38 protein-coding genes and 1 tRNA gene are annotated in these 43,103 nt (G+C 70.1%); 29 read left to right on the forward strand and 10 right to left on the reverse strand.

What is annotated here, in order from left to right:
• Positions 1 to 226: 226 nt before the first annotated feature.
• Together Q1K33_RS08230 and Q1K33_RS08235 are read right to left on the reverse strand one after the other, a co-directional pair.
• Positions 227 to 1,069 carry a DMT family transporter gene (locus Q1K33_RS08230; RefSeq protein WP_300402595.1) on the reverse strand — a complete coding sequence of 281 codons (843 nt, stop codon included), beginning with the start codon at positions 1,067 to 1,069 and terminating at the stop codon, positions 227 to 229.
• A 117-nt stretch (positions 1,070 to 1,186) separates the two neighbouring features.
• A complete protein-coding gene (locus Q1K33_RS08235) occupies positions 1,187 to 1,414 on the reverse strand; it encodes a hypothetical protein (protein ID WP_300402597.1) in 228 nt (75 codons plus the stop codon).
• A 358-nt stretch (positions 1,415 to 1,772) separates the two neighbouring features.
• Between Q1K33_RS08235 and Q1K33_RS08240 the strand changes: the two genes are divergently transcribed.
• A complete protein-coding gene (locus Q1K33_RS08240) occupies positions 1,773 to 3,854 on the forward strand; it encodes a DNA topoisomerase IV subunit B (RefSeq protein WP_300402599.1) in 2,082 nt (693 codons plus the stop codon).
• 99 nt (positions 3,855 to 3,953) lie between these two features.
• Here Q1K33_RS08240 and Q1K33_RS08245 read toward each other — a convergent pair whose 3' ends face one another.
• The 4 genes from Q1K33_RS08245 to Q1K33_RS08260 are packed head-to-tail and all read right to left on the reverse strand — an operon-like array spanning position 3,954 to position 9,482.
• Positions 3,954 to 4,448, reverse strand: a complete 495-nt coding sequence (locus tag Q1K33_RS08245) for a carbonic anhydrase (protein ID WP_300402601.1) — start codon at positions 4,446 to 4,448, stop codon at positions 3,954 to 3,956.
• Between the two features lie 18 nt (positions 4,449 to 4,466).
• Positions 4,467 to 6,227, reverse strand: coding sequence for an MFS transporter (locus Q1K33_RS08250; protein ID WP_300402603.1), 1,761 nt, complete (start codon positions 6,225 to 6,227; stop codon positions 4,467 to 4,469).
• A gap of 40 nt (positions 6,228 to 6,267) precedes the next feature.
• Positions 6,268 to 6,990, reverse strand: a complete 723-nt coding sequence (locus Q1K33_RS08255; RefSeq protein ID WP_300402605.1) for an LppX_LprAFG lipoprotein — start codon at positions 6,988 to 6,990, stop codon at positions 6,268 to 6,270.
• 5 nt (positions 6,991 to 6,995) lie between these two features.
• Positions 6,996 to 9,482, reverse strand: a complete 2,487-nt coding sequence (locus tag Q1K33_RS08260; protein ID WP_300402607.1) for a DNA topoisomerase IV subunit A — start codon at positions 9,480 to 9,482, stop codon at positions 6,996 to 6,998.
• Between the two features lie 196 nt (positions 9,483 to 9,678).
• Here Q1K33_RS08260 and Q1K33_RS08265 point away from each other — a divergent pair, with 196 nt between their 5' ends.
• From Q1K33_RS08265 to Q1K33_RS08290, 6 genes are all read left to right on the forward strand, one after another.
• The gene (locus tag Q1K33_RS08265; RefSeq protein ID WP_300402609.1) at positions 9,679 to 10,371 is read left to right on the forward strand and encodes a hypothetical protein; all 693 of its coding nucleotides are present in this window, start codon (positions 9,679 to 9,681) and stop codon (positions 10,369 to 10,371) included.
• A gap of 98 nt (positions 10,372 to 10,469) precedes the next feature.
• The gene (locus Q1K33_RS08270; RefSeq protein ID WP_300402611.1) at positions 10,470 to 13,199 is read left to right on the forward strand and encodes a bifunctional GNAT family N-acetyltransferase/acetate--CoA ligase family protein; all 2,730 of its coding nucleotides are present in this window, start codon (positions 10,470 to 10,472) and stop codon (positions 13,197 to 13,199) included.
• Between the two features lie 39 nt (positions 13,200 to 13,238).
• Positions 13,239 to 13,868, forward strand: a complete 630-nt coding sequence (locus Q1K33_RS08275; RefSeq protein ID WP_300402613.1) for a LysE family translocator — start codon at positions 13,239 to 13,241, stop codon at positions 13,866 to 13,868.
• Positions 13,869 to 13,903: 35 nt separating this feature from the next.
• Positions 13,904 to 14,485 (forward strand): DUF5998 family protein, encoded by a 582-nt coding sequence (locus Q1K33_RS08280; protein WP_300402615.1) that lies wholly within the window; start codon positions 13,904 to 13,906, stop codon positions 14,483 to 14,485.
• A 3-nt stretch (positions 14,486 to 14,488) separates the two neighbouring features.
• A complete protein-coding gene (locus Q1K33_RS08285) occupies positions 14,489 to 15,634 on the forward strand; it encodes a nucleotide pyrophosphatase/phosphodiesterase family protein (RefSeq protein ID WP_300402617.1) in 1,146 nt (381 codons plus the stop codon).
• Positions 15,635 to 15,853: 219 nt separating this feature from the next.
• On the forward strand, positions 15,854 to 16,516 hold the full coding sequence (locus Q1K33_RS08290; protein ID WP_300402619.1) for a thymidine kinase: 663 nt from the start codon (positions 15,854 to 15,856) through the stop codon (positions 16,514 to 16,516).
• A 55-nt stretch (positions 16,517 to 16,571) separates the two neighbouring features.
• Here Q1K33_RS08290 and Q1K33_RS08295 read toward each other — a convergent pair whose 3' ends face one another.
• A complete protein-coding gene (locus tag Q1K33_RS08295) occupies positions 16,572 to 16,748 on the reverse strand; it encodes a DUF6104 family protein (RefSeq protein WP_300402621.1) in 177 nt (58 codons plus the stop codon).
• A gap of 92 nt (positions 16,749 to 16,840) precedes the next feature.
• Entirely contained in the window at positions 16,841 to 20,614 is a 3,774-nt protein-coding gene (locus Q1K33_RS08300) for a multifunctional oxoglutarate decarboxylase/oxoglutarate dehydrogenase thiamine pyrophosphate-binding subunit/dihydrolipoyllysine-residue succinyltransferase subunit (RefSeq protein WP_300402623.1), read from the reverse strand.
• 297 nt (positions 20,615 to 20,911) lie between these two features.
• Here Q1K33_RS08300 and Q1K33_RS08305 point away from each other — a divergent pair, with 297 nt between their 5' ends.
• Positions 20,912 to 21,535 carry a hypothetical protein gene (locus Q1K33_RS08305; RefSeq protein WP_300402625.1) on the forward strand — a complete coding sequence of 208 codons (624 nt, stop codon included), beginning with the start codon at positions 20,912 to 20,914 and terminating at the stop codon, positions 21,533 to 21,535.
• Positions 21,535 to 22,437, forward strand: a complete 903-nt coding sequence (locus Q1K33_RS08310) for an LCP family protein (protein ID WP_300402628.1) — start codon at positions 21,535 to 21,537, stop codon at positions 22,435 to 22,437. Before Q1K33_RS08305 ends, Q1K33_RS08310 begins: the two co-directional genes overlap by 1 nt.
• A gap of 20 nt (positions 22,438 to 22,457) precedes the next feature.
• On the opposite strand, the gene Q1K33_RS08315 is transcribed toward Q1K33_RS08310, so the two are convergent.
• Entirely contained in the window at positions 22,458 to 23,123 is a 666-nt protein-coding gene (locus Q1K33_RS08315; protein WP_300402630.1) for a calcium-binding protein, read from the reverse strand.
• Between the two features lie 79 nt (positions 23,124 to 23,202).
• A tRNA-Arg gene (locus Q1K33_RS08320) sits at positions 23,203 to 23,275 on the reverse strand.
• A gap of 81 nt (positions 23,276 to 23,356) precedes the next feature.
• On the opposite strand from Q1K33_RS08320, the gene argS reads away from it, so the two are divergent.
• From argS to atpA, 20 genes are all read left to right on the forward strand, one after another.
• On the forward strand, positions 23,357 to 25,027 hold the full coding sequence (gene argS / locus Q1K33_RS08325; RefSeq protein WP_300402632.1) for an arginine--tRNA ligase: 1,671 nt from the start codon (positions 23,357 to 23,359) through the stop codon (positions 25,025 to 25,027).
• Positions 25,028 to 25,030: 3 nt separating this feature from the next.
• The gene (lysA, locus tag Q1K33_RS08330) at positions 25,031 to 26,428 is read left to right on the forward strand and encodes a diaminopimelate decarboxylase (RefSeq protein WP_300402633.1); all 1,398 of its coding nucleotides are present in this window, start codon (positions 25,031 to 25,033) and stop codon (positions 26,426 to 26,428) included.
• Positions 26,425 to 27,777: a homoserine dehydrogenase gene (locus Q1K33_RS08335; RefSeq protein WP_300402635.1), complete on the forward strand. Its 1,353-nt coding sequence runs from the start codon at positions 26,425 to 26,427 to the stop codon at positions 27,775 to 27,777. Before lysA ends, Q1K33_RS08335 begins: the two co-directional genes overlap by 4 nt.
• Positions 27,774 to 28,874: a threonine synthase gene (thrC, locus tag Q1K33_RS08340; protein ID WP_300402637.1), complete on the forward strand. Its 1,101-nt coding sequence runs from the start codon at positions 27,774 to 27,776 to the stop codon at positions 28,872 to 28,874. The genes Q1K33_RS08335 and thrC overlap by 4 nt, the downstream gene beginning before the upstream one ends.
• Positions 28,875 to 28,881: 7 nt before the next feature.
• On the forward strand, positions 28,882 to 29,805 hold the full coding sequence (gene thrB, locus Q1K33_RS08345) for a homoserine kinase (RefSeq protein ID WP_300402639.1): 924 nt from the start codon (positions 28,882 to 28,884) through the stop codon (positions 29,803 to 29,805).
• Positions 29,806 to 29,990: 185 nt separating this feature from the next.
• Positions 29,991 to 31,862, forward strand: a complete 1,872-nt coding sequence (rho, locus tag Q1K33_RS08350) for a transcription termination factor Rho (RefSeq protein WP_300402641.1) — start codon at positions 29,991 to 29,993, stop codon at positions 31,860 to 31,862.
• A 1-nt stretch (position 31,863) separates the two neighbouring features.
• Positions 31,864 to 32,235, forward strand: coding sequence for a response regulator (locus Q1K33_RS08355; protein ID WP_300402643.1), 372 nt, complete (start codon positions 31,864 to 31,866; stop codon positions 32,233 to 32,235).
• A 157-nt stretch (positions 32,236 to 32,392) separates the two neighbouring features.
• Entirely contained in the window at positions 32,393 to 33,970 is a 1,578-nt protein-coding gene (locus tag Q1K33_RS08360; protein WP_300402645.1) for an ATP-binding protein, read from the forward strand.
• A 168-nt stretch (positions 33,971 to 34,138) separates the two neighbouring features.
• Positions 34,139 to 34,390 (forward strand): 50S ribosomal protein L31, encoded by a 252-nt coding sequence (gene rpmE / locus Q1K33_RS08365; protein ID WP_300402648.1) that lies wholly within the window; start codon positions 34,139 to 34,141, stop codon positions 34,388 to 34,390.
• A 99-nt stretch (positions 34,391 to 34,489) separates the two neighbouring features.
• Complete coding sequence (prfA, locus tag Q1K33_RS08370) at positions 34,490 to 35,566, forward strand: peptide chain release factor 1 (RefSeq protein ID WP_300402651.1); 1,077 nt, start codon at positions 34,490 to 34,492, stop codon at positions 35,564 to 35,566.
• 30 nt (positions 35,567 to 35,596) lie between these two features.
• Entirely contained in the window at positions 35,597 to 36,415 is an 819-nt protein-coding gene (prmC, locus tag Q1K33_RS08375) for a peptide chain release factor N(5)-glutamine methyltransferase (protein ID WP_300402653.1), read from the forward strand.
• Between the two features lie 7 nt (positions 36,416 to 36,422).
• Positions 36,423 to 37,112: an L-threonylcarbamoyladenylate synthase gene (locus Q1K33_RS08380; RefSeq protein ID WP_300402655.1), complete on the forward strand. Its 690-nt coding sequence runs from the start codon at positions 36,423 to 36,425 to the stop codon at positions 37,110 to 37,112.
• Positions 37,113 to 37,120: 8 nt separating this feature from the next.
• Positions 37,121 to 38,302, forward strand: coding sequence for an MraY family glycosyltransferase (locus Q1K33_RS08385; protein ID WP_300402657.1), 1,182 nt, complete (start codon positions 37,121 to 37,123; stop codon positions 38,300 to 38,302).
• A gap of 71 nt (positions 38,303 to 38,373) precedes the next feature.
• Positions 38,374 to 38,868, forward strand: coding sequence for a hypothetical protein (locus tag Q1K33_RS08390; RefSeq protein WP_300402659.1), 495 nt, complete (start codon positions 38,374 to 38,376; stop codon positions 38,866 to 38,868).
• A gap of 30 nt (positions 38,869 to 38,898) precedes the next feature.
• Positions 38,899 to 39,195 (forward strand): AtpZ/AtpI family protein, encoded by a 297-nt coding sequence (locus Q1K33_RS08395; RefSeq protein WP_300402661.1) that lies wholly within the window; start codon positions 38,899 to 38,901, stop codon positions 39,193 to 39,195.
• A gap of 19 nt (positions 39,196 to 39,214) precedes the next feature.
• Complete coding sequence (gene atpB / locus Q1K33_RS08400) at positions 39,215 to 40,045, forward strand: F0F1 ATP synthase subunit A (RefSeq protein ID WP_300402664.1); 831 nt, start codon at positions 39,215 to 39,217, stop codon at positions 40,043 to 40,045.
• Positions 40,046 to 40,132: 87 nt separating this feature from the next.
• A complete protein-coding gene (gene atpE, locus Q1K33_RS08405) occupies positions 40,133 to 40,336 on the forward strand; it encodes an ATP synthase F0 subunit C (RefSeq protein ID WP_300402666.1) in 204 nt (67 codons plus the stop codon).
• Positions 40,337 to 40,411: 75 nt separating this feature from the next.
• Complete coding sequence (locus tag Q1K33_RS08410; RefSeq protein ID WP_300402722.1) at positions 40,412 to 40,939, forward strand: F0F1 ATP synthase subunit B; 528 nt, start codon at positions 40,412 to 40,414, stop codon at positions 40,937 to 40,939.
• A 28-nt stretch (positions 40,940 to 40,967) separates the two neighbouring features.
• On the forward strand, positions 40,968 to 41,777 hold the full coding sequence (locus Q1K33_RS08415; protein ID WP_300402668.1) for a F0F1 ATP synthase subunit delta: 810 nt from the start codon (positions 40,968 to 40,970) through the stop codon (positions 41,775 to 41,777).
• Positions 41,778 to 41,856: 79 nt separating this feature from the next.
• The coding region (gene atpA, locus Q1K33_RS08420) for a F0F1 ATP synthase subunit alpha (protein ID WP_300402671.1) at positions 41,857 to 43,103 on the forward strand (1,247 nt) is incomplete at its 3' end.

Raw genomic sequence — 43,103 nt, forward strand, 5'->3', positions numbered from 1 at the left:
ACCTGGACTGAGAAGAGCCTGGTCCGGACCACGACTGCCCGACGCCGTACGGCGTCGGGCGGTCGCGCATTTCGGCCAAAAAGGCCGCCAGGCCGAATCCGGTGGCTGGGGGGCAGTCCATCGGCGCGGCCTGGCGATGGAACAAGCATGACACTAATCGGTCCCAGGTGACAGTCGGGGGCCGAAGTTCGAAGCAAATTTGTCGTTCGGAGCCCCTCGAGAGCGCTCAGGCGACGGTGATCAGACCCACCGCGACCGCGCACAGCAGCAGCCCCACGCCCTGGTCACGGTGGATGCGTTCGCGCAGCAGCGCCGCGGCCAGCAGCACGGTGAAGGCGGGGTAGAGCGAGGTGATCACGGCCGAGATCGTGAGCAGCCCGGTCTGCGTCGCGATGAGGAAGAGCACGGTGGCCGCGGCGCCGAGGATGCCGGAGACCATGCCGACGTACGCCATCGGCCGACGTGGCCAGAACGCGTGACCCATGGCGAGGGCCAGGCCGGCGACGATCGTGGTGCCGACCACCTGGTTGAGGGCGAGGGGGAGCAGCCCCGACTCCTCGGGGATCTGACCCAGGGCGGCGAAGAGGAGGCCGAAGCCGAGGCCGGCCAGCACGCCGTCCACCACTCCGGACGCGGCGGAGCCGGAGGTGGTGCTCGGGTCGGGCGCCGGCTCGCGCGCCACCAACCAGATGGCGGGCAGCGCGGCGAGGATGCCGACCCACGCGAGAAGTCCGGGGCGTTCACCGGTGACCAGCCCCACCAGGAGCGGCACGAGTGCGGCACCGACGCCCGAGATCGGCGCCACCACACCCATCCTCCCCGAGGAGAGACCGCGGTAGAGGAACGCCGTGCCCACACCGTTGCCGAGGCCTGCCAGCAGGGCCCACCCGACGTCTGTGCCCCGGGGAGAGCCATCCACGAGCAGGCTCAGGACGAGGATGGCCAGGGCGCCGCCGAGCTGAGCCATGAAGGCGATCGTCCACGGACTGATCCGACGCGAGACGACGCCGCCGACGAAGTCGGACAGTCCATAGGCCAGGGCGGCACACAGGGAGAGAACGATGGCCACGGGAGCAACTTCGCACGCGTCTGCTTCGTCGAGGTATCCGGGTGGTGAAAACGCGCTCGACCCCGGACCGAGGTCCGGGGTCGAGCGGTGGTCGGGCGCGGCCTGGCCGCGAGCGCGTCAGGCGTCGTCGGAGGACGGCGTCGGGGTGGCGGTGAGCTTGTGGGTCTCGTCCACCACGACCTCGGCGACCTCGGCGAGCTTGTCGCCGTGCTCGCGAGCGTGGTGGGCGCAGAAGAGGAGCTCGCCACCGGTCTGGAGCTCGACGCGCAGGTAAGCCTGGGCGCCGCAGCGGTCGCAGCGGTCCTCAGCAGTCAGGGAGGTGCTGGGGGCGGTCGCAGTCGTCATGTCGGCCTCTTCTCATCTCGGTCTGTGCCGGTTCCAACGTATCCAGCGGGGTCAAGATTCCCGATTCGGGGTGGCTCACACCACATCGGTGGGGTGGATTCTCGCATCGGGTGGAACTGGTCCTCGTGGAGCGGTGGTGCTGTTCGTCGTGCCTGCACCAAGTGTGACGTCCGGCCGGTAACTCCGGATGCACAATCAGGTGACGATCCCGAGATCGTGTCCTCATCGTGACGTTCGGGGTGCAGGCGAGCCTGCATCGGTCCCCGGCGTGTCGCTAGTAGATTCGTCGGTGACCGGGTGTCCGGATTGGTGGGGCGCCCCGCCGCCACCACTCGACCCACCAGCACCACGCACGTCGATGTCGCAGGAGCTCACGATCGCTGACAACACCTACAACGCCGCCCACCTCCTCGTGCTCGAGGGGCTGGAGGCGGTGCGCAAACGCCCGGGGATGTACATCGGCTCGACCGACACCCGGGGCTTGATGCACTGCCTGTGGGAGATCATCGACAACGGGGTCGACGAGGCCCTTGCCGGTGCCGCACACCGCGTCGAGGTGACGCTGCACCCTGACGGGTCCGCCGAGGTGCACGACGACGGCCGTGGCATCCCGACCGACAAGGAGCCCAAGACCGGCCTTCCCGGCGTCGAGGTCGTGGCGACCAAGCTGCACGCCGGTGGCAAGTTCGGGGGCGGCTCGTACGTCGCCACAGGCGGCCTGCACGGCGTCGGGCTCTCGGTGGTCAACGCACTGTCCTCCCGGATGGACATCGACGTGGATCGGTCGCCGGCCTCTCGGGGACTCAGCTTCCACCGGGGTGCGGCCGGTGTCTTCGACGGCGACGGTCCCAGCGCCACCTTCACCCCGCAGAGCGGCCTGACGCGCAAGGGTGGTCGGGTCGCGAAGACGAAGTCCGGCACCCGGATCCGTTTCTGGCCGGACCGCCAGATCTTCACCAAGGACGCGACGTTCGAGTTCGAGGGTCTGCTCGGCCGTGCTCGACAGACGTCGTTCATCGTGCCCGGTCTCGAGCTCGTCATCCGCGACCTGCGCGGGGAGACGCCGGTGGAGGAGAAGTTCCGCCACGACGGTGGCATCGCGGAGTTCACCGAGTACCTCTCGTCGGACGAACCCGTCACCGAGGTGCTGCGGATCCAGGGCTCGGGTGCCTTCACCGAGACGGTGCCGATGCTGGACGCCAAGGGCCACATGACCCCGCAGGACGTCGAGCGCAACCTGGGCGTCGACATCGCCGTGCGCTGGGGCACGGGCTACGACACCGAGGTGCGCTCGTTCGTCAACGTGATCGCCACCCCCAAGGGCGGCAAGCACGTCTCCGGCTTCGAGGGTGCCCTGACCAAGACGTTCAACGACGCCATGCGTGCGGTGAAGGTGCTCAAGGTCAACGACGCCGACGTGATCAAGGAGGACGTCCTCGAGGGGATGACCGCTGTGGTGACCGTGCGGCTCGCGGAGCCGCAGTTCGAGGGGCAGACCAAGGAGATCCTCGGTACGCCGGCTGTGCTCGGCGTGGTCAAGAAGGTCGTCTCGGCCGAGCTCAAGACGTTCCTCACCTCCACCAAGCGGGCCGAGAAGGCTCAGGCGCGCCTGCTGATGGAGAAGGTCCTCGGTGCCTCCAAGACCCGGATCGCCGCGCGTCAGCACAAGGAGACCCAGCGCCGCAAGAACGCCCTGGAGTCGTCCACACTGCCCTCCAAGCTGGCCGACTGCCGCTCGGGCGACAACGACCGGACCGAGCTGTTCATCGTCGAGGGGGACTCCGCGCTCGGCACCGCCAAGCTCGCGCGCAACTCGGAGTTCCAAGCGCTGCTGCCTATCCGCGGCAAGATCCTGAACGTCCAGAAGGCCTCGGTCGGCGACATGCTCAAGAACGCCGAGTGCGCCTCGATCATCCAGGTCGTGGGCGCCGGCTCGGGTCGTACCTTCGAGCTCGAGGCGCGTCGCTACGGTCGGATCATCTTCATGGCCGACGCCGACTCCGACGGGGCGCACATCCGCTGCCTGCTCGCCACGCTGTTCTTCAAGTACATGCCCGACCTGATCGCCGAGGGGCGGGTCTTCACCGCCGTACCGCCTCTGCACCGTGTCGAGATCTCCAACCCGCGCAAGGGTCAGGACAAGTACGTCTACACGTACTCCGACGACGAGCTGCGTCGCAAGCTCGCGGAGCTGAAGAAGAAGAACACCAAGTGGAAGGACCCGGTCCAGCGCTACAAGGGTCTGGGAGAGATGGACGCCAGTCAGCTGGCCGAGACCACGATGGACCCGCGCCACCGCACCCTGCGCAAGCTCACGATCGACGACGCGGACGCCGCGACCTCGGTCTTCGAGCTGCTGATGGGGGCCGAGGTGGCGCCGCGCAAGGAGTTCATCGTCCAGGGCGCCTACGAGGTGGACGTCGAGACGTTGGACGCGTGATGCCGTCCGCCATGCCACCGAGTCCCCGCGCCCGGTCCGCCGCCACGCGCGCTGGAGCCGGCGTCGCAGGTGGCGGGCTCGCCGGCGGAGCTCGCCTGATCAGTACTTGCGGTCGATGAGGCCGGTGTCGACGTCGTAGACGAAGCCGCCCACTGCCACGTCCTCGGGGACGAGCGGGTGGGTGCGGAGCTTCTGGACGTCGTCGGCGAGTGACTCGAGCTGGTCGGCCGTCGCGGTGATCGTGAGCCACGAGGCGTCCTGACCGGCCGAGGCCTCGATCCGCTCGCGTAGGTCCTGGGTGGTGCTGCTGGCCATGGCGCAACGTGTGTGAGCCACGATCAGGATCCGCTTGACCCCCAGCAGGTGCACGGCGATGACCAGCGCCTCGAGCGTGGTGTGGGTGACGCGGCCGCCCGGCGTACGCAGGATCTTGGCGTCGCCCAGCTTGAGACCGAGCATCTCGAGGGGCTCGATCCGCGAGTCCATGCACGTGACGATGCCGACGCCCGCCTTGGCGATGCCGTCGAACCCGCCGTCGGAGAAGGATTCGGCGTAGGCAGCGTTAGCCTCGACCAGGTCCACGAAGTCAGCCACGGGCGCAAGGTTATCCATTCATCCCCCCGAACGCATGACAGCACCCGTGTCGAGGCCGCGTGTCGGGGCTCCTCGGAACAGGATCATCGCGGCGACTGCGGCCAGGAGGGCGAAGAGCGCTGCGCCCTCGAAGACGGCCCGCTCCTGCAGGATGCCGAGCTCGGTGACGCTCAGCTCGGGGTTGGCCGCGCCTGCGTCGTAGAGCTGGGCGAGGCCCCAGGTGGTGAGGACGGAGATGCCCACGAGCATGCCGATCATCCGGGCCACCACGACCAGAGCGCTGGCGATCCCGTGCGTGTCGTCGCGCGTGGTGGCCAGGATGGCGGCGTTGACGGGAGCCAGGGCCAGGCCGAAGCCGAGTCCGCAGAGGACGAGCGGGACGTTCGAGGAGAACGCATCCAGGCTGGTCTCGCCCCACGTCGACATCCACCAGAAAGATCCTGCGGACAGCAGCATCCCCACGCCGGTGATGGGTCCCGCCGCCACGCTGCGCACGAGGTAGCCGCCGACGACCGCTCCCGCGGGCAGTGCGACGAGGAAGCGCAGCAGCACGAGAGCGGCGCCCAGCTGGGTGTCGTACGTCGTCGTGCGGGCGAAGAGGGGGATGTCGACGAGCGCTGCGATCAGCGCCCAACCCACCAACAGGCTCACGACGAGCGATCCCCAGGCCGGCATCGCCCGCAGGGTTCCGGGCGGGACGAGGGGGTTGGTGCTACGTCGAAGATGGATGACGAGGGCCACGATCGCGAGCGCCGAGGCGGCCAGCAGCCATGGTCCCTGAGGCGAGAAAACCGACACCTCGGGGTCTGCGGTGGCGAAGGCCAGGACGATGCCGCCGAGCGCCACCGCCAGGTACGTCGCGCCGGCAAGGTCGGCGGCTGCGAGGCTGCGACCCCACGAACGCGCGTCGACGAGGGGGCGGCGAGCGGTGAGGCACCGCACCACGAACAGGAGCAGGGCGGCGACGGCGACCAGTCCCAGCGGGGACAGCCACCGGCCCGAGGCGACGACGGGGGTGAAGAGCTCGCCGTAGGTGAGGTCCAGGTAGAGCCGGTCGGGCGGGTAGAGCACGAGCACGGCACCGGCTGCTGCGAGCAGCAGTGCCGCGCCGCCGATGAGGTCGGGCGGCCCGCGGCGCTGGTCGTCTGCAGTCGCGGAGCCGTGCGGCTCGTCGAGCGCGGCTGCCTGAGCGTCCTCACGACGCAGGACCCGCACGACGACCACGAGCAGCACCGCGACCGACGCGTTGATCGCGAAGATCGCCCGCCACGACGACACCGAGAGCACGGCTGCCCCGAAGAGTGGCCCGAGCACGGAGCCGAACTCCTGGACCGCCGAGACCAGGCCCAGGGGCAGGCCGCGCCGCTCGACGGGGTAGAGCGCGGCGACGAGGGCCATGGTCGCGGGCACGAGACCACCGCCGCCGAGTCCTTGCAGGAAACGTCCGGCGACGACGCTGGTCAGGTCGTACCCGACGGCGGTGACCAGGGAGCCGACGGTGAAGGTGGACAGGGAGGCGACGAGCACCGGCACCGGGCCACGCAGGTCCGCGACACGGCCGATCAGCGGCAGGACGGCGACGTACCCGAGCAGGAACCCGGAGATGATCGGGGCAGCGCGCTGGAGATCCTGGGCGCTGATGCCGACCGACGTCATCATCTCCGGCAGTGCCAGGACGACGACGTAGGTGTCGATGGCGGCGAAGGCCACCGCGACGGCACCGAAGATCAGCAGGGTGCGCGAGCGCCGGTCGAGCACGGCAGGGCTCGGGGGGCTCATGCGTTCCTCATCGCGGGTGCCCGGGAGGGATCACGCTCCGTCAGGGAGCGGTGATCTCCTGCGTGACGCCGTACTCGGTGACCGCGATCGTGTAGGTGATCTCCCCGCCTCCGGAGAAGAACTCGCCGGTGAGCTCGGCGGCTCGCAGCTGACCCTCCTCGTTGACGGTGAAGGTCGCCTGGAAGGTGTCACCCGGTGCGCACGGCAGGATCGCGGCGACCGCGTCCCCGGGGACCGCGGCGGTGTACGGCGTGACGATGACCGCGTTGTCGTCGGCGGCGCGCCGCTTCTCGCCCGCTTCGATCTCCGTGGCCGCGACCAGGACGTTGGAGACACCGGTGTCCGGGTCGAGGAGCAGTGCCGGGTCCGGGGCGCACAACTCGGCTGGGTCGTAGGTGTCCCACCCGATGATGGGGGCGTTGACGTAGAAGTCGCCGTCGACCGAGCGGACCTCGATGTCCTCGGCGTCGAAGCCGAGGAACCGGCCGCCGGCCGTGCCCTGGAACGCCGGAGCATCGGTGATGACCCCGTCGGCGCTCCGGAGGAAGTCGCCGTCGGGTCGCTCGTCCTCGGTCGAGAGCGAGAGCCGCACCCCGGACGTCTCGTCCAGCTCCACCTTGGCCTGGGCCAGGACCTCCTCGGGCGTCGCACCGGCCGTGTCAGCGTCGGGAGCGTCGGGGGAGTCGTCGCTGCTGCACGCGGAAAGGGAGAGCGTCAGCAGAGCTGCGCCGGCCCCGACCGCTGCGCGTCGGGTCAGGGTCATGGGCGTCAGCCTGTCACATCGTCGGGCACGCCGGCCCCGATGCGGACGGCCACCGGACCCGAGCAGGCGGCGATCGGCTGCGCTCCGGGGACGCCCGAGCCGTCGCGACGCCCCTGCGCCGCGGGGAGCGCCACCGGCGCCCCGCTCGAGGCGGCAGCGCGCGCGGGCGCTGCGCCCACCCAGGCGAAGACCAGGGCGTCCTCGCCCTTGAGGAAGCGGTGGCATCGCACGCCGCCGGTGGCGCGCCCCTTGGGCGGGTACTCCGCGAAGGGGGTCACCTTCACCAGCCCCGGCTCGGTGCCGGGCAGAGCCGTCGACGAACCGGAGGCCGTGACGAGCACCGAGCCCTCGGGAGCATCCGGATCGACGACGCCGAACCACGCCACCTGCTGCCCGACGCTCAGCTTGATGCCGGCCATCCCGCCGCCGGAGCGACCTTGCGGCCGCACGACGGAGGCCGAGAAGTGCAGCAGCTGGGCGTCGGTGGACACGAAGCACAGGGTCTCGTCGCCGGTGGCCAGCTCGACGGCGCCGACGACCTCGTCGCCGTCCTTGAGGCCGATGACCTCCCACTCGTCGCGGCCGAGCACCTCGGGGTTCACCCTCTTGACCGTGCCGTCGCGCGTGCCGAGTGCCAGGCCGGGGCCCTCGCCGCTCAGGGTGCACAGCGCCAGGGCACGCTCCTTCGGCGCCAGCGGGAGCACCTCGCTCAGCGGCAGCCCGCCGGACAGGTTGGGGTCGTTGGCCGACGGGGGGAGCGCCGGAAGGTCCAGCACCCCCAGGCGCAGCAGCCGACCGGCCGAGGTGAGCACGCCGATCTCGCCGCGGGCGGTGGTGCGCACCACCGATGTCACGACGTCGTGGTTGGCGCGGTCGTCGCCTTGACCGACCTCGGTGCCGGTCGTGCGGGCGAGCAGCCCACTCGCCGACATCAGGGCGAAGCACGGGTCGTCGGGAACCTCGAGCGGTGCGGTCGCCGCCGTGACCGTCGTACCGGCCGACTGGAGCAGGACCGTACGACGGGGGGTGCCGTAGGTCTTGGCGACCTCGGCCAGCTCCTCGGAGACGAGCTTCTGGAGGAGCTTCTCGTCGGCGAGGATGGCGTCGAGCTCCTCGATCTCGCGGCGCAGCTGCTCCTGCTCCTTCTCCAGCTCGATCTTGCTGAACCGGGTCAGCCGGCGCAGCTGCATCTCGAGGATGTAGTCGGCCTGGGGCTGGGAGAGCTCGAAGACGGTCTGCAGGCGCTCGCGTGCGCCGGCGGCGTCGTCACTGGTGCGGATCACCTGGATGACCTCGTCGATGTCGAGCAGCGCGACGAGTAGCCCGTCGACCAGGTGGAGTCGGTCGGCCTTCTTGTTGCGCCGGAAGAGCGATCGACGCCGTACGACGTCGTAGCGGTGCTTGAGGAAGACCTCGAGCAGCTCCTTGAGACCGAGGGTACGGGGTTGTCCGTCGACGAGCGCCACGTTGTTGATGCCGAAGGAGTCCTCGAGCGGCGTCATCTTGTAGAGCTGCTCGAGCAGCGCCTCGGGCACGAAGCCGTTCTTGACCTCGATGACCAGCTGCAGGCCCTTGTCGCGGTCGGTGAGGTCCTTGATGTCGGAGATGCCCTGGAGCTTCTTGCCCTGCACGAGGGTCTTGATCCGCTCCATCACCTTCTCGGTGCCCACGGCGTAGGGGAGCTCGGTGACGACGATCGCCTTGCGACGCCCGATGGTCTCGATCCGGGCGGTGGCACGCATCCGGAAGGAGCCGCGGCCGGTCTCGTAGGCGTCGCGGATCCCGTCGAGGCCGACGATCTTCCCACCGGTCGGCAGGTCGGGTCCGGGGATGAAGCGCATCAGGTCGTCGAGGGAGGCCCGGGGAGTCTTGATCAGGTGCCGCAGGGCGGCGATCACCTCGACGAGGTTGTGGGGTGCGCAGTTGGTCGCCATCCCGACAGCGATGCCGGTCGTGCCGTTGACCAGCAGGTGCGGGATCGCTGCCGGCAGCACGGAGGGCTCGAGCTCGCGGGAGTCGTAGTTGGGTCGGAAGTCGACGGTGTCCTCGTCGATGTCGGCCGTCATCGCGACCGCGGCCGGCGCCATCCGGCACTCGGTGTAGCGCATCGCCGCAGGGGAGTCGTCCGGTGAGCCGAAGTTGCCGTGTCCGTCGACGGTGGGCACCCGCATCGCGAACGGCTGGGTCATCCGCACCAGCGCGTCGTAGATGGCGCTGTCGCCGTGCGGGTGCAGCCGGCCCATCACCTCACCGACGACCCGGGCGCTCTTGACGTGCCCGCGGTCGGGCCGCAGGCCCATGTCGTTCATCGTGTAGAGGATGCGCCGCTGGACCGGCTTCAGGCCGTCGCGCGCGTCGGGGAGTGCCCGGGAGTAGATGACGGAGTAGGAGTACTCCAGGAACGAGTTGCGCATCTCCTCGCCGATGTCGATGTCGAGGATGTGCTCCTCGAAGTCGTCGGGGAGCTCAGGGGGAGTGGTACGGCGTGCCATGGAGTCATTCTCACGGTTGCGGAGGGCAGATGTGCGCCGGGCACGCCGTCGTCGACACCTGTCGTGAAGCAGCACAGAATGCGGGCGAGTGCAACACCCTAGGAGGTGATAGTCACAACGAGCCATAGCCGACGACCGATCGGACCTGGAAATGTCGGGGCGTTGTTCCGCAGTCACCCCCAACCCAGGAGATCTCGTGTTCCAGTCCAAGAAGCTATCGGGAGCCGCGCTCGTCGTCGCGCTGCTCGCACTCGTCATGTCGCTCGGCGGGACGTCCTACGCGGCCAAGCTGATCACCGGCAAGGACATCAAGAACGGCTCGGTCACCAACAAGGACGTCAAGAAGTCGACCCTGACCGGCAAGCAGATCAAGAACGGCTCGATCAAGTCGGCCGACCTGGCCTCCGGTGTGGGCGAGACCCAGCTGGTCTACAAGAAGCTCACCCCGACGTCGGGTGCGAGCTACGACGCCGCTCGCGGCAACGCCCCCGAGGTCGTGATGTTCAGCGAGGGCCCGCTGTCGGTCGTCGCCAAGTGCTTCACCGACGAGAGCGGTCCCACCACCTACTCGGTCACCTACATCAAGTCGTCGACCAACGGGTCGGTCTTCGACAGCGACTACAGCAACCTGGAGGGTGGATCCTTCGAGGACTTCCTCAACACCGGCACCGACGAGGACGACCGTGAGATGTGGGACGCCTCGGCCAGCGACGACGACTCGGAGTTCTACGGCAACCACAGCACCGAGTTCACCGCGGTGGCCGCTGACGGGACTGCCATCGCAGGGTTCGTGAGCAACGGCGCGAAGCGCGGCACCTTGCTCGGTGGCAACGGTGCCTACGGGCCGGGCAACGCCTGCCTGGCCACCGCTCAGGTCTGGAGCAACTGAGTCCGGACCGCAGCAGGCGTATCGACTGACCGGCGGTGCGCCGCGGGCCTCGGCCCGTGGCGCGTCGCCTGTCGTCGCTCAACGGTAGGCTCTGCAGCGTGACCACGGACCCCCACAGCGTGGCCGGCGTGGCCGATCTGGCCGACAACGCCTCGGCCCCCCGCCACTGGGAGGCCGACGTCCTGCTCCGTGACGGGCGCACGGCCCACATCCGGCCGATCGTGGCGGCCGACGCCGACCTGCTGGTGCAGTTCTACTCGCGGGTCTCGGACCGCTCGAAGTACTACCGCTTCTTCAGCCCGATGCCCAACCTCTCCGAGCGAGACGTGAAGCGGTTCACCGTGGTCGATCACGACCACCGCGTCGCCCTGGTGATGGTCCTGCAGGGTCAGATGATCGCCGTGGGCCGCTACGACGTCATCGGGGACGGCGAGGCCGAGGTCGCCTTCCTGGTCGAGGACCAGCACCACGGCCGAGGCATCGCCCAGCTCCTGCTCGAGCACCTCGCCCAGGCGGCCCGCGAGCGGGGCATCGAGCGCTTCATCGCCGAGGTGCTGCCCGACAACCAGGCCATGATTCACACCTTCCGTGACGCGGGCTACCGCGTCGCGAGCGGCTACGAGGACGGCGTCCTGAGCCTGGAGTTCTCGATCGACCCCACGGACACCTCGATCGGGGTGATGCGCGGGCGCGAGCACCGCGCCGAGGCAGCCTCCATCGAACGGTTCTTCAACCCGCGCTCGATCGCGGTGATCGGCGCCAGCCGCCGCCAGGACACCATCGGGCAGGTGCTGGTCCGCAACCTGGTCAGCAACGACTTCACCGGACGGATCTACGCGGTCAACCCGAGCGCGCCGGCCGTGTCCGGCCTGCCGTCGTACAAGAGCGTCACCGACATCCCCGACGACGTCGACGTCGCGATCGTCGCGGTGCCGGCCGAGGCGGTCAACGACGTCGTCCTGGACTGTGCGGCCAAGGGCGTGCACGGGATGATCGTGATCTCCTCGGGCTTCGCTGAGGTCGGCGAGGAGGGCCGCAAGCGACAGCGCCACCTGGTCGGGCTGTCCCGGTCCTACGGGTTGCGCCTGATCGGACCCAACTGCCTCGGCGTCATCAACACCGACCCGACCGTCTCGGTCAACGCGTCGTTGTCCTCGGTGATGCCGCCCCGCGGCCGCGCCGGCTTCTTCTGCCAGTCGGGTGCACTCGGCTCGGCGATCCTGGAGAAGGTGCAGAACCGTGGCCTCGGCCTGACCACCTTCGTCAGCGCCGGCAACCGTGCCGACGTCTCCGGCAACGACCTCCTGCAGTACTGGGAGGAGGACGACGCGACCGAGGTCGTGCTGCTCTACCTCGAGTCCATCGGTAACCCGCGCAAGTTCTCCCGCATCGCGCGCCGGGTCTCGCTGCGCAAGCCGATCATCGCGGTGCGGTCGGGGCGCACCACGCAGGGTGTGCCGATGGGCCACGCCGTACGACGGATCGTGGCGCCGCCCGAGGCCCTGGACGCGATGTTCAAGCAGGCAGGCATCATCCAGGTCGACACCCTCGAGGAGATGTTCGACGTCGCGCAGCTGCTGGCGCACCAGCCGCTGCCGCGTGGACGACGCGTCGCCATCGTCGGCAACTCCGACGCCCTCGGCCTGCTGGCCGCCGACGCCGCGGCGGCCGTGGGTCTGCTCGTCGCTCGGACGGTGACGCTCAGCGCCGAGCCGAGCGCCGAGGACTTCGAGGACGCCCTCGACGACGCCATCGACGACCCCGAGGTCGACGCGGTGGTCGCGGTCTACATCCCGCCGCTCAACGTCTCCGGCGAGGACGTCGCCAACGTGCTCGCCGCGGTCGGCGAGCAGTCCGACAAGCCGCTCGTCTCCTCGTTCCTGGGCGCCGAGGGCGTGCCCGAGCTGCTGCGGGTGCCCGACGTCGCCGGCTCCGACGCGGGTCGCGGCTCGGTGCCGTCCTACCCGGCGGTCGAGGCGGCCGTGCGGGCCATGGCCCGCGTCGTGGACTACGCCGTCTGGCTGCGCACCCCCGACGGGCCGTCGTCCGACCCAGGTGACGTCGACGCGTTCTCGGCCAAGCGGATCCTCAACGAAGCACTGGCTGCCCACCCCGAGGGTGCGCAGCTCAGCCGGGACGAGGTCGCTGCGCTCCTGGAGACCTACGGCATCTCCGTGTGGGAGTCCGTCGCCGTGGCCAGCGTGAAGGAGGCCCAGGCCGCGGGTCGACGTCTGGGCTGGGACGTCGTGCTCAAGGCCACGGCCGAAGGGTTGCGCGAGCGCCCCGACCTGGCCCACGTCTGGCGCAACATCGACACCGCAGCCGAGATGCGCACGGCCTGGGACTCTCTCACGGACCTGGTCAAGGACGCCTCGCTGGCCGACTTCGTCGTCCAGAAGAACGCTGCCGCGGGGGTTCCGGTGGCGATCAAGTCCATGGAGGACCCGCTCTTCGGGCCGGTCGTGTCCTTCGGGATCTCCGGTCCGATCATCGACCTGCTGGCCGACCGGTCCTACCGGATCCCGCCGCTGGGGGAGCGTGACGTCTCGACCATGGTGCGCGAAGTGAAGAGCTCGCCGATCCTGTTCGGCTACCGGGGGGCCGAGCCGATCAACGTGGCCGCGGTCGAGCATCTCATCAGCCGGGTCGCGCAGATGCAGAACGACCTGCCGCAGCTCAGCGCGCTCGAGCTCTCCCTGGTGCTGGCCGGGGTCGAGGAGGCCACCGTGCTCACGGCCTCCGCGAGGGTCGCGCCGGTCGCCGACCCGCGCTCCGACCACTTCGTGCGCCGCCTGCCGGACCACCCCGGGGACACCATTCCCGAGTAGTAGTGGCGCCCTGCGTCATCCAGCTGAGACCATCCTCTCGTGCCCACATCGAGCCAGTGGATCGCCTTCCTGGTGGCCTCCATCCTCTTCATCCAGGTCCCCGGGCCGAGCCTGCTCTTCATGCTCGGTCGCGCCCTGACGGTCAGCCGTCGCGAGGCCCTCATCTCGGTGCTCGGCAACGCCCTCGGCCTGATGGTCCAGGTCGTGCTGGTCGCTGTCGGCCTCGGCGCCGTGGTCGCGGCGAGCGCCACGGCGTACACCGTCCTGAAGGTGGTCGGGGCCGCCTACATCGTCTGGCTGGGGCTCAAGGCGATCCGGCACCGCGGTGATGCGCGTCGGGCGTTGCTGGAGGGAGCACGGGTGCCGACCCGGCGCGGGCAGGCGCTCACGACAGGTCTCGTAGTCGGGCTGACCAACCCGAAGACCATCGTCTTCTTCGTCGCCTTCCTGCCCCAGTTCACCTCCGACGCCGGACCCGCCGGGGCTCAGATCGCTCTCCTGGGCCTGGTCTTCGCGGTCCTCGCCGTGCTCTCCGACAGCACGTGGGCCGTGCTCGCCGGCGCGGCCAAGCAGTGGTTCGCGCGCAAGCCCGCCCGCCTCGACGCCCTGGGGGCGGCCGGCGGGACGATGATGATCGGCCTGGGTGTGACCCTGGTGGCGACCGAGTAGCCGGGCGCCCGTGGCACCCGTGACACACTGACGCCGTGCGCCGCCCCCTCGACGATCTCGACCACGCTCGTGACCTCCGCAAGGCCATCGACCGCACGGGCTACTACCCCGAGGTGGTCGGCGACGCCGTCGACGGGGCCGTGGCCGGTGAAGCCGTCCGAGCCTTCTTCGTGCACCACGAGCCGACGTTCGAGCGCGACGAGGTGCGCCGTCACCTCAGTGTCATCGTGCTCACCCCGAGCCGCCTGATCCTGGCGCACACCGACGAGCATGCGGGCGACGACCTGTTGCCCGAGCCCTACACCTCGACCTCCACCGAGGCGGTCAGCCTGACCGCGGTGAAGTCGGTCGTGGTCACGCGGATGACCGCCAACCCGACGGCAGGTCCGCAGCCGCCCGCCGAGGCCGTGATGACCATCGGCTGGGGCGGCGTCAGCCGTCTCGACCTGGAGCCCGCGGGCTGCAGCGACCCGCAGTGCGATGCCGACCACGGGTACGCCGGGGTCCTGGCCTCGGACGACTTCTCGCTGCGGGTCTCCGCGGCGGCAGACGGTCGCGACGCCGTGGGTGGACTGCTCGGGTTCGCGGCTGCGCTCTCGGCCAGCACGCAGCACTGAGTGGTGAGCGAGCACCCGATGGCGACCACTCCCGAGGCCTTCGTCGAGCCTGCCTACGGGCGCAGGTCCCTCGCGGACGTCATGCCGGCGGTCGCCGCGGCACTGGGGTCACCGCTGGCCCGCACGCCGACCGGTCTCACTCTGCCGGACGCGCCGTCGTACGTCGTGTTCCTCGTCGACGGACTCGGAGCGCGCCTGCTCGAGCGCTACGCCCACGCGGCGCCGTACCTCTCGTCGTTGCTGGTCGACAGCGAGCCGGGCACAGCCGGGGTGCCGTCCACGACGGCGACCAGCCTCACGTCCTTCGGCACCGGTCTCGGTCCCGGTGCGCACGGCCTGGTCGGCTTCACCGCCCGGGTGCCCGGCACCGACGCGCTGCTCAACCATCTCTGGTGGGACCAGAAGGTCGACCCGCTGGAGTGGCAGCCACACCCCACGTCGTTCGCGACGATGATGTCGGCAGGCGTCGACGTCACGGTCGTCAACAAGCGTGAGTTCCGCGACTCCGGCCTCACCGTCGCCTCGTCCCGGGGCGCGTCGTTCGTCGGTGCGGACAAGGTCGGCGAACGGATCGCCGCTGCGGTCTCCTCCTCGTCCGCGCGCCCCTCGATGACCTACCTCTACGACAGTGACCTCGACTGGACCGGGCACCGCTGGGGAGTCTCGTCCAGCCAGTGGTTGCAGCAGCTGGCGATGGTCGACGCCGAGGCCGAGCAGCTGCGCGAGACGCTTCCTGCCGACGTCCGCCTCGTCGTGGTCGCCGACCACGGCATGGTCGACTCACCGGCGGCGAGCCGCACCGACGTCGACACCGAGACGCACCTGCTCGACGGCGTCGCGCTCCTGGGTGGCGAGGCGCGGTTCCGTCACCTGTACTGCCGCAGCGGTGCCGTCGACGACGTCATCGCCACCTGGCGGGAGTCGTTGGCCGACAACGCCGACGTCCTGACCCGCGCCGAGGCGATCGCGCGCGGGTGGTTCGGGCCGGTCGACGCGCGCGTGCTGCCGCGCCTGGGCGACGTGGTGGTCGCGTGCCGTGGCGAGCACGGCGTCTTCGCGAGCGAGAAGTTCGACTACGAGACGACCCTCGTGGGCCTGCACGGCAGCCTGACGGCAGACGAGATGCTGATCCCCGTCCTGGTGGACTGATCTCGCGCCGCGACCGGGCTGCGGACGTCGTCTTCCGCTACTGGACCACCGTGCGCGGCTCGCCGCCGCTCAGGCCGGTGCCGGGGATGCGGCAGGTGCCACCACGCACCGCGCCACCGTCGTACGCCGTGTGGCGTGAGTCGCAGCGAACCCAAGGGAGGTCGCCGACCACCCGCACCCTCGCCTCCGCCGAGCGTGGACAGGTGAGATGATCCCGCGGTGGCCGAGCTGACCTTCTGGACCGGGACCATGGACGCCGGTAAGTCCACCTTGGCCCTGCAGACCAACCACAACCACGCGGCCCGGGGCCGGCTGGGTCGGATCTTCACGTCCCAGGACAGGGCTGGTGCTGCCCGCATCTCCTCACGGCTGGGGCTCACCCATGACGCGCTCGAGGTGTCCCCCGACTTCGACTTCTGGCGCTACGTCGTCGACGCGCTGACCCGGGGCGCCCGGATCGACTACCTGGTCTGCGACGAGGCACAGTTCTACTCGCCGGCCCAGATCGACGCCTTGGCCAAGATCGTCGACGAGCTACAGATCGACGTCTTCTGCTTCGGCATCCTCACCGACTTCCGCACCCGGCTCTTCCCGGGGGCTGCGCGGCTGGTCGAGCTCGCTGACCGCACCGAGGTGCTCCAGGTCGAGGCGTTGTGCTGGTGCGGGAAGCGGGCCACCCACAACGCCCGGACCGAGGACGGCGTGATGGTGACCGAGGGCGAGGTGGTCGTGGTCGGCGACGTCGAGGACCAGGCGAGCCCGCAGGGCCCGCCCGCCGAGGTTGCCTACGAGGTCCTGTGTCGCCAGCACCACCGGCGCACCCTCACCGCCGCGCGTGCTCGAGCGGTGTCGATGGCGGCCGATCCGCTGCCCTTCGGCTGAGTGTCCGCGAGCGGTCGCCAGCTTGATCCCGGTGGCGCCGCGCGCAGCGCGTGCCTCAGTCGTCGGGGTCGTCGAGGCGCGCCAACCAGGTGGCGAAGCGCTCGACGGCCGTCTCGAACTCCGGGTGGGTGTCGGTGAAGACCTGGAGCTGCTCGGCGACCCACGCCAGGGTGACGTCCTCGTCACCCCGACGCTTGACGAGCTCCTCGATGCCGCGGTCGGTGAAGTACATCGCCTCATCCTCTGCCGTGGTTGCCGTCGGCGCTCGGCTCACGGGGTTTCGACCCGCCGGAAGCGGGTTCGTTGCTCACTCGCTCGGCCTGCTCATGAGAACGCCCGGTCGAGCAGGTCCTTCTGCTCGGCCGCGTGCCGCTTGACGGTGCCGACCGACGGCGACGACGAGGCGTCGCGGGTGATCCGCTCCACCGTCGCGTCGACCTCGGGCCACACGTTGAGGGCGTAGTCGGGCCAGGGGCCGTAGTTGGCCGGCTCGTCCTGGACCCAGCGCACCTGCTTGAGGTGGGGGTAGCGGGCGATCTCGGCCTTGATCTCGTCGAGCGGGCGCGGGTACAGCTGCTCGACGCGCGCGATCGCGAACCGCTCGCCTCCCTCGCGCTTGGCGCGGTCGACCATCAGGTCCCACGTCACCCGGCCGGAGCAGACCAGCAGCGTGTCGACCTTGTCCTGGTCGGCCTCCGCGTCGCCGATGAACGGACGGAACGTGCCCTCGGTGAAGTCGCCGGGCTGGGAGGCGGCCTCCTTGCGCTTGAGCATCGACTTCGGCGTGAACACGATCAGGGGCCGGTGCTTCTCCCCGAGCGAGTGGTGGCGCAGCAGGTGGAAGTACGACGCCGGCGTGGACGGCTGGGCGACGACGAAGGCGTCGTCGGCGGCCATCTGGAGGAACCGCTCGATCCGAGCCGAGGAGTGGTCGGGGCCTTGACCCTCGTAGCCGTGGGGGAGCAGCAGCACCACGCCGGAGTTCTGGCGCCACTTGGTCTCGCTGGACGTGATGAACTCGTCGATGACCGTCTGGGCGCCGTTGACGAAGTCGCCGAACTGCGCCTCCCACAGCACGAGTGCCTCGGGGCGGGCCACCGAGTAGCCGTACTCGAAACCGAGGGCGGCGTACTCGGAGAGCAGCGAGTCGTAGATGTAGAACTTCGCCTGGTCCTCGGTCAGGGCCGAGAGCGGAGTCCACTCGTCGGCGTTGACCCGGTCGATGATCGTGCCGAAGCGGGACACGAACGTGCCGCGACGCGAGTCCTGGCCGGCCAGGCGCACCGGGCGCCCGTCCATGAGCAGGGAGCCGAAGGCGAGGATCTCGCCGGTGCCCCAGTCGATCGGGCCCTCGGTGATCGCGGTGGCCCGGCGCTGCAGCTGAGGCATCACCTTGGGGTGCACGGTGAAGCCGTCGGGCGGCGTGACGTAGGCGTCGGCGATCCGCTTGAGGCACTCGAGGTCGATGGCCGTGCGGGTCTCGCCGGTGGGCTTGTCCGGGTAGTCGGGCACCGTGGTCCACTCGGGCGGCTGCGACGTGGCGTCCTTGACGTCGGTGAAGACCCGCTCCAGCTGCTGCTGGTAGTCGGCCAGCACCTGCTCGGCCTCTTCGATCGTGATGTCGCCACGACCGATGAGCGACTCGGTGTAGAGCTTGCGCACCGAGCGCTTCTGCTCGATCAGGTCGTACATCAGCGGCTGGGTGTACGAGGGGTCGTCGCCCTCGTTGTGACCGCGGCGGCGGTAGCAGACGAGGTCGATGACGACGTCCTTGTTGAAGGCCTGGCGGTACTCGAAGGCCAGTCGGGCCACGCGGATGCAGGCCTCGGGGTCGTCGCCGTTGACGTGGAAGATCGGCGCCTGCACCATCCGCGCCACGTCGGTGCAGTAGAGCGAGGAGCGCGAGGAACCGGGGGAGGTGGTGAACCCGACCTGGTTGTTGACCACGACGTGGATCGTCCCGCCGGTTCGGTAGCCGCGCAGCTGCGAGAGGTTGAGCGTCTCGGCGACCACACCCTGGCCGGCGAAGGCGGCGTCACCGTGCACCAGGAGGGGCAGGACCGGGAACTTCTCGCCCTGGTCGAGCACGTCCTGCTTGGCGCGGGCGATGCCCTCCAGCACGGGGTCGACGGCCTCGAGGTGCGAGGGGTTGGCCGCGACGGAGACCTTGATCTTGTCCCCGGAGCCGGCCTCGAACTCGCCCTCGGCGCCGAGGTGGTACTTCACGTCGCCGGAGCCCTGGACCGTGCGCGGGTCGATGTTGCCCTCGAACTCACGGAAGATCTGCGAGTACTTCTTGCCCACGATGTTGGCCAGCACGTTGAGGCGGCCGCGGTGCGCCATCCCGATGGCGACCTCGTCGAGACCGACCTCGGCGGCGGCCTCGCAGATCTCGTCGATGACCGGGATCGTGGTCTCGCCGCCCTCGAGGCTGAACCGCTTCTGGCCCACGAACTTGGTCTGCAGGAACGTCTCGAAGGCCTCGGCCTGGTTGAGCTTGAGCAGGATCCGCAGCTGCTCCTCGCGGGGCGGCTTGGTGTGCGGCCGCTCGACGCGCTCCTGGACCCACCGACGCTGCTCGGGGTCCATGATGTGCATGTACTCGATGCCGGTGGTGCGGCAGTAGGAGTCGCGCAGGATGCCCAGGATGGTGCGCAGCTTCATGAAGCGTCGACCGTCCCCGAAGGAGCCGGTCGCGAACTCGCGGTCGAGGTCCCACAGGGTCAGCGCGTGCGACTCGATCTGCAGGTCGGGGTGGGTGCGCTGTCGGTACTCCAGCGGGTCGGTGTCGGCCATCATGTGCCCGCGCACGCGGTAGGCGTGGATCAGCTCGAGGATCCGGGCCTGCTTGCTGATCTCGTCGTCGTGCGACGTCGCGATGTCGCTGCCCCAGCGGATGGGCTCGTAGGGGATGCGAAGCGAGCGGAAGATGTCGTCGTAGAACCCGTCCGCGCCCAGCAGCAGCTGGTGCATGCGCTTGAGGAACTCGCCCGACTGCGCGCCCTGGATCACGCGGTGGTCGTAGGTCGAGGTCAGCGTCATGACCTTGCTGATGCCGTTGCGGGCGATGGCCTCGTCCGAGGCGCCCTGCCACTCGGCGGGGTACTCCATCGCACCGACGCCGATGATCGCGCCCTGACCCGACATGAGCCGGGGGACCGAGTGCACGGTGCCGATGCCGCCCGGGTTGGTCAGGCTGATGGAGGTGCCCTGGAAGTCGGCGACGGTGAGCTTGTTGTCGCGCGCCTTGCGCACGACCTCCTCGTAGGCGGTCCAGAAGGCCGCGAACTCCATGTCCTCGGCGGCCTTGATGGCCGGGACGAGGAGCTGGCGCGAACCGTCCGGCTTGGGCACGTCGATCGCCAGGCCGAGGTTGATGTGGGCGGGCGTGATCAGGTTGGGCTTGTTGTCGACGGTCTCGAAGCCGACGTTCATCTCCGGCATCGTGCGCGCCGCCCGGATCAGCGCGTAGCCGATCAGGTGGGTGAAGGAGACCTTGCCACCGCGCGCGCGGGCGAGGTGGCTGTTGATGACGGTGCGGTTGTCCCACAGGAGCTTGACCGGAACCGAGCGCACCGAGGTGGCCGTGGGCACGGTCAGCGACTCGTCCATGTTCTTCACCACGCGCGCCGGGGCGCCGCGCAGCACGGTGTACGTCGGCTCGTCGCTCGCCTCGGCCGGCTCGGCCGGCTTGGCGTCCTTGGGCGTCGGCTTCGAGGTCGCCTTCGCGGGCTCGGCGGCCTTGCCGGACGAACGGGGCTCGGCCTTGGGGGCGGGCTTGGCGTCCGACCCGGCCTTGTCCGCCGACTTGTCCGGGGCAGGCGCCTTCGCGGCTGGCGCCGCCTTGGCCCCCTTGGCCGGTGCCTGCTCGGCAGGCTTCTCGGCCGGCGTTGCGGAGCCGTTCGACTGCGAGCCGTTCGACCCCGAGCCGTTGCTCGTGCCGCCCTCGTCGGCGAAGTAGGCCTTCCACGCCGCATCGACGCTTCCGGGGTCGGCGGCGTACTGCTCCCGCATCTCCTCCACGAGCCACTCGTTGGCACCGAAGTCGGTGCTGGAGGGCTCGGTGGAACTGGTGGAGGGGCCTGAGGACTGCGGCACGGCTTGGTTCGCCTCTTCCGAAGGGTGCTGGTGGGTTGCTGGTGATCGCTCCGACGGGTGCCGGAGGGCGCCAGGCGCGCCTGAACCAGGCGCGGAGCGACGCGTTGTCAAGGCTAGACCCACACGCCAGCAAATGCGCGGACTGTGGTCCACTTTCGGGCACGCTGTCAGGCACACCACAGTCCGGTCCCTCGTCCGCAGCTCCGGCAGCCCCCTCACCAGGGGGGTCGCTCGCGCGGGCGTCGGTGCCGTCGCCCGCCCAGACCGACCGCCGTACCCACCCCAGGAGCACGCCGCATGACGCGTTGGATCAAGCACGCCGTACGTCGGACCGCCCTGGCGGCGGCCGGGGCGACGCTGGTGTCCGTGGCCCTCGTGGGGTGCTCCGGGGACGAGGTCGACGCGGGAGGAGGGCCGGCACCGACAGGGGAGCCGACGCCCACGCCGACGCCCACCCCCGAGCCGATCGTGACCAACGCCACGATCAACCGCGTCGACGGCGACCTCGCTGCCTCCGGACGCGACCGGCTGCGTGACCGCGTGCTCGTGGCGGTGGATGCCTGGATCGACGGGGCGTACGGCGGCAGCTACCCGCGTGACGACTTCTCCGAGGCCTTCGCCAGCTTCACGTCTGCTGCCGGGAAGCGGGCGATCGGCGACCAGGACCTGATGAGCAACGCGAGCATCGGCGAGCAGCTCGACGCCGTCCTGCCCGTGCGCCGTCGTCTCCGCATCGACGTCCTGGGCGTCGAGGGTCGCGCCGTGGCCGTCACCGCCCAGGTGGTGCTCGGCCTCGAGCTGTCCGGCGAGATCACCCGTAGGGACCGGATCGCCGGATCGCTCTACCTGACCTACGAGAAGTCGGGCAAGGCGCCCGGCTGGCGCGTGTTCGGCTACGACGTCTCCCGAAAGGCCCTCTGATGCGCCGGACCCTCGCTCGCCTGCTGAGCCTCGCCCTCGTCCTGGTCGTGACCGGTCTGATCGTGCCGGACAGCAGCCGGGCCTCGACCCAGGTCGCGCTCGTGAAGATGGAGCACGCCGAGGCCGTGGCTCTCGACCGGGACACCGTGTGGATCCTCGGGGTGGGCAGCGACGCCCGGCCCGGTGAGGACATGACCCGCACCCGAGGCGACGCGCTGCAGCTGATCGGCCTGAACACCGCTACCGGTGCCGCGACCACGATCGGCATCCCGCGCGACTCCTACGTCTCGATCCCCGGCGTCGGGTCCGACCGGATCAACGCCGCCCTCTACTACGGAGGCCCACAGCTCCTCGGGGAGGCAGTCGGCGACCTGGTGGGAGTCGAGCCCGACTACGTCTTCGTCACGCGCTTCCCGTTCTTCGAGAACATGATCGACGACATCGGCGGGATCCAGGTCGACAACCCGCGCTACTTCTCCGACTCCGACCTCAAGCCGTTGGGCTTCGAGGAGGGACCGATCCGCCTCAACGGCTACGGCGCGATGGCGTTCTCCCGGATCCGCAAGAGCCTCCCGGCAGGAGACTTCGACCGCTCGGCCAACCAGCAGATCGTGCTCGGTGGCATCCAGGCGAGGATCGCCGAGCGCGTCTCCGAGCGTGGCTTCATCGCCTCGGGCGTGCTCACCGTGCTCGAGCACATGGACATCACCGGCGTCGGCCCGGCCGAGCTCTTCCGGCTCGGCCAGGCCATCGCCCGCGTGAAGCCCCGCCTGATCACCGGGTGCGTCGTGCAGGGTGGCATCGCGACGATCAACGGCGCCAGCGTCGTGCTGCCCTACACCGACCAGGCGCGGCGCTACGGCGACGACGCCCGCGACGACGCGGTCATCGACGGCTGCTGAAGCCCGATCCCGGCGCAGGCTCAGGCGTGGCAGCTGTGCCGCTCCTCGACCCCGCGCTCGCAGCTGTCCTTGCCGGGTCCGCCGTACCCGGTGTCCTGACCCCGGCCGCCGTACAGCTCGTCGTCAGCCGAACCGCCGTGGAGCTCGTCGGCCCCGCGTCCGCCGACGAGGGTGTCCTCACCGGCGCCGCCGCGCAGCACGTCCGCGCCGTCGTCTCCGGCGACGTAGTCCTTGCCCGGCCCGGCCGAGATCCGGTCACGCCCCGGACCGCCGTTGACGAACTGCTGGCCCTTGCCGGTCGTGATCTCGTCGTTGCCGAAGCCGCCACGGATGTCGGCGTAGCCCCGGCCGACGATGATCCGGTCGTTGCCGCCGTCGCCCTGGACCTCGGTGTCCCCGCCGCCGGGGACGGTGACGACGTCGTTCCCGGGCCCGGCGTAGACCAGGTAGGCCGCACAGATGTCGTCGTCGCCCTCGAAGGCGTGGACCTCTGAGTTGGGGGCGTAGATGACGTCGTCACCCGCCGTGCCCTCGACGTACTCGCGGTCACCGACGATCGTGGCGGTCTTGCCGTGGCAGGTGGGAGCTGTGCCTGCGGCTGCGCCGGTGGTGACCCCGGTCAGCGCCGAGGCAGCGAGGGCTCCGAGGCCGAGGGCGGTCAGGACCGATGTGCGAACGGGTGACATGTGAAATCTCCAAGACGGTGACTGTGTGGTCACAGGAGAGACGCAGTCGGCGCCGAGAAGGTTGCGATCAGACGAGGGGCGCCTCCGGCAGGATTCGAACCTGCGGCACCTGGTACCGGAAACCAGTGCTCTATCCCCTGAGCTACGGAGGCCCGCGTCTTGCGACGCACCAGCGGAGACTACCGGCCATAACTGGTGAGAGGGAAACCGGTGGTCGCCGATAGGCTGGCGCGGTGAATCCGGCCCAGCTCTCCGCCACCGTCGTCGAGGCCCTGGCCTCGCTCGTCGACCAAGGCACGCTCGTCCTGCCCGATGGTGTCCCGACGGAGGTCACCGTCGAGCGACCGCGCGAGGCGTCGCACGGCGACTACGCCACCAACGTGGCGATGAAGCTCGCCAAGAAGGCCGGGACCAACCCGCGCGCTCTCGGCGAGCTGCTCGCGACCGAGCTCCGCTCCGCAGCCGGGATCGCCCAGGTCGACGTCGCCGGCCCGGGGTTCCTCAACGTCACCGTGGCCGCCGACGCCCAGGGCCAGGTCGCCGCCGACATCCTCGCGGCCGGGACGTCGTACGGCGCCACTGCGTCGCTGGCGGGGGAGAGGATCAACCTCGAGTTCGTCAGCGCCAACCCGACCGGACCGCTGCACATCGGTGCCGTTCGCTGGGCCGCGGTGGGCGACGCCCTGGGGCGGGTCTTCGAGTTCTGCGGCGCCGAGGTCACCCGCGAGTACTACTTCAACGACCACGGCGGCCAGATCGACCGGTTCAGCCGGTCCCTGCTGGCCAGCGCGCTGGGCGAGCCCGCCCCCGAGGACGGGTACGGCGGGCAGTACATCCATGACATCGCCGCCGCCGTGGTCGCCGCGCATCCGGATGCCCCGGGGCTGGCGTTCGAGGAGGCCAACGAGGCCTTCCGCGCCGCCGGTGTGGAGATGATGTTCGACGAGATCAAGAAGTCCCTGCACGACTTCGGTGTCGACTTCGACGTCTACTTCCACGAGGACAACCTGCACAAGAGCGGTGCGGTCGACCGCGCCGTCGCGCGCCTCGGCGAGCTGGGCAACACCTACGAGCAGGACGGCGCCCTCTGGCTGGCCACCGAGCGCTTCGGTGACGACAAGGACCGGGTGATCATCAAGTCCGACGGGCAGGGCGCCTACCTCTCCGGCGACCTGGCCTACTACCTCGACAAGCGCGAGCGCGGCTTCGGTCGTTGCTTCATCATGCTCGGCGCCGACCACCACGGCTACGTCCAGCGGTTGATGGCGATGTGCCAGGCCTTCGGCGACACCCCGCACGTCAACCTCGAGGTCCTGATCGGGCAGATGGTCAACCTGCTGCAGGACGGCGCACCCATGCGGATGTCCAAGCGGGCCGGGACCGTGGTCACGATCGACGACCTCGTCGGTGCCATCGGGGTCGACGCCAGCCGCTACGCCCTGGCGCGCTACTCCAGCGACTCCCCGATCGACCTCGACCTCGGTCTGTGGACCAGCGCGAGCAACGAGAACCCGGTCTACTACGTCCAGTACGCCCATGCCCGCACCTGCCGGATGATCGCCAACGCCACGGATCTCGCGATGGCCCTCCCCGGGGAGGGCTTCGACGGGTCCCTGCTCGACCACGAGCGTGACCGCGCCCTGCTCCGGGCCCTGGCCGACTTCCCGGCCGTTGTCTCCAGCGCCGCCGAGCTGCGCGAGCCGCACCGGATCGCGCGCTACCTGGAGGACACCGCCTCGGCGTTCAACAAGTGGTACGACACCAAGGAGTGCCGGATGCTGCCTCAGGGCGACGAGCCGGTCACCCCCACCAACGAGGCGCGGCTCGTCCTGGTGCACGCCACCAACACCGTCCTCGCCAACGGCCTGGGCCTGCTCGGCGTCTCCGCGCCCGAGCGGATGTAGGCGATGACCCACGAAGCCGGTTGGGCGCACGCGCCCGGAGCCCTGCGCGGCCCGTCGTGGCTGCGCGAGCCTGCCGACCCCAACGACCTGGTGCCGCTGCTGTGGTCCAGCACCGCGCACAAGTCCGACGGCGACCTCGTCGTCGGCGGCGTGGCGATGCGCGACCTGGTCGCCAACCACCAGTCGCCGGCCTACGTCCTGGACGAGGCGGACTTCCGCGCCCGGGCCGCGGCCTTCCGCGACGCGTTCAGCGACTACGACGTCTTCTACGCCGGCAAGGCGTTCCTGTGCACCGAGGTCGTGCGCTGGATCGCACAGGAGGGCCTCTGGCTCGACGTCTGCTCGGACGGGGAGCTGAGCGTGGCCTTGCGCGCCGACTTCGACACGGCTCGGATCGGCTACCACGGCAACAACAAGACCGAGTCCGAGCTGCGGCGTGCCGTCGAGGCGGGGGTGGGCAGGGTCGTGCTCGACTCCTTCGTCGAGATCGAGCGGCTCGCGGCGATCACCGCCGAGCTGGGGGTCACGCAGTCGGTGATGGTCCGGGTCACGGCGGGCGTCGAGGCCCACACCCACGAATACATCGCGACCGCCCACGAGGACCAGAAGTTCGGGTTCTCCATCACCTCGGGTGACGCCTTCGACGCCGTACGACGCGTGCTGGCGGCGCCAGGCCTGGAGATGCTCGGGCTGCACAGCCACATCGGCAGCCAGATCTTCGACTCGGCCGGCTTCGAGGTCGCGGCCCGGCGCGTCCTGGCGCTGCACGCGCGGGTGAGCGACGAGCTCGCCGTCGCGATGCCCGAGATGGACCTCGGCGGCGGCTTCGGGATCGCCTACACCACCCAGGACGACCCGTCGGACCCAGCTCAGCTGGCCACCGAGATGACCAAGATCGTCGAGCACGAGTGTCGCGCGCTGGGTGTGGCCGAGCCGCACCTGTCGATCGAGCCCGGCCGCGCGATCGTCGGCCCGGCGATGTGCACGGTGTACACCATCGGCACCGTCAAGCCGGTGGCGCTCGACGGCGGCGTGGTGCGCACCTACGTCTCGGTCGACGGCGGGATGAGCGACAACATCCGCACGGCGCTCTACGACGCCGACTACTCCTGCACCCTTGCCGCGCGCCGCTCCGACGCCGCACCGGTGCTGGCCCGGGTCGTCGGCAAGCACTGCGAGGCCGGCGACATCGTCGTGCGCGACGAGTTCCTGCCCGGCGACGTCGCCCCCGACGACCTGCTCGCGGTGCCCGGCACCGGTGCCTACTGCCGCTCGTTGGCCTCCAACTACAACCACGCGCTGCGGCCTCCGGTGATCGCGGTGCGGGACGGGGTCGCGCGCGTCGTGGTCAGGCGCGAGACTGAGGACGATTTGTTGGCAACGGACGTGGGTGCGAAGTGAATGACGGCGACGGGGCCCAGCAGCGGGCCCTACGCGTGGCAGTGCTCGGGTGCGGTGTGGTGGGCAGCCAGGTGGTGCGACTCATCCTCGAGCAGGCCGGCGACCTCGCGGCCCGGGTCGGGCGGCCGGTCGAGCTGGCCGGGGTCGCCGTACGACGCATCGACGCCCCGCGCGAGATCGAGGTCCCCGACGGGCTGCTCACGACCGACGCGGCCGGACTGGTGGCTCGCGAGGACGTCGACCTCGTCGTCGAGGTGATCGGTGGCATCGAGCCGGCCCGCACCCTGATCCTCTCGGCCCTCGAGCACGGCGCGAGCGTGGTGAGCGCCAACAAGGCGCTGCTGGCCGAGGACGGTCCGACGCTCTTCGAGATGGCCGCCAAGGCCGGGCGCGACATCTTCTACGAGGCCGCGGTCGCCGGCGCCATCCCGATCCTGCGTCCGCTGAGCGAGTCCCTGGCCGGCGACCGGGTCACGAGGGTGCTCGGCATCGTCAACGGCACCACCAACTACATCCTCGACAAGATGGACACCTCGGGGGCCGGCTTCGCCGAGGCCCTGGCCGAGGCCCAGGACCTGGGGTACGCCGAGGCCGACCCCACCGCCGACGTCGAGGGCTTCGACGCGGCGGCCAAGGCCGCCATCCTCGCCTCGCTGGCCTTCCACTCGCGGGTGACCGCCGCCGACGTGCACCGCGAGGGCATCTCGGAGGTCACCGCAGCCGACATCGCCTCAGCGCGGGAGATGGGCTGCGTGGTCAAGCTGCTCGCCATCTGCGAGCTGCGCACCGGGCTGCTGGGTCCTGACGGGACCGAGGACGCCAACGGGGGAGAAGCCGTGGCTGTGCGTGTGCATCCGGCGATGATCCCGCTCGCACACCCGTTGGCCAGCGTCCGCGGCGCCTACAACGCCGTCTTCGTCGAGTCCGACGCGGCTGGGGAGCTGATGTTCTACGGGCCCGGTGCGGGTGGGGCACCGACAGCGAGCGCGGTCATGGGCGACCTGGTCACGGCCGCGCGCAACCACGTCGCCGGCACCCGCGGGTCCGGCGAGTCGGCGTACGCCGATCGCGCGGTCCTGCCGATGGGGGAGACCCGCACTCGCTACCACGTGGCGATCGACGTGGACGATCGCGCAGGCGTGCTGGCCACCGTGGCGCTCGCCTTCGCCGAGCACGGCGTCTCCATCCAGACAGTGCGTCAGGAGGGTCGTGACGACGACGCCCAGCTGGTCGTCGTCTCCCACTGGGCCACCGACGCCCAGCTCAGCGCGACTGTCGAGCACCTGCGCGGCCTCGAGATCGTGCGCGAGGTCACCTCGGTGATGCGCGTGGAAGGAGGCGACGAATGAACGCCCCCACCAGCGCCCCCGAGACCCGCCGGCCGACCCACCAGTGGCGCGGGATCATCGAGGAGTACCGCGACCTGCTCGAGATCCCCCAGAGCACTGCGGCGGTGACCCTGCGCGAGGGCGGTACCCCGCTGGTCCACTCGGAGTGGCTCTCCGGCCTCACCCGCGCCGAGGTGTGGCTCAAGGTCGAGGGCAACAACCCGACCGGCTCCTTCAAGGACCGCGGGATGACGGCCGCGATCTCGGTCGCGAAGGCCGACGGCGCGCAGGCGGTCGTGTGTGCCTCCACGGGCAACACCTCCGCCTCGATGGCGGCCTACGCCGCCAAGGCCGGCCTCAAGCCGCTCGTCCTGGTCCCCGAGGGCAAGATCGCTGCCGGCAAGATGGCGCAGGCCATCGTGCACGGCGCCCAGGTGATCATGGTGCGCGGCAACTTCGACGACTGCCTCACGATGGCGCGCGGCCTGGCCTGGGACTACCCCGTGGCGCTGGTCAACTCCGTCAACCCGGTGCGGCTCGAAGGCCAGAAGACGGCCGCCTTCGAGATCGTCGACTACCTCGGCGACGCCCCCGACTACCACCTGCTCCCGGTCGGCAACGCCGGCAACATCTCGGCCTACTGGCTGGGCTACTGCCAGTACGCCCAGCTCGGGATGGCGACCAAGACCCCCGTCATGCGCGGCTTCCAGGCGGCCGGCGCCGCGCCGCTGGTCACCGGTGAGCCGTTCCCGGACCCCGAGACCAAGGCCACCGCCATCCGGATCGGCAACCCCGCCTCGTGGAAGCTCGCCGAGGCCGCAGCCCAGGAGTCCGCGGGCCGCTTCGCCTCGGTCACCGACGAGCAGATCCTCGCCGCCCAGCGTGAGCTCGCCTCCCACGACGGGGTCTTCGTCGAGCCCGCCTCCGCAGCGGGCATCGCAGGGCTGCTCCAAGAGCTCGCCGCCGGGGAGTCGTACGCCGGCAGCACGGTCGCGATCACGGTGACCGGACACGGTCTCAAGGACACGCCCACCGCGCTCGAGGGCGTCGGCCCCCTGGTGGACACGGTCGTCGACGCCGACGTGGCGGCGGCCGCGGCTGCGGCCGGACTGGCCTGACCACGTCGTGTCGTCGGTGTCATCGGTCTTCCGCGAGGGACCCGTGCGGGTCACCGTGCCCGCCACGTCGGCCAACCTGGGCCCGGGCTTCGACGCGCTCGGTCTCGCGCTCGACCTGCGCGACGCGTTGGAGGCCGAGGTCCTCGACAGCGGTCTGGTCGTGGAGGTCGAGGGCCCGGGGAGCGACACGGTGCCTCGCGACGAGACGCACCTGGTCGTGCAGGCGATGCGCGTCGGCTTCGAGGCGCTCGACGCCCGGCCACCGGGCCTGCGGCTCTCCTGCCGCAACCTGATCCCCCACGCCAGAGGCCTGGGGTCGTCGTCGGCCGCCATCGTCGGTGGCCTCGCCCTGGCCCGGCATCTGGTGAGTGACGGCCCCGCCCGGATGGACGACGGACGGCTCTTCGGCCTCGCCGCCGAGATGGAGGGTCACCCCGACAACGTCGGTCCCGCGTGCTTCGGAGGCTTCGTGATCTGCGGCCGCGACGGCGACGGCGGGTTCTACGCCGTACCGTCCACCGTCGCTGCCGGTCTGTCCGCCGTGGTCCTGATCCCGCCCGACGGCGTCCGTACGGAGGTGGCACGAGGACTGCTTCCCGCCGAGGTGGCGCACGCCGATGCTGCCGCCAACGCCGGACGTGCCGCGTTGCTGGTGGCGGCTCTGGCCGCTCACCCGGCACAGCTGCTGCGGGGCACCGCGGACCTGCTGCACCAGCAGTACCGTCGACCGGCCATGCCCGAGACCCTCGACCTCGTCGACTCCCTGCGTGCGGACGGGTTCCCCGCCATCGTCTCCGGGGCGGGGCCGACAGTCCTGGCGTTCACCGACGGGCCGGACTCCACCGGTACGGCGTCGCTCCTGGAGTCCTGTCCCGCGGGATGGAGCGCCACCCACCTCGCCGTGGACAACCGCGGTGTCGAGGTCGGCTGAGTCGGTGCGGGTGGTAGGTTGAGGACTGCGCCAGGCGTACGGCGCCGTGCCGGTGGTAGCACCCGGGCACGCCAGTCCCGCCCCGCGACCGTCGATTCGTCGCACGCCGACCGCGCTGGGCAAGCACTCCACCAGCGGTCGGTGTCCCCGCCCGCTCCACTCGGTGAACCTCGTAAGGATCCCACGTGACCGACACTCTCGACTCTCCCGACGCTGCGCCGAAGAGGCGCTCCGGAGGGCTCAACTCCATGCTGCTCGCCGACCTCAAGGCCATGGCCGGCGGCATGGGGATCTCCGGGGCCGGCGCCATGAAGAAGGCGCAGCTCGTGGAGGCGATCAAGTCGGCCCAGGCCGGCAGCGCCGGTGGCGGTGCCCCCGCAGGACGGGCGCGCCCGACCAGGTCGGGCACCAAGTCGGGCACCACGGCGGGCACCACGGCGGGCAGCGAGCAGGCGCCCGGGAAGCCGGTGGCGTCGTCCGACGAGCCCGGCACCGTTGCCGAGGCCGACGCCCGGACCCAGGAGCCGACCGACACCTCGACGAAGCAACAACCCTCGAAGAAGCTCCCGAAGCGGTCGGAGCCCGACGGCTCGCAGCCGTCCACGAAGAGCGGAGGGGCCGGCGACCAGGGCGATCAGGCCGGTCGTCCGGACAAGCAGGCGGCCAAGCAGAAGCAGCCAGATGGTGGGCCGAAGGATGCCGGGCAGGCGACGGGTGGCCAGAAGGATGCCGGGCAGGCACCGGGTGGCCAGCGGGACGGCGGACAGGGCCAGGGCGGCCAGGACAACCAAAACGACGAGGAAGGCCGCTCGGGACGCAACCGGCGACGCCGCGGGCGTGACCGCACCCGGCCCGGCGCCGCTCCCAGTCAGCAGGGAGGCCAGCGCAACGAGCCCGACACCACGATCCTCGAGGACGACGTCCTCGTCCCGGCCGGGGGGATCCTGGACGTCCTGGACAACTATGCCTTCGTGCGTACCACCGGCTATCTGCCTGGTGTCGACGACGTCTACCTCTCGCTGTCCATGGTGCGGAAGTTCGGCCTGCGTCGCGGTGACGCCATCGTGGGCCAGGTGCGCCAGCCTCGCGAGGGTGAGCGCAAGGAGAAGTTCAACCCGATGGTGCGGATCGACACCGTCAACGGCTCCGACCCGCAGCACACGGCGACTCGTCCGGAGTTCGCCAAGCTGACGCCCGTCCACCCGACGACGCGGCTGCGGATGGAGACCGACACCACCAACCACATCGGTCGCACGATCGACCTGCTGTCCCCGATCGGCAAGGGTCAGCGAGGCCTCGTCGTCGGCCCGGAGGGCACGGGCAAGACGACAGTCCTGCGCTCGGTCGCCAGCTCGATCACCGCGAACAATCCCGAGTGTCACCTGATGGTCGTCCTCGTCGACGAGCGTCCCGAGGAGGTGACGGAGTTCGAGCGTGCGGTCAAGGGTGAGGTCATTGCTTCGACCTTCGACCGGCAGCCGGCAGACCACACGATGGTCGCCGAGCTCGCCATCGAGCGGGCCAAGCGCCTGGTGGAGCTGGGTCACGACGTGGTCGTGCTCCTCGACAACCTCGTCCGACTCGGACGCGCCTACCACCTCTCGGGCTCGACCTCGGGGCGCACCCTGGCCGCCGGCGTCGACGCCGGCGCCGTCCAGGCGCCCAAGCAGTTCTTCGGCGCTGCTCGCAACGTCGAGAACGGCGGCTCCCTGACCATCCTGGCGACCGCGGTGTCCGACTCGGGTTCGGCCATCGACGAGGTGTTCCTCGAGGAGTTCAGCGGTTCCGACAACATGGTGCTGCGACTTCGTCGAGACTTCGCCGACAGCGGACGCTTCCCGGCCGTGGATGCCGTCCGGTCCGGCACTCGTCGCGAGGAGCTGATGATCAGCGAGGAGGAGGTGGCGATCATGTGGAAGTTGCGCCGCTTCCTCGCCTCGGTCGAGGATGGTCAAGCCGTCGGGTACCTTCTCGATCGACTGAGCGGCACCCACACCAACATCGAGCTCCTCACCCAGGTGCAGAAGAGCACCCCGACCCTCAGCGGAGGTCAATGACATGGCGCGGATCGTGGTGGCCGACGACGACGTGGACATCCGGGAGCTCGTGGAGTTCAAGCTGTCCACGATGGGTCACGACATCGTCGCGGTCGGTGACGGGGGAGCAGCGCTGGAGGCGTGCCGGGCGGAGAAGCCCGACCTGGCGGTCCTCGACGTGATGATGCCCGGAGTCTCGGGACTCGACGCGATCAGGATGATCCGCTCCGACCCCGGCCTGCTGGACCTGCCCGTCATCCTGCTCACGGCGCGCGCCCAGGAGTCCGACGTGGAGACCGGCTTCGACTCCGGCGCCGACGACTACATCACCAAGCCGTTCAGCCCGCGAGAGCTGGCCTCGCGGGTGGAGGCGTTGCTGAGCCGCACCTCCTGAGAGGTGCGAGGGCCTCCTCGGCTCCACGGTGGCCCCACGGGCGGCCCACGAATCACCAACAGAGGTGTCCTCGACGGTCAAGTCGGCTCCTTGTCGAGCCCGAGCGGGGTAGGCTCGGCGCACCCGTGGGGGGTGCAGCAGCAAGGGGGGAGTCGCCATGGCGGTGGTCGGAAAGGTCGTCGACCCCGGACGTCCGGTCTCGCGGATGGTGGCTCCGGTCATCTGGCGGCTCGGCACGTTGGTGGCGGTGATGGCTGGCGTGAGCGTCATCGGCGTCGTGCTCTCGATGCAGTCGGTGAACCGGTCGACCGACGTCATCCATCCGACGGCCCGCGCCCACGGGGAGGTCGTGCGCAGCCTCGAGGACGTCCAGGCCTCGGTCAACGGCTGGGAGGTCAGCGGGTCGCGTGCGTTCCGTGTCGACTTCGCGATGAGCATCGCGGAGCTCGACGCAGCGCTCGTCGACCTCGAGGACCAGTCCGCCCGGCTGCCCGACGTAGGCCCGCTCGTCGACGCCGAGGTCACGCGGGTCCGCACCTGGTTGACCTCCTACGCCCAGCCTCGGATGGCGACGCCCGGTGGTGGCGCGTCCTTCGAGCAGACCCGGTTCCAGACGGGCCGAGAGCTGATGGCCGACATCGTGGGGGCGCGGACCCGGGTCGATGCGAGCCTCGAGGAGGAGGAGGACAGCGCCCACTCGGCAGCGCTGTTGCGCTTCCGGGTGACCATCGTGACCGCCCTGCTGCTGATGGGGATCTCGTGGATCCTGATCGGCCGCGCCAGGTCCAAGCTCCTCTCCGAGCTCTCCGAGCCGCTTCTTGCCCTGGAGAAGGTCGTCCAGCGGATGCTGCGCAACGACCCGGAAGGCCGAGCTGCCGACCATCGAGGGCCCAAGGAGGTCCGTGCCGTGGCGCGGGCGCTCAACGACTTCGCCGACGCCCAGTCGCGCGCCCGGGCAGTCGAGGGCAGGATCCAGGACGAGCTGCACGTGCTCGACAGCGCCAAGGACGACTTCGTCTCCAACGTCTCCCACGAGCTGCGCACCCCGTTGACCACGATCAGCGGCTACCTGGAGATGGTCGCCGACGAGTTTCAGGGCCAGCTCGAACCGCGCCACGACCGGATGCTGGAGGCGACCCGGCGCAACGTCACGCGGTTGAGGGCCCTGATCGACGACCTGCTCGCCCTGTCGAAGGCCGAGCAGCGAGCCAGTGACCTCGAGCCGGCCGACGTCAACCAGATGGTCATGGACGCGGTGACCGACATCCGGATGACGGCTGCTCGCCGGGGCATCTCCGTCGAGGTCAGTGCCCCGGACGACCCGATGATGGTGGTCTCCGACCGGGCCATGCTCTATCGCGCGTTCCTCAACATCCTGACCAACGCGGTGAAGTTCAGCCACGACCAGGGTTCGGTGGACGTGACCGTCAAGCGGGTGCGCAACCGGGTGGAGATCTCGGTGCGCGACCACGGCATCGGTATCCCCAAGGCCGAGCTCGACCGTCTCGGCACCCGCTTCTTCCGCGCCTCGAACGCGATGAGCAACGAAATCGCCGGGACAGGCCTCGGACTGCGCATCGTCCAGACGATCATCGACCGGCATGCCGGCGACGTCATCATCGAGTCGGCGGAGGGCGAGGGGACCACGGTGTTCGTCCGTCTCCGTCTGCACGGCGAGCGGACGGGTCGGATCGAGGCCACGACCCCGGGTCGCAGCGACCAGCCGGTCTCCTGAGCCGCTCCTACGGCGGGTCGGGCACGACGGTGCCGACGGCTGGAATTGGTGGGGCGGCTGTGGCGTTAGTAGGATCGACAAGTTGTTCCGGTTCACGTCTCGCGTAGCCCGCGCGGTGACGACCCGGCACTCTCCCAGCAATGGGACGATCGTCTGCGAGGGACACCCATGAAGAAGGACATTCACCCCGACTACACCGCCACCCAGGTCACCTGCACCTGTGGCGCGTCGTTCACCACCCGCAGCACTGCCTCGGCCGGCACGATCCGTGCCGATGTCTGCTCGCAGTGCCACCCGTTCTACACCGGCAAGCAGAAGATCCTCGACACCGGCGGCCGCGTGGCCCGGTTCGAGGCGCGCTACGCCAAGAAGGCCGCCGCCGACAAGGCTGCCGCCGACAAGGCCGCTGCCGAGAAGTAGCCGCTTGACCGACGCCGGTCCCCGCCCAACGCGGGGGCCGGCGTCGGTTGTGTTTTCTCCCGTGCGCAGCGTCGCAGCCACCCGTCGAAAGCAGGGCAGATGTTCGAGGCAGTCGAGGGATTCCTCTCCGAGCACAGTGAGCTCGAAGGTCGACTCGCTGCGCCCGAGACCCACGCCGACGCGCGCCTGGCCAAGCAGCTCAACCGGCGCTACTCCGAGCTGAGCGCCATCATCGGGGCCTGGCGCGAGTGTCAGTCTCTCCGAGAGGACCTCGGGGCAGCACGCGAGCTGGCCGGCGAGGACGCCGGCTTCGCCGCCGAGGCCGAGGCGCTCGCCGAACGGATCCCGGTCGCCGAGGAGCGGTTGCGGCGGCTCCTCGTGCCGCGCGACCCGGCCGACCACAAGGACGTCCTGGTGGAGGTGAAGTCCGGTGAGGGCGGCGAGGAGTCAGCGCTGTTCGCCGCGGACCTCTTGCGGATGTATACCCGCTACGCCGAACGCCGCGGCTGGTCGGTCGAGATCCTCGACGCCACCGAGTCCGACCTCGGCGGCTACAAGTCCGTGACTGCGGCGGTCAAGGCCCGAGGGGGCGGCGCCGAGCCGGGCAGCGCGCCGTACGGGGTCCTCAAGTTCGAGGGCGGGGTCCACCGCGTGCAACGGGTGCCGGTGACCGAGTCCCAGGGGCGCGTCCACACGAGTGCGGCCGGTGTCCTGGTCGTGCCCGAAGCCGAGCAGGTCGAGGTCTCGATCGACGACAACGACCTGCGCATCGACGTCTACCGCAGCAGCGGGCCGGGCGGGCAGAGCGTCAACACGACGGACTCGGCGGTCCGGATCACCCACGTGCCCACCGGGATCGTCGCGAGCTGCCAGAACGAGAAGTCGCAGCTGCAGAACAAGGACCAGGCGATGCGCATCCTGCGTGCCCGGCTGCTCGCAGCCGCCCAGGAGGAGGCGGACGCAGCGGCCAGCAAGGTCCGGCGCAGTCAGGTCCGCACGGTCGACCGCTCGGAGCGGATCCGCACCTACAACTTCCCGGAGAACCGGATCTCCGACCACCGCACCGGCTACAAGGCCTACAACCTCGACCAGGTCCTCGACGGCGATCTCCAGCCCGTGGTCGACTCGTGCGTCGAGACCGACCTGGCCGCCCAGCTCGCCGCACTGGAGGACTGATCCACCGTGGTCGAGACGCGCCGTTCCCTGGTGCGTGACGCAGCTGCCGAGCTTCACGCAGCCGGCGTCGCGAGTGCGTCGTACGACGCCGAGGTGCTGGTGGCGCACGTCCTGGGGGTTCCTCGGGCACGTCTGGTCCTGGTCGACGAGGTGACGACGGAGCAGGCCGACGAGCTCCGGGCGCTGGTCGAGCGCCGGGCCGCGCGCGAGCCCCTCCAGCACCTGACGGGCGTCGCCGGCTTCCGCTACGTCGAGCTGATGGTGGGGCCGGGGGTCTTCGTGCCGCGCCCCGAGACCGAGCTACTCGCCGGCTGGGCGGTGGACCGGGCCGCACCGCTGACGGCCCCCGTGGTCGTGGATCTGTGCACCGGCTCGGGCGCGATCGCCCGGGCGCTGGCCGACGAGGTGCCGCACGCCCGCATCCACGCCGTCGAGCTCGACGAGAAGGCCCTCGACTGGGCCGGCCGCAACCTTGCCGGCACCGGGGTCGACCTGAGGCACGGATCCATGGGTGAGGCGTTCGGAGACCTCGACGGCGAGGTGGACGTCGTGGTGTGCAACCCGCCGTACATCCCGCTCGAGGCGTGGGAGTCCGTCGCGCCCGAGGCACGCGACCACGACCCCCACCTGGCGCTGTTCTCCGGGGCCGACGGGCTCGACGCCTTCCGCGTGCTGGAGCACGTGGCGAGCCGGCTGCTGCGGGCCGGGGGAGTGGTGGGCGCAGAGCACGCCGACGTCCAGGGCGTCTCGGCCCCGGCGATCTTCGCCGGCGCTGGCCGGTGGCACGAGATCGAGGACCACGAGGACCTCGCGGGGCGTCCGCGCTTCGTGACCGCTCGGCTGCGATGATGAGCCGGTGACCTCCGAGCGCTACGGCACCTCCACCCCCGAGGAGAGGGAGCAGGCCATCGAGGCCGCGACCCTGTCCCTGCAGGGTGGCGACCTTGCTGTGATCCCGACCGACACCGTCTACGGCATAGCGGCCGATGCCTTCGACGTCGACGCCGTCGCCGAGCTCCTCGAGGCCAAGGGGCGGGGACGTGCCATGCCGCCACCCGTGCTGATCAGCAGCGCCAGCACGCTCGACGCGCTCGCCACCGACATACCCGCCTTCGCCCGCGCCCTGGTCGAGGAGTTCTGGCCCGGGCCGTTGACGCTGGTGTGTCGCCAGCAGGGGTCGTTGCAGTGGGACCTCGGAGAGGCCAGGGGCACCGTGGCGCTGCGGATGCCCGACGATGAGATCGCTCTGGAGATCCTGGAGCGGACCGGCCCGCTGGCGGTCAGCTCGGCCAACAAGACCGGCGAGCCGGCAGCGACCGACGCCGACCAGGCGGAGGCGATGCTGGGCGACGTCGTGGCAGTCATCGTGGATGCAGGGGAGTCAGCCGGCGGCGAGGCCTCGACCATCGTGGACGCCACGTCCGGGCAGGGCCGGGTGCTGCGGGTCGGCGCCCTGTCGCTCGAGGCTCTCAACGAGGTCCTCGAGCCGCTGGGGGCGACGTTGACGGACGAGGCCGGGACCGACGACTCCGCAACCGGGGCCTGAGCCGACGCATGCGCGAGTACCTCGTCGTCTTCCTCGTCGCCGCGGCGGTGACCTACCTGCTCACCGTCGTGGCGCGGGAGATCGCGTTGCGGACGGGAGCCGTCGCCGCCGTGCGCGACCGCGACGTCCACGCCGAGCCGATCCCCTACCTGGGCGGCCTGGCGATGCTCGGGGGACTTGTCGCGGCGTACTTCGTGGCGCGCGAGCTGCCGTTCCTCTCCACCAGCAACGTCTTCACCTTCTCCGACGCCGGCGCCGTGCTGCTCGCGGGGGCACTCATCTGCGGGGTCGGAGTGCTCGACGACATTTTCGAGCTCGACGCGCTCACCAAGTTCGGCGGCCAGGTGCTCGCGGTGGGACTGCTCGTCTACTCCGGGATCCAGTTCCGCTTCTTCTTCGCGCCCAACGACGTGCAGTTCTCCCTGGACCCCGGCCAGGGGGCCCTGCTGACGGCGCTGATCGTCGTGGCCACGGTCAACGCGGTGAACTTCGTCGACGGGCTCGACGGGCTGGCCGCCGGGGTGGTCGGGATCAGCGCGCTGGCGTTCTTCGTGTACTGCTACGAGATCACCCGGATCAACGAGGTCGATCGCGCCACCACCGGCGCGTTCCTGAGCGCCGCGCTGGCGGGGGTCTGCGTGGGCTTCCTGGTGCACAACTTCCACCCAGCCCGGCTCTTCATGGGCGACTCGGGCTCGATGCTCATCGGCCTGGTGCTCTCGGCGAGCGCGATCACCGTCACCACACAGTTCTCCAGCGAGGACATCGCGCTCGGCGCCGACGGGGCCCGGGCCAGCTGGCTGCCGATGCTGCTGCCGGTGGCGCTGCCCATCTTGATCCTCATCGTGCCGCTCATGGACCTGGTCCTGGCCGTCGTACGGCGGACCCGTGCCGGACGCTCGCCCTTCGCCCCGGACAAGCAGCACCTGCACCACCGGCTCCTCGAGATCGGGCACTCCCATCGCCGCGCGGTGGTGATCATGTGGGTGTGGGCCGGGCTGATCGCCTTCGCCACCGTGCTGGCAAGCCTGTACACCGGGCCGAGGGTGTGGGCGACGGTGTCCGCAGGGTTCGCCGCAGCGCTGCTCCTGACGTTCGTGCTGCCGATCCTGCATCGTCCGGGACACGCGGCCGACCCCCTCTCGGCAGCCTTGTCCGGGGCCGATGAGGAACCGTCCGAAACTTTGTGATAACTTTCACGAGCAGGTGAAAGCAGCCTGAGAGATGCCCTGATCGCCCCCGACCAGAACGGCCGCCGACGATGACGACCGAGACCAGGCAGGACGCTCGCCGTACCGGCGTGAGCACCCTGGTCCGGGCGAGCGCAGCGGCCGCGGTCATCGGGCTGGCGATCGCGCTGGTCGCGCTGGTCGTCGCCGGGGGAGCGGGCTTCCTCGCCGCGATGATCGGCGCCGTCGTCGTGGTGGCCGTGCTGTTCAGTGGGGCACTGGTGGTCACGGTCGTGGCTGACCTGATGCCCGCGGCCTCGCTGCTGGTGGCACTGATGACCTACACGCTGCAGATGGCGCTGCTCGCACTGGTCCTGATCCCGCTCAGCCGGACCGAGTGGTCCTCGCGCGAGCTGGACGCGCCGTGGCTGGCGGCAGCCGTGATCGGGGGCGCACTCGTGTGGACCGTGGCCCAGGTCGTCCTTGCCACGCGAGCCCGGATCCCGGTCTACGCCCTGCCCGTCGAGGACCCTGCGCGGACGCCCCGTCAGGGTGTCTCAGCAGCGGCCGAGGGGGGTGCGCGATGACCCCGGGCGACTGCTATTGTCCGGGGCGCAATGACCCAGGCCGACGAATCACCGCGAGGCGATCCCTGGAACGCCTTCGGCTACGTCGTCGCTGGCGTGTTGCTGTACGGCCTTGCCGGCTACGGACTCGATCGCTGGTGGGGCACGGGCTTCATGGTGGCGGTCGGGATCATGCTGGGCGCCGTTCTGGGTCTGTACATGACCTGGGCCCGGTTCAAGGCTCCACCAGAACCCGACGCGGACTCCGGCGCCCCGACCAGTCGCACCACCAGCCCCGCCCCGCAGCCCCCGACGTCCACCGACCACCCCACCGAACCCCCGCGGTAGTGAAGACACAGGAGAACCGGTGAGCAGCCTCATGTTCCTCAACGCCGAGACGGAGCCCTTCGAGCCACCCGGCCCGGCGGACTTCGACTACCCGGCGATCCCGGGTACCGGTAGTGGCACCTTCGAGTTCCTCGGACAGGCCCAGATGGCCGGGATCACCAAGCCGATGGTGCAGATCGTGATCGCCGGGATCCTGGTGTTCGTGTTCTTCTACTACGCCTCGCGCAAGCGGGCGATGGTGCCCGGTCGCCTGCAGTACGTCGGCGAGGAGGCCTACGGCTTCGTGCGCAACTCCATGGGTCGCGACATCATCGGCAGCCAGGACTTCCAGAAGTTCGTGCCGTACCTCTTCGCACTCTTCTTCTTCCTGCTCTTCAACAACTTGATGGGCTCGATCCCCTTCATCCAGTTCCCGACGTTCTCGCGCTCGGGGATGGTCTACTCGCTGGCGCTGATGAGCTGGCTCATCTACAACGCGGTCGGCATCAAGAAGCACGGCTTCGCCGGCTACTTCAAGCTCCAGTCGGTGCCCGCCGGGGTCGGCGGACCGATCCTGCTGCTGCTCATCCCGCTCGAGTTCATGTCGAACATCCTGGTGCGGCCGGTCACGCTGGCGCTGCGTCTGTTCGCCAACATGTTCGCCGGCCACCTGCTGCTGATCCTGTTCGCACTCGGTGGCGAGTACCTCATCCTGGAGCAGCCCCTGGGCTACGCCCCGGTCGGCGTCATCGCCTGGCTGCTGTTCATCATCATCTCGTTCCTGGAGCTGCTGATCCAGTTCCTCCAGGCCTACGTCTTCGTCCTCCTCAACGCCATGTACATCCAGGGCGCGCTGGCGGACGAGCACTGATCAGCCATCTTCACCCGCACCACCTGCTCCACCTCAGTCCCACAGCTCCATCCCATCTGAAGTAGAACCAACCGAAAGGAAACAGCCGTGGACGGCAACCTCAACATGATCGGCTACGGCCTGGCCGCTATCGGGCCGGGTATCGGAATCGGTCTGATCTTCGCCGCCTACATCAGTGGTGTCGCGCGTCAGCCGGAGGCCCAGAGCCGCCTGCAGTCGATCGCCATCTTGGGCTTCGCCCTCGCCGAGGCGCTCGCGATCATCGGTATCGCGCTCGCATTCGTCCTCTGACCGAGGCTCGAGAAGCCAGACTGACGTAGGACCCCGGAAGGACCTGCTATGCAAGCACCCACCGCGCCACCCGTGTTGCGGGCGGCCGAGGAGCTCAACCCGCTCATCCCGCACCCGGTCGAGATCGTCTTGTCGATCGTCGTGTTCGCCATCCTGTTCTACGCCGTCAAGAAGTTCGTCGTTCCGAGCTTCGAGTCGACGTTCGCCGAGCGCACCACGGCGATCGAAGGTGGCCTCGCGGCCGCCGAGACGAAGCAGGCCGAGGCGGACGCCAAGCTCGCCGAGCTCGAGAAGCAGCTCGCCGACGCGCGACACGAAGCGGCACGCATCCGTGAAGAGGCACGCGAGCAGGGGGCGGCCATCGTCTCCGAGATGCGTGAGCAGGCTCAGACCGAGGCAGCCCGCATCGTCGAGCACGGCAAGACGCAGATCGAGGCGGAGCGCCAGCAGGCGGTCACCTCCCTGCGGGCCGAGGTCGGCACGCTGGCGACCACGCTGGCCGGACGCATCGTGGGCGAGTCCCTCGACGACGACGCCCGCCAGGGCCGGGTCGTGGAGCGCTTCCTCGCCGACCTCGAGGCCGGAACCCCGGGCCAGAACTGATGAAGCCTGAATTGATGGGAGACGTCTGATGGCCTTCCGTGGTGCTTCGGCTGACGCCGTCGCCGCGCTGACCGGCGAGCTCGAGGCCGGCGCATCGTCGCCGGAGGTCGCCGCCCAGGTGGCTGACGACCTGTTCGGTGCGGCGACGACGCTGCGTGGCGAGGCCGCGCTGCGGCGCTTTGCCACCGACGCCTCGATCCCTGCCCAGGCCAAGAGCGGTCTGGTCGGGGAGGTCTTCGGCGGCAAGGTGCACCAGGTCACCGGAGCGATCCTGGCCTCCGCGGTCGGACGTCGCTGGGTGGCCGGGCGTGACCTGGCCGACGCACTCGAGCACCTCGGGGTCGTCGCCTACGTCAAGGCTGCCGGCTCCGAGACCGATCGACTGGCCGACGAGCTGTTCGCCTTCGCGCAGGCGGTCAAGGACAACCCCGAGCTTCGTGATGCTCTCGCGGACCCGGCGCGGTCGGCGGCGGACAAGCGCACGCTCATCAGTTCGCTGCTCGACGGCAAGGCACTCGCAGCCACCGTCGCGCTGGCCGGTCAGTCGATCAGTGGGAGCCACCGCACGGTGGCGGTCGCTCTCACCGAGTACCAGAGGGTCGTTGCCGACGTGCAGGCCCAGGGAGTCGCCACCGTCCGGGTGGCGCGCCCGTTGCCGGACTCCGAGCTCGACCGACTGGCCTCGGTCCTGTCGGCGCAGTACGGCCGTCCGGTCCACCTCAACCTGCTCGTCGACCCCTCGGTCCTCGGCGGCATCCGGGTGGAGATCGGCGATGACGTGATTGACGGGACGGTCGCGAGCCGTCTCGACGACGCCCGCCGAAGGCTGGTCGGCTAGCCGTCCCGGCTGCCCCCGGTCCCACCACCCACCCGTCCCACCCCGACGCACCAGTAGACCCAAGAGAGAAGGCACCACAATGACGGAGCTCTCCATCCGTCCGGACGACATCCGCGACGCGCTGCAGAAGTACGTCGCCGACTACCAGCCGGAGGCGGCCAGCAAGGAAGAGGTCGGCACGGTTGCGGAGGCCGGGGACGGCATCGCCCGGATCAGCGGCCTGCCCTCGTGCATGGCCAACGAGCTGCTCGAGTTCGAGGACGGCACCCGCGGCCTGGCCCTCAACCTGGACACCCGCGAGATCGGTGCGGTCGTGCTCGGCGACTTCGACAAGATCGAGGAGGGCCAGACGGTCCGCCGTACCGGCGAGGTGCTCTCCGTGCCCGTCGGCGACGGCTACCTCGGCCGTGTCGTCGACCCGCTCGGTGTCCCGATCGACGGTCTCGGCGACCTCGAGACCACCGGTCGCCGCAACCTGGAGACCCAGGCGCCGTCGGTGATGGAGCGCAAGTCGGTCCACGAGCCGCTCGCGACCGGGATCAAGGCGATCGACGCCATGACGCCCATCGGTCGCGGCCAGCGCCAGCTGATCATCGGCGACCGGGCGACCGGCAAGACGACCGTCGCGATCGACACGATCATCAACCAGAAGCAGTACTGGGAGACCGGCGACCCGGAGAAGCAGGTGCGCTGCATCTACGTCGCCATCGGCCAGAAGGGCTCGACCATCGCCTCGGTGCGTGGCGCCCTGGAGGAAGCCGGCGCCCTGGAGTACACCACCATCGTCGCCTCGCCGGCCTCCGACTCGGCCGGCTTCAAGTACCTCGCTCCCTACACCGGCTCGGCCATCGGCCAGCACTGGATGTACGAGGGCAAGCACGTCCTCATCGTCTTCGACGACCTGACCAAGCAGGCCGAGGCCTACCGCGCCGTGTCGTTGCTGCTGCGTCGTCCGCCGGGCCGCGAGGCCTACCCGGGTGACGTCTTCTACCTGCACAGCCGGCTGCTCGAGCGGTGCGCGAAGCTCTCCGACGAGATGGGCAAGGGGTCGATGACGGGGCTGCCCATCATCGAGACGAAGGCCAACGACGTCTCGGCGTTCATCCCGACCAACGTCATCTCGATCACCGACGGGCAGATCTTCCTGCAGTCCGACCTGTTCGCGGCCAACCAGCGCCCGGCGATCGACGTCGGTGTCTCGGTCTCGCGCGTCGGTGGCGCGGCGATGACCAAGGCGCTGAAGGCCGTGACCGGCTCGCTCAAGGTCGACCTGGCGCAGTTCCGCGCCATGGAGGCCTTCGCGATGTTCGCCTCCGACCTCGACGC

Source organism: Nocardioides sp., from assembly GCF_029937575.1.
GTDB lineage: Bacteria > Actinomycetota > Actinomycetes > Propionibacteriales > Nocardioidaceae > Nocardioides.

Bases quoted from the DNA above. Each gene is read 5' to 3' on its own strand.
- Q1K33_RS08235 (WP_300402597.1), bottom strand. From the start codon at position 1,414: ATGACGACTGCGACCGCCCCCAGCACCTCCCTGACTGCTGAGGACCGC.
- Q1K33_RS08260 (WP_300402607.1), bottom strand. From the start codon at position 9,482: ATGGCACGCCGTACCACTCCCCCTGAGCTCCCCGACGACTTCGAGGAG.
- thrC (WP_300402637.1), top strand. From the start codon at position 27,774: ATGAACGCCCCCACCAGCGCCCCCGAGACCCGCCGGCCGACCCACCAG.
- rpmE (WP_300402648.1), top strand. From the start codon at position 34,139: ATGAAGAAGGACATTCACCCCGACTACACCGCCACCCAGGTCACCTGC.
- Q1K33_RS08360 (WP_300402645.1), top strand. From the start codon at position 32,393: ATGGCGGTGGTCGGAAAGGTCGTCGACCCCGGACGTCCGGTCTCGCGG.
- Q1K33_RS08390 (WP_300402659.1), top strand. From the start codon at position 38,374: ATGACGACCGAGACCAGGCAGGACGCTCGCCGTACCGGCGTGAGCACC.
- Q1K33_RS08295 (WP_300402621.1), bottom strand. From the start codon at position 16,748: ATGTACTTCACCGACCGCGGCATCGAGGAGCTCGTCAAGCGTCGGGGT.
- Q1K33_RS08240 (WP_300402599.1), top strand. From the start codon at position 1,773: ATGTCGCAGGAGCTCACGATCGCTGACAACACCTACAACGCCGCCCAC.
- Q1K33_RS08250 (WP_300402603.1), bottom strand. From the start codon at position 6,227: ATGAGCCCCCCGAGCCCTGCCGTGCTCGACCGGCGCTCGCGCACCCTG.
- Q1K33_RS08315 (WP_300402630.1), bottom strand. From the start codon at position 23,123: ATGTCACCCGTTCGCACATCGGTCCTGACCGCCCTCGGCCTCGGAGCC.
- Q1K33_RS08305 (WP_300402625.1), top strand. From the start codon at position 20,912: ATGACGCGTTGGATCAAGCACGCCGTACGTCGGACCGCCCTGGCGGCG.
- lysA (WP_300402633.1), top strand. From the start codon at position 25,031: ATGACCCACGAAGCCGGTTGGGCGCACGCGCCCGGAGCCCTGCGCGGC.
- prfA (WP_300402651.1), top strand. From the start codon at position 34,490: ATGTTCGAGGCAGTCGAGGGATTCCTCTCCGAGCACAGTGAGCTCGAA.
- Q1K33_RS08395 (WP_300402661.1), top strand. From the start codon at position 38,899: ATGACCCAGGCCGACGAATCACCGCGAGGCGATCCCTGGAACGCCTTC.
- Q1K33_RS08415 (WP_300402668.1), top strand. From the start codon at position 40,968: ATGGCCTTCCGTGGTGCTTCGGCTGACGCCGTCGCCGCGCTGACCGGC.
- Q1K33_RS08385 (WP_300402657.1), top strand. From the start codon at position 37,121: ATGCGCGAGTACCTCGTCGTCTTCCTCGTCGCCGCGGCGGTGACCTAC.
- Q1K33_RS08310 (WP_300402628.1), top strand. From the start codon at position 21,535: ATGCGCCGGACCCTCGCTCGCCTGCTGAGCCTCGCCCTCGTCCTGGTC.
- Q1K33_RS08255 (WP_300402605.1), bottom strand. From the start codon at position 6,990: ATGACCCTGACCCGACGCGCAGCGGTCGGGGCCGGCGCAGCTCTGCTG.
- Q1K33_RS08355 (WP_300402643.1), top strand. From the start codon at position 31,864: ATGGCGCGGATCGTGGTGGCCGACGACGACGTGGACATCCGGGAGCTC.